49 protein-coding genes (2 of these 49 cut by a window edge) are annotated in these 57,671 nt (G+C 31.0%); 39 read left to right on the top strand and 10 right to left on the bottom strand.

Annotated features, from left to right (window positions below; genetic code table 11):
- From ACVBFA_RS01250 to ACVBFA_RS01235, 4 genes are all read left to right on the top strand, one after another.
- Window positions 1-1,006 carry the 3' portion of a homoserine dehydrogenase gene (locus tag ACVBFA_RS01250; protein ID WP_002446348.1) on the top strand. It extends 275 nt beyond the left edge of the window, so 1,006 of the gene's 1,281 nt are visible here — the last part of the coding sequence; its start codon lies off the left edge, out of view; its stop codon occupies window positions 1,004-1,006.
- A 5-nt stretch (window positions 1,007-1,011) separates the two neighbouring features.
- Window positions 1,012-2,076 (top strand): threonine synthase, encoded by a 1,065-nt coding sequence (gene thrC / locus ACVBFA_RS01245; protein WP_002446349.1) that lies wholly within the window; start codon window positions 1,012-1,014, stop codon window positions 2,074-2,076.
- 1 nt (window position 2,077) lies between these two features.
- Entirely contained in the window at window positions 2,078-2,998 is a 921-nt protein-coding gene (gene thrB / locus ACVBFA_RS01240; RefSeq protein ID WP_002475747.1) for a homoserine kinase, read from the top strand.
- A gap of 62 nt (window positions 2,999-3,060) precedes the next feature.
- Window positions 3,061-3,867, top strand: a complete 807-nt coding sequence (locus ACVBFA_RS01235) for a Cof-type HAD-IIB family hydrolase (RefSeq protein ID WP_002475749.1) — start codon at window positions 3,061-3,063, stop codon at window positions 3,865-3,867.
- Window positions 3,868-4,193: 326 nt separating this feature from the next.
- Here ACVBFA_RS01235 and ACVBFA_RS01230 read toward each other — a convergent pair whose 3' ends face one another.
- On the bottom strand, window positions 4,194-4,508 hold the full coding sequence (locus ACVBFA_RS01230) for a hypothetical protein (protein ID WP_002446352.1): 315 nt from the start codon (window positions 4,506-4,508) through the stop codon (window positions 4,194-4,196).
- 305 nt (window positions 4,509-4,813) lie between these two features.
- On the bottom strand, window positions 4,814-6,262 hold the full coding sequence (locus ACVBFA_RS01225; RefSeq protein WP_002446353.1) for an amino acid permease: 1,449 nt from the start codon (window positions 6,260-6,262) through the stop codon (window positions 4,814-4,816).
- Window positions 6,263-6,492: 230 nt separating this feature from the next.
- Between ACVBFA_RS01225 and ACVBFA_RS01220 the strand changes: the two genes are divergently transcribed.
- The 5 genes from ACVBFA_RS01220 to ACVBFA_RS01200 all read left to right on the top strand — a co-directional run bounded on the left by ACVBFA_RS01220 (window position 6,493) and on the right by ACVBFA_RS01200 (window position 10,853).
- Window positions 6,493-8,007 carry a catalase gene (locus ACVBFA_RS01220; RefSeq protein ID WP_002475746.1) on the top strand — a complete coding sequence of 505 codons (1,515 nt, stop codon included), beginning with the start codon at window positions 6,493-6,495 and terminating at the stop codon, window positions 8,005-8,007.
- A gap of 89 nt (window positions 8,008-8,096) precedes the next feature.
- A complete protein-coding gene (gene rpmG, locus ACVBFA_RS01215; RefSeq protein WP_001831295.1) occupies window positions 8,097-8,246 on the top strand; it encodes a 50S ribosomal protein L33 in 150 nt (49 codons plus the stop codon).
- Between the two features lie 167 nt (window positions 8,247-8,413).
- A complete protein-coding gene (rpsN, locus tag ACVBFA_RS01210; RefSeq protein ID WP_001831302.1) occupies window positions 8,414-8,683 on the top strand; it encodes a 30S ribosomal protein S14 in 270 nt (89 codons plus the stop codon).
- 153 nt (window positions 8,684-8,836) lie between these two features.
- Window positions 8,837-9,814, top strand: a complete 978-nt coding sequence (gene guaC / locus ACVBFA_RS01205; protein WP_002446355.1) for a GMP reductase — start codon at window positions 8,837-8,839, stop codon at window positions 9,812-9,814.
- Window positions 9,815-9,827: 13 nt separating this feature from the next.
- On the top strand, window positions 9,828-10,853 hold the full coding sequence (locus tag ACVBFA_RS01200) for a CAP domain-containing protein (RefSeq protein WP_002446356.1): 1,026 nt from the start codon (window positions 9,828-9,830) through the stop codon (window positions 10,851-10,853).
- A 350-nt stretch (window positions 10,854-11,203) separates the two neighbouring features.
- Here ACVBFA_RS01200 and lexA read toward each other — a convergent pair whose 3' ends face one another.
- Entirely contained in the window at window positions 11,204-11,824 is a 621-nt protein-coding gene (gene lexA / locus ACVBFA_RS01195) for a transcriptional repressor LexA (protein WP_002487234.1), read from the bottom strand.
- A gap of 143 nt (window positions 11,825-11,967) precedes the next feature.
- On the opposite strand from lexA, the gene sosA reads away from it, so the two are divergent.
- The 7 genes from sosA (at window position 11,968) to sbcC (ending at window position 20,215) form a co-directional block, all read left to right on the top strand.
- A complete protein-coding gene (gene sosA, locus ACVBFA_RS01190) occupies window positions 11,968-12,201 on the top strand; it encodes a DNA damage-induced cell division inhibitor SosA (protein ID WP_002446358.1) in 234 nt (77 codons plus the stop codon).
- 157 nt (window positions 12,202-12,358) lie between these two features.
- Window positions 12,359-12,595 carry a DUF896 domain-containing protein gene (locus tag ACVBFA_RS01185; RefSeq protein WP_002446359.1) on the top strand — a complete coding sequence of 79 codons (237 nt, stop codon included), beginning with the start codon at window positions 12,359-12,361 and terminating at the stop codon, window positions 12,593-12,595.
- A gap of 231 nt (window positions 12,596-12,826) precedes the next feature.
- A complete protein-coding gene (tkt, locus tag ACVBFA_RS01180; RefSeq protein ID WP_002487217.1) occupies window positions 12,827-14,815 on the top strand; it encodes a transketolase in 1,989 nt (662 codons plus the stop codon).
- Between the two features lie 206 nt (window positions 14,816-15,021).
- Window positions 15,022-15,249 (top strand): YneF family protein, encoded by a 228-nt coding sequence (locus ACVBFA_RS01175; RefSeq protein ID WP_001831215.1) that lies wholly within the window; start codon window positions 15,022-15,024, stop codon window positions 15,247-15,249.
- A gap of 233 nt (window positions 15,250-15,482) precedes the next feature.
- On the top strand, window positions 15,483-15,950 hold the full coding sequence (locus tag ACVBFA_RS01170) for a CcdC family protein (protein ID WP_002457502.1): 468 nt from the start codon (window positions 15,483-15,485) through the stop codon (window positions 15,948-15,950).
- Between the two features lie 107 nt (window positions 15,951-16,057).
- The gene (sbcD, locus tag ACVBFA_RS01165) at window positions 16,058-17,182 is read left to right on the top strand and encodes an exonuclease subunit SbcD (RefSeq protein ID WP_002457501.1); all 1,125 of its coding nucleotides are present in this window, start codon (window positions 16,058-16,060) and stop codon (window positions 17,180-17,182) included.
- Window positions 17,183-17,185: 3 nt separating this feature from the next.
- On the top strand, window positions 17,186-20,215 hold the full coding sequence (sbcC, locus tag ACVBFA_RS01160; protein ID WP_126122604.1) for an exonuclease subunit SbcC: 3,030 nt from the start codon (window positions 17,186-17,188) through the stop codon (window positions 20,213-20,215).
- Between the two features lie 118 nt (window positions 20,216-20,333).
- Here sbcC and mscL read toward each other — a convergent pair whose 3' ends face one another.
- Window positions 20,334-20,684 (bottom strand): large conductance mechanosensitive channel protein MscL, encoded by a 351-nt coding sequence (gene mscL / locus ACVBFA_RS01155; RefSeq protein ID WP_002446365.1) that lies wholly within the window; start codon window positions 20,682-20,684, stop codon window positions 20,334-20,336.
- Between the two features lie 211 nt (window positions 20,685-20,895).
- Here mscL and ACVBFA_RS01150 point away from each other — a divergent pair, with 211 nt between their 5' ends.
- The 3 genes from ACVBFA_RS01150 to menI all read left to right on the top strand — a co-directional run bounded on the left by ACVBFA_RS01150 (window position 20,896) and on the right by menI (window position 26,252).
- Complete coding sequence (locus tag ACVBFA_RS01150) at window positions 20,896-22,536, top strand: BCCT family transporter (RefSeq protein ID WP_002457499.1); 1,641 nt, start codon at window positions 20,896-20,898, stop codon at window positions 22,534-22,536.
- A gap of 420 nt (window positions 22,537-22,956) precedes the next feature.
- Window positions 22,957-25,662 (top strand): aconitate hydratase AcnA, encoded by a 2,706-nt coding sequence (acnA, locus tag ACVBFA_RS01145; RefSeq protein ID WP_447158759.1) that lies wholly within the window; start codon window positions 22,957-22,959, stop codon window positions 25,660-25,662.
- 122 nt (window positions 25,663-25,784) lie between these two features.
- Complete coding sequence (gene menI / locus ACVBFA_RS01140) at window positions 25,785-26,252, top strand: 1,4-dihydroxy-2-naphthoyl-CoA hydrolase MenI (protein WP_002446368.1); 468 nt, start codon at window positions 25,785-25,787, stop codon at window positions 26,250-26,252.
- 48 nt (window positions 26,253-26,300) lie between these two features.
- Here the strand turns inward: menI and ACVBFA_RS01135 are convergent, their stop codons facing one another.
- Both ACVBFA_RS01135 and plsY read right to left on the bottom strand, forming a co-directional pair.
- Window positions 26,301-26,597, bottom strand: coding sequence for a HesB/YadR/YfhF family protein (locus ACVBFA_RS01135; protein ID WP_126122603.1), 297 nt, complete (start codon window positions 26,595-26,597; stop codon window positions 26,301-26,303).
- A 243-nt stretch (window positions 26,598-26,840) separates the two neighbouring features.
- Window positions 26,841-27,449 carry a glycerol-3-phosphate 1-O-acyltransferase PlsY gene (plsY, locus tag ACVBFA_RS01130; protein ID WP_002439653.1) on the bottom strand — a complete coding sequence of 203 codons (609 nt, stop codon included), beginning with the start codon at window positions 27,447-27,449 and terminating at the stop codon, window positions 26,841-26,843.
- Between the two features lie 209 nt (window positions 27,450-27,658).
- Here plsY and parE point away from each other — a divergent pair, with 209 nt between their 5' ends.
- The 6 genes from parE to mprF all read left to right on the top strand — a co-directional run bounded on the left by parE (window position 27,659) and on the right by mprF (window position 38,900).
- A complete protein-coding gene (parE, locus tag ACVBFA_RS01125; RefSeq protein ID WP_164539693.1) occupies window positions 27,659-29,653 on the top strand; it encodes a DNA topoisomerase IV subunit B in 1,995 nt (664 codons plus the stop codon).
- Entirely contained in the window at window positions 29,650-32,052 is a 2,403-nt protein-coding gene (parC, locus tag ACVBFA_RS01120) for a DNA topoisomerase IV subunit A (protein ID WP_447158758.1), read from the top strand. The genes parE and parC overlap by 4 nt, the downstream gene beginning before the upstream one ends.
- A gap of 211 nt (window positions 32,053-32,263) precedes the next feature.
- Entirely contained in the window at window positions 32,264-33,724 is a 1,461-nt protein-coding gene (locus ACVBFA_RS01115) for an alanine/glycine:cation symporter family protein (protein WP_126122601.1), read from the top strand.
- A gap of 187 nt (window positions 33,725-33,911) precedes the next feature.
- Window positions 33,912-34,760: a glucose PTS transporter transcription antiterminator GlcT gene (glcT, locus tag ACVBFA_RS01110; protein ID WP_126122600.1), complete on the top strand. Its 849-nt coding sequence runs from the start codon at window positions 33,912-33,914 to the stop codon at window positions 34,758-34,760.
- Between the two features lie 146 nt (window positions 34,761-34,906).
- Complete coding sequence (locus ACVBFA_RS01105; protein ID WP_002446374.1) at window positions 34,907-36,124, top strand: AI-2E family transporter; 1,218 nt, start codon at window positions 34,907-34,909, stop codon at window positions 36,122-36,124.
- 253 nt (window positions 36,125-36,377) lie between these two features.
- On the top strand, window positions 36,378-38,900 hold the full coding sequence (mprF, locus tag ACVBFA_RS01100) for a bifunctional lysylphosphatidylglycerol flippase/synthetase MprF (protein ID WP_126122599.1): 2,523 nt from the start codon (window positions 36,378-36,380) through the stop codon (window positions 38,898-38,900).
- Window positions 38,901-39,093: 193 nt separating this feature from the next.
- On the opposite strand, the gene msrA is transcribed toward mprF, so the two are convergent.
- Window positions 39,094-39,609, bottom strand: coding sequence for a peptide-methionine (S)-S-oxide reductase MsrA (gene msrA / locus ACVBFA_RS01095; protein WP_126122598.1), 516 nt, complete (start codon window positions 39,607-39,609; stop codon window positions 39,094-39,096).
- Window positions 39,610-39,744: 135 nt separating this feature from the next.
- Here msrA and ACVBFA_RS01090 point away from each other — a divergent pair, with 135 nt between their 5' ends.
- Complete coding sequence (locus tag ACVBFA_RS01090) at window positions 39,745-40,734, top strand: LCP family protein (RefSeq protein ID WP_002457490.1); 990 nt, start codon at window positions 39,745-39,747, stop codon at window positions 40,732-40,734.
- Between the two features lie 62 nt (window positions 40,735-40,796).
- Here ACVBFA_RS01090 and ACVBFA_RS01085 read toward each other — a convergent pair whose 3' ends face one another.
- The gene (locus ACVBFA_RS01085; RefSeq protein WP_001831035.1) at window positions 40,797-40,982 is read right to left on the bottom strand and encodes a 2-hydroxymuconate tautomerase; all 186 of its coding nucleotides are present in this window, start codon (window positions 40,980-40,982) and stop codon (window positions 40,797-40,799) included.
- Between the two features lie 143 nt (window positions 40,983-41,125).
- On the opposite strand from ACVBFA_RS01085, the gene ACVBFA_RS01080 reads away from it, so the two are divergent.
- Window positions 41,126-42,388, top strand: a complete 1,263-nt coding sequence (locus tag ACVBFA_RS01080) for a Y-family DNA polymerase (RefSeq protein WP_002446378.1) — start codon at window positions 41,126-41,128, stop codon at window positions 42,386-42,388.
- Window positions 42,389-42,461: 73 nt separating this feature from the next.
- On the opposite strand, the gene ACVBFA_RS01075 is transcribed toward ACVBFA_RS01080, so the two are convergent.
- On the bottom strand, window positions 42,462-43,550 hold the full coding sequence (locus ACVBFA_RS01075; RefSeq protein ID WP_002446379.1) for a prephenate dehydrogenase: 1,089 nt from the start codon (window positions 43,548-43,550) through the stop codon (window positions 42,462-42,464).
- A 660-nt stretch (window positions 43,551-44,210) separates the two neighbouring features.
- On the opposite strand from ACVBFA_RS01075, the gene ACVBFA_RS01070 reads away from it, so the two are divergent.
- The 12 genes from ACVBFA_RS01070 to ACVBFA_RS01015 all read left to right on the top strand — a co-directional run bounded on the left by ACVBFA_RS01070 (window position 44,211) and on the right by ACVBFA_RS01015 (window position 57,035).
- The gene (locus tag ACVBFA_RS01070; RefSeq protein ID WP_002491332.1) at window positions 44,211-45,617 is read left to right on the top strand and encodes an anthranilate synthase component I; all 1,407 of its coding nucleotides are present in this window, start codon (window positions 44,211-44,213) and stop codon (window positions 45,615-45,617) included.
- Window positions 45,614-46,180: an anthranilate synthase component II gene (locus tag ACVBFA_RS01065; protein WP_002487220.1), complete on the top strand. Its 567-nt coding sequence runs from the start codon at window positions 45,614-45,616 to the stop codon at window positions 46,178-46,180. The genes ACVBFA_RS01070 and ACVBFA_RS01065 overlap by 4 nt, the downstream gene beginning before the upstream one ends.
- Window positions 46,181-46,182: 2 nt before the next feature.
- A complete protein-coding gene (gene trpD / locus ACVBFA_RS01060) occupies window positions 46,183-47,178 on the top strand; it encodes an anthranilate phosphoribosyltransferase (RefSeq protein WP_447158757.1) in 996 nt (331 codons plus the stop codon).
- 3 nt (window positions 47,179-47,181) lie between these two features.
- Complete coding sequence (gene trpC, locus ACVBFA_RS01055; protein WP_142556354.1) at window positions 47,182-47,970, top strand: indole-3-glycerol phosphate synthase TrpC; 789 nt, start codon at window positions 47,182-47,184, stop codon at window positions 47,968-47,970.
- Window positions 47,960-48,583: a phosphoribosylanthranilate isomerase gene (locus ACVBFA_RS01050; protein WP_046044549.1), complete on the top strand. Its 624-nt coding sequence runs from the start codon at window positions 47,960-47,962 to the stop codon at window positions 48,581-48,583. Before trpC ends, ACVBFA_RS01050 begins: the two co-directional genes overlap by 11 nt.
- Window positions 48,584-48,586: 3 nt before the next feature.
- The gene (trpB, locus tag ACVBFA_RS01045; RefSeq protein ID WP_126122595.1) at window positions 48,587-49,822 is read left to right on the top strand and encodes a tryptophan synthase subunit beta; all 1,236 of its coding nucleotides are present in this window, start codon (window positions 48,587-48,589) and stop codon (window positions 49,820-49,822) included.
- Window positions 49,788-50,519 (top strand): tryptophan synthase subunit alpha, encoded by a 732-nt coding sequence (gene trpA, locus ACVBFA_RS01040; RefSeq protein WP_002446386.1) that lies wholly within the window; start codon window positions 49,788-49,790, stop codon window positions 50,517-50,519. The genes trpB and trpA overlap by 35 nt, the downstream gene beginning before the upstream one ends.
- 190 nt (window positions 50,520-50,709) lie before the next feature.
- Complete coding sequence (locus ACVBFA_RS01035; protein ID WP_002446387.1) at window positions 50,710-51,369, top strand: type 1 glutamine amidotransferase domain-containing protein; 660 nt, start codon at window positions 50,710-50,712, stop codon at window positions 51,367-51,369.
- 272 nt (window positions 51,370-51,641) lie between these two features.
- Complete coding sequence (locus ACVBFA_RS01030; RefSeq protein WP_002490500.1) at window positions 51,642-52,895, top strand: aminoacyltransferase; 1,254 nt, start codon at window positions 51,642-51,644, stop codon at window positions 52,893-52,895.
- 25 nt (window positions 52,896-52,920) lie between these two features.
- Window positions 52,921-54,174, top strand: a complete 1,254-nt coding sequence (locus ACVBFA_RS01025) for an aminoacyltransferase (protein WP_002475750.1) — start codon at window positions 52,921-52,923, stop codon at window positions 54,172-54,174.
- A 1,021-nt stretch (window positions 54,175-55,195) separates the two neighbouring features.
- Window positions 55,196-55,960, top strand: coding sequence for an HAD-IIB family hydrolase (locus tag ACVBFA_RS01020; protein WP_002490503.1), 765 nt, complete (start codon window positions 55,196-55,198; stop codon window positions 55,958-55,960).
- A 64-nt stretch (window positions 55,961-56,024) separates the two neighbouring features.
- Window positions 56,025-57,035 (top strand): siderophore ABC transporter substrate-binding protein, encoded by a 1,011-nt coding sequence (locus tag ACVBFA_RS01015; protein WP_070845945.1) that lies wholly within the window; start codon window positions 56,025-56,027, stop codon window positions 57,033-57,035.
- Window positions 57,036-57,164: 129 nt separating this feature from the next.
- Here ACVBFA_RS01015 and ACVBFA_RS01010 read toward each other — a convergent pair whose 3' ends face one another.
- Window positions 57,165-57,671, bottom strand: the 3' portion of a protein-coding gene (locus ACVBFA_RS01010; protein ID WP_002446392.1) for an ABC transporter ATP-binding protein. It continues 189 nt past the right edge of the window; 507 of the gene's 696 nt are visible here — the last part of the coding sequence; its start codon lies off the right edge, out of view; its stop codon occupies window positions 57,165-57,167.

Raw genomic sequence — 57,671 nt, 5'->3', positions numbered from 1 at the left:
AGCCCTTAAAAATAAAAAACATGTGATTACAGCAAATAAGGATTTACTAGCTATCCATTTAAAATTGTTAGAAGACTTAGCTGAAGAAAATGGCGTCGCTCTTAAATTTGAAGCAAGTGTGGCAGGTGGTATCCCTATTGTCAATGCTATTAATAATGGACTGAATGCAAATAATATTTCTAAATTTATGGGAATATTTAATGGAACTTCTAACTTTATTCTCTCAAAAATGACTCATGAACAAACAACTTTTAAAGATGCGTTAGAAGAAGCACAAAGATTAGGATTTGCTGAAGCTGATCCAACAGATGATGTAGAAGGTGTAGATGCTGCAAGAAAGGTAGTTATTACATCTTATTTATCTTTTAACCAAGTCATTAAACTTAATGATGTTAAATTGGTAGGAATTAGTGACATAACATTAGCAGACATCAATGCAGCAAGCGCATTAAATTATAAAATTAAATTAATAGGTAAAGGTACATATGAAAATGGATATGTGAATGCTTCAGTGGAACCGACACTGATACATAAGAATCACCAACTTGCAGCTGTAGAGAACGAATACAATGCAATATATGTTATAGGTGATGCTGTTGGCGATACAATGTTTTATGGTAAAGGTGCAGGTAGTTTAGCAACAGGAAGTGCAGTTGTAAGTGACTTATTAAATGTGGCACTTTTCTTTGAATCAAACTTACACACTTTACCACCTCATTTTGAATTAAAGACAGAGGAAACGAAAGAAATGATGGATGGTGCAGAACCAGTGGTTATTCAAGAGAAATCTAATTACTATATAGTAATTAGTCACAGTCATAAATCTTTGGAGAAAGTTGAATATGACATAAAAAAGAAATTACCATTTCATAAATCGTTGCAACTCGTTGAGAGGGATCAAGATACCTATGCAATTATTGTTACTGGAATAGAAACATCTCCAGAAAAAGTTTTAAATCAATCAGGATTTAATGTCAAGAAAGTTTATCCTGTAGAGGGAGTTTAATAATTATGAAAAGATGGCAAGGATTAGTTAAAGAATTTAAAGAATATTTACCAGTCAATCAATCTACACCGGCACTAACACTAAATGAAGGACATACACCACTTATTTATTGTGAAAATCTTTCTCAAAAATTAGATATTCAATTATATGTTAAATATGAAGGAGCAAACCCGACTGGCTCATTTAAAGATCGTGGTATGGTTATGGCTGTAACAAAGGCAAAAGAACAAGGGAAAAAAGTTGTTATTTGTGCTTCTACTGGTAATACTTCAGCATCAGCAGCTGCTTATGCTGCAAGAGCTGGTTTAAAAGCAATTGTTGTAATCCCTGAAGGTAAAATAGCATTGGGTAAATTATCACAAGCAGTTATGTATGGTGCAGAAATTGTGTCTATAGAAGGAAACTTCGATGAAGCACTTGAAATTGTAAAAGAGATTGCTGAAGAAAATGATGAAATTGAATTAGTTAATTCTGTTAATCCATTTAGAATTGAAGGACAAAAGACAGGTGCCTTTGAAATTGTTGAACAGTTAGATGGTCAAGCCCCTGACATTTTAGCAATACCAGTGGGAAATGCAGGTAATATAACTGCTTATTGGCAAGGATTTGTTGAGTATCATAATAAAAAGAATACTCAATTACCACAAATGTTTGGCTTCCAAGCAGAAGGAGCATCTCCAATTGTTCAAAATAAAATAATCAAAAATCCAGAAACAATAGCTACAGCTATTCGAATAGGGAATCCTGCTAGTTGGCAAAAAGCTGTTAATGCACTCGATGAATCAAACGGTTTAATTGATAGTGTGACAGATGAAGAAATTTTAGAAGCTTATCAATTAATGACAACAAAGGAAGGTGTTTTTAGTGAACCAGCGAGTAATGCTTCAATTGCAGGTCTAATCAAACTTCATCGCTCTGGTAAGTTACCTAAAGGTAAAAAGATAGTAGCAATATTAACTGGGAATGGACTTAAAGATCCTGACACAGCTATTTCTCTTTTAGATAATCCTATCCAACCTTTACCCAATAATAAAGAAAGTATAATCAGATATATCAAAGGGGCAATCTAGTATGGAGGAAGTTTTAAAACTCAAAATCCCTGCATCAACCGCGAATCTAGGCGTAGGATTTGACTCAATTGGTATGGCATTGGATAAATATTTGCATATGTCTATACGTAAGATTGAAAAATCTAATTGGGATTTTCAATATTATAGTTCAGAACTAGAAGGTTTACCTAAAGATGACAATAATTATATTTATCAAACTGCTGTAAATGTTGCGCGTAAATACAATGTTACACTCCCAAGCTTGCAAATCGAAATGAGAAGTGATATTCCATTAGCTAGAGGATTAGGTTCATCTGCCTCTGCATTAGTCGGGGCTCTTTTTATTGCTAATTACTTTGGTAATATTCAATTATCTAAATACGAATTGTTACAGCTAGCGACTGAAATTGAGGGACACCCTGATAATGTAGCACCTACAATATATGGAGGTTTGATTGCAGGTTTTTATAATCCAATAACTAAAATAACAGATGTTGCTAGAATAGAAATTCCGCACGTAGATATAATTTTAACTATACCTCCATATGAGCTTCGCACTGAAGACTCTAGAAGGGTATTACCCGATACATTTTCACATAAAGGTGCTGTGCAAAATAGTGCCATTAGTAACACTATGATTTGTGCTCTCATTCAGCACAAATATAAGCTTGCTGGAAAGATGATGGAACAAGATGGTTTTCATGAACCATATAGACAACATCTTATTCCAGAATTCAATCAAGTACGTCAACTATCACGTCAACATGATGCATATGCAACCGTTATAAGTGGAGCTGGACCTACGATACTCACTCTTTGTCCAAAAGAAAAAAGTGGTAAATTAGTTAGAACACTACGTGAGAAAATTAATAATTGTGCTTCAGAACTAGTAACAATTAATGAAATGGGTGTTAAAGAGGAAGTAGTGTACCTAAAGTCCTAAATTATTGTAAAATATAGTTAAGAATAAACTTTTAATAACTCTTGAAAGGAGTTCTATACTATATGACTCAGTATAAAATGGTAGTTTTAGATATGGATGATACTTTAATGAACAGTGATAATAAATTGTCCATTGAGACAAAATCTTACTTATTAGATATTCAAAAGCGTGGTTATTATGTGGTATTGGCCTCTGGTCGTCCAACAGAAGGTATGTTACCTACTGCGAGAGATTTAGAGTTAAATAAATACAATAGCTTCATTATTAGTTATAATGGAGGCAAAACTATAAATATGGCTAATGAGAATGTAGAGGTCGATCAGCCTGTTTCAAAAGAAAATTTCGATAATATTGTAGATTATTGTAGAGATAAGAACTTTTTAGTACTTACTTATGATAATGGATATATCATTCACGATAGTAGTCATGAATACATGAACATAGAATCACAACTTACCGGATTACCTATGAATCGTGTTGCTGATTTGAAGGAATATATTAATCATAGTGTCCCTAAAGTTATGGGTGTGGATTATGTAAGTCATATTACTGAGGCACGTATTGAATTGGATGGTAACTTCAATAAAGACATTGATGTGACAACGAGTAAGCCTTTTTTCCTAGAGTTTATGGCAAAGAATGTTTCGAAGGGAAACGCAATAAAAGCACTTTGTAAAAGATTACAAATTCCTCTAGAAGAAGTCATAGTATTCGGGGATAGTTTGAATGATAAGTCAATGTTTGAAGTTGCTGGATATTCTGTAGCAATGGGAAATGCTAGCGATGAACTCAAGAAAATTGCTGACGAAGTAACTTTAGATAATAATTCTAATGGTATTCCTTATGCATTAAAAGAAATTTTGGTTTAAAGCATGATTTCAATGAATTAGTGTGAAAATTAATAATTTTAAGGTTAATTGAAACTGACCTCTCTGCCTATGAGTGGTAAGTCATAAAACAACGTCGATATAAATATAAGTAAGAACTTTTCATGTTAATATATTATATGAGTCTGTGACATAATTCCTAGAAAAATAGCCCGTAAATGAATTTTCAAAATTTATTTACGGGCTTCTTTATTCATGATATAAGTTACATAATTAATCTTCATCCATGCCAATGAATATATTTAAATTTTTGTTTACTTTTCCTTTTCTTTCAAATCAATTAAAAATCGACATTTTTAATTGATTTGCTATTTCGCAGTATGTGTCCAGTCATGTTTCCCTTTAAAGCGTTTAACATGTGCATAGACTTGATCTGCAGCATAATCTAGATTTGTATAAACTGTAATACTATATGCTGATTGATTGACACCAAAAGGTTCTTCAAGAAATACTTCTTTAAGATGAGAGAAAAGGTCATTCATTTGCGTGTGCTCTAAGCTTGGATATTCTCTCAAAGTCCGTTTTAAGAGCTTACCATTTTTTTCTTCAAGTGCTTGAACAACTATAACAAAGCGTTCCTCTTTCTTTATAACATCATCGAATAAATTTGTTTGTCCAACCATGTTATCCACCTCTATACCATTTTATTATCTTTATTATACATTATAAGTTTTAATCATAAAATAACGAAAATTTATGTACGGTATTAAATCATAAATAAGAAGGTGAACAAAATTCCTATCGAATTCGAAGCTCCAACACAGTCTATAGTCACGATGTATATTTTCAGTAAAAATTAAGTATGAAGTACTCTTTAGCATCGAGGATATTGATATTGAAAGTGATGTAAGCATTTTGGGGTCAACTATCAATTACTAATATTAAGAAGGCCTGTGACAAATACACACGTCACAGGCCTTCTTAATAATTAATTCTTGTAATTATGCGGAGTTAAATCTATTTCTTCCAGTTTGACAAAATGTGTCCGTTTGATTAATTTATGAGCAATATAGATGATTGCTAGAATAAATAATGGTGTAAAGTTTCGAATGACACCTAAAATATCACCAGATGCGATACTACCAAAGGAACTACCTAATAATAAGAATAATAATGTGAAAAGGACAATAATAGGTCCTACTGGGTAAAAAGGTGCTTTATATGGCAACAGTTTATCTGGATTTTTACCCTGTTTTTTAATTGCTTGTCTTAATCTAATTTGTGACCAAATACTAGATCCCCAAACGACAATAACCATAGATCCTATGATATTTAATAAGTTAAATACAGCATTAGCATTAAAATTAGCATAAACAATGACTAATACAATAATAATATATGTTGTAATTAATGCACGCATAGGTAATTTAGTCTTATCATTGAGTTTTCCAAAGAATTTAGGTGCTTGTTTATCAGCACTTAAAGAAAATAGCATTCTACTTGTTGTATAAATACCAGAGTTAGCTGCTGATAATAATGATGTTAAGATAACAGCATTGATGACTGATGCAGCAAAAGCGATTCCTATTCTATCGAAAACAATTGTAAACGGACTTTGTGATACAGACTCACTTTCATTAAGTAAAAGTGGGTCTGTATATGGAATGATGGCAGCTATCACAGCTATAGACAATACGTAAAAAAGTAATATTCTCCAAAATACCTGTTTTATAGCTTTAGGCATTGATTTTTCAGGATTATTTGATTCACCAGCTGTTACTGCGACTACTTCAGTACCACCAACTGAAAATCCAGCAACTAAAAGAACGCTTAATATGCCTGATATTCCACCGACAAAAGGTGCTTGACCTTTTGTATAATTCTCAAAGCCATATGTATGACCACCAAGAATACCGAAAATCATCATAATTCCAAAAATAATAAATACTATTATAGTAATGACTTTGATAAGTGATAACCAAAACTCAGTTTCTCCAAAAGCTTTAACAGAAAAAATATTAATTAAAAACAACAGAGTTAAAAAAATTAAGCTCCATGTAAGTGGATTTAAAACTTTAAATACATCCCAATATTGTAATACATTGGAAGCAACAATGATATCTACACTTGTTACAAGTGACCACATACCCCAATACAACCAACCCATGGTAAAACCAAGTGACGAATCAACAAATCTGGTTGAGTATGAACTAAAAGAACCAGAAACCGGATAGAAAGTTGCTAATTCTCCTATTGATGACATTAAAAAATAAAGCATGATACCAATTAGTATATAAGCTAATATAGCTCCTCCCGGACCAGCTTGAGAAATGACACTTCCAGTTGCCACAAAAAGTCCAGTACCTATAGCGCCACCTATAGCTATCATGGATATATGTCTCGAATTGAGACCACGTTTCATATTATTATCTTCCATATGCCGTCTCCCATCTATCTTAAAATATATCCTTCATTTTAATCTTTTTAAAGATACTATTCAATAACTTTTTAGTACTTTAAAGCGTAATTGTTAAATTTTTCTGATATTTCTTATATTTTTCTAACAATAACTTTAAAATAAGTTTATTTGCTATCGGAAAGGGGTTTAATTAAAATGGATACTACATAGTAATCAATATTAAATATAAAGGTGAGGGGGAGCTTGCTATGTCAAAACAGGATGGAAAATTAACTGGACTTTTTGGTGCTCCAGTTTCGGATAGAGAAAATAGTATGACAGCAGGACAACGTGGACCATTATTAATGCAGGACGTTTATTATTTAGAACAAATGTCTCACTTCGATAGAGAAGTGATTCCTGAACGTCGTATGCATGCGAAAGGTTCAGGTGCATTTGGAACGTTCACAGTTACAAATGACATCACACAATATACAAATGCGAAAATATTCTCAGAAGTCGGAAAACAAACAGAGATGTTTGCACGTTTTTCTACCGTATCAGGAGAACGTGGAGCAGCAGATTTAGAACGTGATATACGTGGGTTTGCTTTGAAATTCTACACTGAAGATGGAAACTGGGATTTAGTAGGTAACAATACGCCAGTTTTCTTCTTTAGAGATCCTAAACTATTTATTAGTTTGAATCGTGCTGTAAAACGAGATCCACGTACAAATATGAGAAGTGCACAAAATAACTGGGACTTTTGGACAGGTCTCCCTGAAGCATTGCATCAAGTGACAATATTAATGTCAGACAGAGGTATGCCAAAAGGATTCCGAAATATGCATGGATTCGGATCTCATACGTATTCTATGTATAATGATAAAGGTGAACGTGTATGGGTTAAATATCATTTCCGTACACAACAAGGAATTGAAAACTATACTGACGAGGAAGCAGCTAAAATTGTAGGTATGGATAGAGATTCTTCACAGAGGGATTTATATAATGCTATCGAAAATGGAGATTATCCAAAATGGAAAATGTACATTCAAGTTATGACAGAGGAACAAGCTAAAAATCATCCAGACAATCCTTTTGATTTAACAAAGGTATGGTATAAAAAAGACTATCCACTGATTGAAGTGGGAGAATTTGAGTTGAATCGTAATCCTGAGAATTATTTTCTTGATGTAGAGCAGGCAGCGTTTGCGCCTACAAATATTGTTCCTGGGTTAGATTATTCACCAGATAAAATGCTACAAGGACGTTTATTCTCATATGGAGATGCCCAACGTTATCGTTTAGGAGTTAATCATTGGCAGATTCCTGTCAATCAACCTAAGGGAGTTGGAGTTGAGAACTTGTGTCCATTTAGTCGTGATGGACAAATGCGTTTCTTAGATAATAACCAAGGTGGAGGCCCACATTATTATCCTAATAATCAAGGTATATATGAGTCACAGCCTGAACACAAGAAGCCACCATTCCCGACAGATGGTGATGGTTATGAATATAATTATCGCCAGGATGATGACAATTACTTTGAACAGCCAGGTAAATTATTCAGATTACAGTCCGAAGATGCAAAAGAGCGTATCTTCACAAATACAGCTAATGCAATGGATGGGGTCTCTAAAGATGTCAAAGTTCGCCACATTCGCCACTGCTATAAAGCTGATCCAGAATATGGGAAAGGTGTAGCAAAAGCTTTAGATATTGATATCAATCAAATTGATTTAGAGACAAACCAAGACGAAACATATGAAAACTTTAAATAATCTAAAATTCATAGATTGCTTACCACTGAATTTTATGATACAATCTTAAATCGTAAGAATTCCTAACAACATTAGAAAGGGTGTTTAACGTGCGCGTAAATATTACATTAGCCTGCACAGAGTGTGGCGATCGTAACTATATTACTACTAAAAATAAACGTAATAATCCTGAACGCATTGAAATGAAAAAATATTGCCCAAGATTAAATAAATATACGTTACATCGTGAAACAAAATAATTACTTATCTTTCAAATACGACAATTTGAAATGAAAACTCTCCTTAACTCATAGGGGAGTTTTTTTTAGTTTATACATAGATAGAAGGATTTTCACTTGTATATTTTGAAATATATGTTAATCTATAAAACGTAATAATTACGATTTGTAGAAAGAGGTTATAATATATGGCGAAAAAATCTAAAATAGCAAAAGAGCAAAAAAGACAAGAATTAGTAAATAAATACTACGAGTTACGTAAAGAGTTAAAAGCAAAAGGAGACTACGAAGCATTAAGAAAGTTACCAAGAGATTCATCTCCAACTAGACTAACTAGAAGATGTAAAGTAACTGGTAGACCTAGAGGTGTGTTACGTAAGTTTGAAATGTCTAGAATTGCATTTAGAGAACATGCGCATAAAGGTCAAATTCCAGGTGTAAAAAAATCTAGTTGGTAAAAATTTACTACTTAGGTCCATTTACAATAGAAGAAAAACAATGTACATTTAAAAAGGATGAATAATATGAATGATTTTTACAAAATTAAAGGTATTATTCGTATTTTGAATAAATATTTTGAAGATTAATTCTATTGTAAGGGGTTAAAAAAGATGAAAATTTTTGATTATGAAGATATACAATTAATTCCCAATAAATGTATTGTTGAAAGCAGATCTGAGTGTAATACTTCGGTTAAATTTGGGCCTCGTACTTTTAAATTGCCAGTTGTTCCAGCAAACATGCAAACAGTCATGAATGAAGAACTTGCGCAATGGTTTGCAGAAAACGATTATTTTTATATCATGCATAGATTTAATGAAGAAAATAGAATTCCATTTATAAAAAAAATGCATCATGAAGGGTTATTTGCTTCTATTTCTGTTGGAGTTAAAGAAAACGAATTTAATTTTATTGAAAAATTAGCTTCTTCATCGCTGATACCAGAATATATAACAATTGATATTGCTCATGGTCACTCAAATTCAGTTATAAATATGATTAAGCATATAAAAAAACATTTACCAAATAGTTTTGTGATAGCTGGAAATGTTGGGACTCCTGAGGGAGTAAGAGAACTTGAGAATGCTGGTGCAGATGCTACAAAAGTAGGTATTGGTCCAGGAAGAGTATGTATTACTAAAATTAAAACTGGGTTTGGTACAGGAGGTTGGCAACTTTCTGCGTTAAACCTTTGTAATAAGGCAGCTAGAAAACCTATTATTGCTGATGGAGGGTTAAGAACCCACGGTGATATAGCCAAATCAATTCGTTTTGGTGCCTCTATGGTGATGATTGGGTCTTTGTTTGCTGCCCACGAGGAATCACCGGGTGAAACCGTCGAGCTAGATGGCAAAAAATATAAAGAATATTTTGGTAGTGCCTCAGAATATCAAAAAGGTGAACATAAGAACGTTGAAGGTAAAAAAATGTTTGTAGAACACAAAGGATCTCTTAAAGATACGCTTACTGAAATGGAACAAGATTTACAGAGTTCAATTTCATATGCAGGAGGAAAGGACTTGAAGTCATTAAGAACAGTTGATTACGTCATAGTTAGAAATTCAATTTTTAATGGTGATAGAGATTAGTAAAAAGTAGTAGGTGAATACAATTAAAAGATTTCTTTTATTGATTACAGTTTTACTTTGCATCGTTATTTTTACGCCAGTCAAAGAAACTACTTTTATGATAAAAGCTCAAAATGATATACGTCATCAAATTAATCGATGGATTGATTCTGATTCAAATGACGATAATACTCAATTAGCGATTCCTAAAAAACAAGAATTTGCAATCAACAATATACAGATGAATATGACTAGAAAAGATGTTGAAGCACAGTTGGGACGGCATAAGCGTATGACTTCGAGTGTGTATGGCACAAATTGGTACACATATTATTCAAATGATTATAATCAATTTTTGATGGTGAGTTATATTAACAATCATGTTAATGCATTGTATACAAATCAAAATCTTATTTCATCTAAATCTCAAATTAAGTATGATACTCCTAAAGATGTTGTTAGGGAAAGATATGGGTCCCCGATTCAAGTTATAAAAAAAGGAAAAGTTGGTTTTGATGTAAAAAGTAATGAGTATGATGTTTTCCATAAAGACCATATTTATACCACAGTATTTTATGATAAACACAGAGATAATGGTGTGAAGTCATTATTACAAGTGAGTGAGAAAATGGAAAATCGTTTAAGATATCAATATGGTAGACCATCTAAATTACTTGCAAAGAGTTTTGAGTTGCAAAATTTTGACATTGTTAATGCTGAAAGAAAACAGCATGGCTTAAAAACATTAGATTATTCCAAGGATGTTTCTCATACTGCGCGTAAGCATAGTATTGACATGGTTAAGCATAATTACTTTGACCATGTAAATGAAAAGAAACTTTCTCCTTTTGATAGATTAAAAAAAGATGGAATCGAATTTAAAGCTGCTGGAGAAAATTTAGCATACGGACAATTGAATAGTATCTATGCACATGAAGGTTTGATGAATTCATTGGGGCATAGAAAGAATATTTTAAACACTCATTTTGATTACTTGGGCGTAGGTGTATATTTCAATGATCGAAGACAACCCTTTTGGACTGAAAATTATACAAGTTAAATGTTTATATATATGACTTATGGGTATAAGTAGTCCGTAAGGATGTAGATAAATATGAAGCAAAAAAGTAAAAAGCAAACTGATATACTTGAAAAAGTGAAAGAAATATTAGATAAGAACAAAAAAACAAAATCGGTTGGTCAGAAGTTGTATTGAATTTTTCTCTCACAACAGGTGTAGTTCAGAGTAAAAAATTTGATAAAAGCGTTATCTTAACACTAACACTGGCATCGAGATTAATATATTAAATACCCTAGGACATTAGTTGCTGTCCTAGGGTATTGTTTTTAAACCATATAAAAAATATAAGGAGGCCTACACTTAAAAATAAGAAATTGATTATAAATTTATTACATTTCTCTATATAATCCTATTACTTTACCTATTACAATGACATTATCTAAGTAAATAGGCTCCATAGTACTATTTTCAGGTTGTAGTCTATAACGATTTTTTTCTTTATAGAAGCGTTTAACAGTAGCTTCTTCATCTTCAGTCATAGCTACTATAATATCACCATTTTCAGCAATAGTTTGACTTCGTACAATTACTTTGTCGCCATCTAATATTCCAGCTTCAATCATACTTTCCCCAACTACATTTAAAATAAATATATCGCTGTTATGTGTTGAAGTTAAGTGCTCTGGTAGTGGAAAATATTCTTCTATATTTTCTACAGCGGTAATTGGAACGCCGGCCGTAACTTTACCGATAACCGGAACATGAATTGTTTCCTCTACATTTACCTCATCTAATTGTTCGCTAACTATCTCGATAGCTCTAGGTTTAGTAGGATCTCTTTTTATATATCCTTTTTCTTCTAATCTAGATAAATGTCCATGTACTGTAGAACTTGAAGCTAAACCGACAGCTTCGCCAATTTCTCGAACACTTGGTGGATAACCTTTTGTTTGAACAATTTTCTTAATATAATCATATATTTCACTTTGTCGCTTAGTGAGTTCTCTCATAAATAGGCACTCCTTATTATTGTTTGAGATAATTATATCATTAATTATCTTTTCTAACAAACATTTGTTCGCAATGTTGTTGACACAGAACTTATGTTCTGATAAATTACTTATACAAACAAATGTTCTAGGAGTGAGATTGGATGATTTTAAAATACAAATATAAATTTTTAACATATATGGCAATAGTAATAGTGTCTTGTATTGTTTTTTTAACTTTCTTTTTAAGTGTTAACCAAGGTGCTCAATCAGAACAAACGTACGAAATGACTGACCACAAGATTCATCAACATAATCAAAAAGGAACTACTCAAAACTATAAAGACAAACAAAATAGCGAACAGAATGATCAGTCTGTGTTCGCATTAGTCAATTAATTTTCATATTATCTACTGTAAAATGAGCGTAACAATTTGGTTATGCTTATTTTTTTGATATATTCTACTCAAGTAATAAGTATCATTAAAACTAACAGAATATTTGTTAATTATTATCATAACAATAAAATTTTATGCATTAAGAAAGAGGTTTCAAATGAGTAAAGAAAATTTAAATATTGATAGAATAAATGAATTAGCCAGAAAAAAGAAAGAACAGGGCTTAACCAATGAAGAGGCTAAAGAACAGACTAAATTAAGAAAACAGTATTTAGAAGAATTTAGAAAAGGTTTTAAACAACAGATAGAAAATACTAAGGTCATTGATCCTGAAGGAAATGATGTGACACCTGAAAAGTTAAAAAAGATACAAGAAGAGAATCACAATAAATAAAACAATAGAGTTCGACTCATCATTGATATATAAGTTGAAAATTTTCGTAGTCATTGATGATTTACTTAGAAATAATTTATTTTTAATTAACTTTTATGGAGTTAAACTAGGTATATAGTTTGAATCCAGTTATATCCTTAGATCTAATTTATCTGATTTTTCTTTATCATTTTAAAATAAAATAAGTTATAATTAAAAATAGATATTAATTGTAGAAAGGAAGACACAACGATGTTTAATGAAAAAGATCAATTAGCTATAGATACGATACGTGCTTTAAGCATTGATGCAATCGAAAAAGCAAATTCAGGACACCCTGGATTACCTATGGGAGCGGCACCTATGGCGTATACTTTATGGACGCGCCACCTTAATTTTAACCCTCAATCTAAAGATTTTTTTAATAGAGATAGATTTATTCTATCAGCAGGTCATGGTTCGGCTTTATTGTATAGCTTATTACATGTCTCTGGTAGTTTAGAACTTGAAGAACTTAAACAATTTAGACAATGGGGTTCGAAGACGCCTGGACATCCAGAATATAGACATACTGATGGCGTAGAAGTTACTACTGGTCCATTAGGTCAAGGTTTTGCCATGTCTGTAGGGATGGCGTTAGCAGAAAGTCATTTAGCAGGTAAATTTAATAGGGACCAATTTGATATAGTTGATCATTACACTTATGTATTAGCGTCTGATGGTGACTTAATGGAAGGTATCTCACATGAAGCTGCATCTTTTGCAGGTCATAATCAGTTAGATAAATTAATTGTCCTTTATGATTCAAATGATATATCTTTAGATGGAGATTTAGATAAATCATTTTCTGAAGATACGAAACAGCGTTTTGAAGCCTATGGTTGGAACTATATTCTAGTTGAAAATGGTAACGATTTAGATGAGATTGATAATGCAATCACTCAAGCTAAATCACAACAAGGACCTACTATTATCGAAGTTAAAACTATTATCGGTTTTGGTTCTCCTAATAAAGCTGGTTCAAATGGAGTTCATGGTGCTCCACTTGGTGAAGAAGAACGTGCACTTACATTTAAAGAATATGGATTAGATCCTGAAAAACGTTTTAATGTTCCTGAAGATGTATACGAAATATTTAAATCAACAATGTTAAAACGTGCAAATGAAAATGAAGAGGCTTGGAATAATATGCTTAAAAATTATAGTGAAGCCTATCCAGAATTAGCTGAGGAATTTAAATTAGCAATGAGTGGTAAGTTACCAAATAATTACGCTGATGCCTTACCAGAATATGATTTAAATCACAGTGGTGCTTCTAGAGCTGATTCAGGAGAAATAATTCAAAAATTAAGTGAATTTGTTCCTTCATTCTTTGGTGGATCAGCAGACTTAGCAGGTTCAAATAAATCTAACGTTAAAGAAGCTAAAGATTATAATAAAGATACTCCAGAAGGTAAAAACGTATGGTTTGGTGTACGTGAATTTGCAATGGGAGCAGCAGTAAACGGTATGGCAGCACATGGTGGACTTCATCCGTATGCAGCAACATTCTTTGTATTCAGTGATTATCTAAAACCAGCTTTACGATTATCATCAATCATGGGGCTCAATTCAACATTCATCTTTACTCATGATTCAATTGCTGTAGGTGAAGATGGACCCACACACGAACCTATAGAACAATTAGCAGGTCTTCGTGCCATTCCTAATATGAATGTTATTCGTCCAGCTGATGGCAATGAAACACGTGTAGCTTGGGAAGTTGCACTTGAATCAGAACAAACGCCAACATCATTAGTGTTAACTCGTCAAAATTTACCAACTTTGGATGTTGATAAACAAACAGTTGAAAATGGTGTGAGAAAAGGTGCGTATATTGTTTTTGAAACAGAACAACAACTTGAATATTTATTATTGGCATCAGGATCAGAAGTTAATTTAGCTGTAGAAGCTGCAAAAGAATTAGAGCAACAAGGTAAAGGTGTACGAGTTATTTCTATGCCAAACTGGTACGCATTTGAACAACAATCTTCTGAATATAAAGAATCAATTTTACCTTCTGATGTTACTAAACGTATAGCTATCGAAATGGCATCACCACTCGGTTGGCATAAATATGTTGGTATTGAAGGTAAAGTTATTGGTATAGATAGTTTTGGTGCTAGTGCTCCTGGAGATTTAGTAGTTGAAAAGTATGGATTCACTAAAGAAAATATTTTAAAACAAGTCCGTTCATTATAAATTTAGACAATGATTTAGTTGAACTTTTTAGGTTACTAACCATCAAAATTGGTTAGTAACCTTTTAGATATTAAAATAGAATTTAATAATATCTTTGGCTTTGTTATGATAATAAATGGAGTACTAATCGTTATTATTCAAGAATGTCTTGAAATAACAGAACGAATTTAGTAAAATTCATAAGGATACAGAAAGCGGGTGAAACAATGGCAATTTGGGTAGCAATTATTCTGATCGTTATAGCACTTATTGCAGGTTTAATTGGTGGTTTCTTATTAGCTAGAAAATATATGAAAGATTACTTAAAGAAAAATCCACCTATCAATGAGGAAATGCTACGTATGATGATGATGCAAATGGGACAAAAACCATCTCAAAAGAAAATCAATCAAATGATGACAATGATGAATAAAAATATGAATCAAAAAATGTAAGGTTCATAGACATTATATTAATGAGTGTTACAGAAACTTATCAAAATAACTGTAGCGCTCTTTTTTTACTTATTATTAATATATTAATTTTATGTTCTAGTAATGAATTAAATACTATATATGTATTAAAATGTTAAAACTTGAACATTTAAAGTGTCAATTTTATAGTGATAGTGATATACTATCAAATGATTATTTAAGCGAATAAGTTTATGTCAAAAGAGGGTGTCAATTTGGCTTATTTAGTCTTTTCCATTGTGTTTGCATTTTTAATGGGGGCTGTCGTTATAGTGATAAGAATGAAAGCACAACAGTTTCCAGTCAATGAAAAGAAAATTATCTTACCACCATTTTTTATGGCTACCGGTGCATTGATGTATGTGGTACCATACTTTAGATTAACTGGTATGGAAATGTTAGAATCTTTGATATTAGGTGTTTTGTTTTCTACTGTTTTAATCTGGACTTCTAGATTTGAAGTAAAAGATGATAATATTTATATGAAACGGTCTAAAGCATTTCCAATTATTTTAATATCATTATTAATAATAAGAACAGTTATTAAAATATTTATAAGTAGCGAAATTGATCCAGGTGAAATTGCTGGTATGTTTTTTTTACTCGCATTTTGTATGATAGTACCTTGGAGATGTGCAATGCTTTATAAATATAAAAAATTGCAAAAGAATCTTATTAAGTAATATGTTTAACCACTTATCATTATTTTGATAGGTGGTTTTTTACTTGAAAAAGGTAAAAAAAGCATATAGAATTGAAACGAACAAACGTTCTTATCAGGAGGGTAATTATGAAAATTGTACATACCGCTGATTGGCATCTGGGTAAAATTTTAAATGGAAAGCAATTGCTTGAAGACCAAAAATATATTTTAACTCAATTTAAACAACATATGGAGAAGGAACAACCAGATTTAATAGTCATTGCAGGTGATTTGTATGACACCTCATATCCAAGTAAAGAAGCGATAGGTTTACTAGAAGAGACTATTGAATACTTAAATATAGAACTTGAAATTCCAATAATCATGATAAGCGGTAACCATGATGGTAGGGAAAGATTGAATTATGGCGCTAAGTGGTTTGAGAATAATCAACTTTACATAAGAACTCAACTAGAAAATATTGATGATCCAATAGAATTGAGTGGTGTTCAATTTTTCACTTTACCTTTCGCAACTGTGAGTGAAGTGCAAAATTATTTTAAGGATAAGCAAATAGAAACATATCAACAAGCATTAAACGAATGCTTAGAGCAAATGTCTAGTTCCATAGATAATAATAAGGTAAATATACTAATTGGTCATTTAACTATAGAGGGCGGTAAAACTTCAGATTCGGAAAGACCATTAACTATTGGAACAGTAGAATCAGTTGATATGCATTCTTTTCGGTTGTTTGATTATGTAATGCTTGGGCACCTACATCATCCATTTAGTATAAATAACTCTTTTATCAAATATAGCGGTTCGATATTGCAATACTCTTTCTCTGAAGTAACTCAATCTAAAGGATATAGAGTTCTTGATATTGAAAATAACCAAATATTAAATGAAACTTTTGTTCCTTTAAAACCTCTAAGAGAATTAGAAGTTATTGAAGGTGATTATGAAGATATTATTCAAGAAAGAATAAAAGTAAAAAATAAAAATAATTATTTTCATTTTAAGTTAACGAATGTTTCTCATGTTACTGATCCAATGATGAAACTGAAACAAATTTATCCCAATATATTAGCGCTATCGAATGTAGCATTTGAGCATAGTGAGAATTTTAGCCATGTCGAAATCAAAAAGCAAGATGATCAGACAATTATAGAAAATTTTTATGAAAATATGACAGATCAACATCTGAGTCAAGTTCAATCAGACAAAATAAAGCACTTGTTAAGTTTTATATTGGACAGGGAGGGATAAGATTTGAAGCCTTTACATATAGTTATGGAGAACTTTGGCCCTTTTATTAAAGAAACTATTGATTTTGAGCAAGTTGAAACTGATCAACTCTTTCTAATTAGTGGTAAAACTGGATCTGGTAAAACAATGATATTTGATGCTATAGTATACGCTTTATACGGCATGGCTTCGACCAAAACTAGAAAAGAAGGAGATTTGAGAAGTCATTTTGCAGACGGTAAATCGCCAATGTCAGTAATTTATCAATTTAAAGTTAATAATCAAACCTTTAAAATTCATAGAGAAGCACCTTTTATTAAAGAGGGGAATATAACTAAAACGCAAGCCAAGTTAAATATATATGAATTAGTTGATAATCAATTTGAATTAAGAGAAAGTAAAGTGAATCAAGGTAATCAATTTATTGTACAATTATTAGGCGTTAATGCTGAACAATTTCGTCAATTATTTATTTTGCCTCAAGGAGAATTTAAAAAGTTTCTTCAGTCAAATAGTAAAGATAAACAATCGATTCTTAGAACACTTTTTAATAGTGAGCGATTTGATGAGATTAGACATCTACTTGTAGAAAATGTAAAGCAAGAAAAAGTACAAATTGAAAATAGATACACTCAAATTGAAAATTTATGGAATGATATAGATACATTTAATAATGATGAATTGGCCTTATATAAAGAATTAGAGAGTTCTCAGACAGATAAAATGATTGAAAAATTCCCACAATTTAATGATTATGGATACAAAATTCTCAAGTCATTTGAAGATGCTAAGATTAAAATAACTAAAGAATTAGATGATTTAAATCATAAATATAAAGTGAATGTTGAATTAAGTGAGAATACTAAAAAATTAAAAGCGGAAACAATCAAATTTGACGAATTAAAAAAAGAACAAAACTATATTGATAAATTGAATCAAGAATTAAAAATGATTCAGGAATCTAAAGTATTAATCACCTATTTTACTAGGCTGCAAAGTTTAAAAAAAGGTAAAGCTGAATTAGAGTCACTTCATGAGCAATCAAAATTAAATGAAACAAACTATTGCAATGAAATTAAAGATTTTCAAAACCAACTCGACCATTTATCAACACGAGAAAATGAAATAACTCAATTTAATCAGTATCTAGAAAAAAACCAAGTTTTCTTTAATCAATTAGATATGATTATTAGTAGTTATCAACAAAAACCGGTAATTGAAGAAGAAATAAAAAGATTATACAGTGAATATAATGATTTAATAACCAAAAAAGAAAAATTGACGAAAGAATTGAACGATAAAAACAAAGATTTTGCAATTATTGAACATTACACTGAAGAGATTTATAACCTGAAAAAGATTATAGATGAATATGAAAGACAAAAAAAGGATGAGAAATTATTTGATAAATTACAACAAGATAAATCATCTTATCTTAGTAAATTAAATGAGAAGAAAGAACAGTTAAATGAAATTGAATCATCAATAATTAATATAGATGCGACTTTAATTGATTTGAATGACAAAAAGGATTTTGTAAATGAAATAAAGTCCGCTTTGTCAGTAGGGGATACTTGTCCAATTTGTGGTAATGAAATACATTCATTGGGAGAACATATTGATTTTGAATCAATTGCTCAAAAAAATAATAAAATAAAACAGTTTGAAAGTAAGAAGGTAAAAATTCGTGATGAAATAATCAAAATAGAAACTCGAATTGAGGAATTAAATCATAGAGAAAAAGAATTAAATTTTGAGAAACAAGAAAAGAAGGATATTAGTGAGCTTCAAAAACAACTTAATCATTTGAAACAACTAAAAGATGAACAACAAAGCATAAATAAGTTAGTAGAAAATTTTGAGAAACAAGAAAAAGAAATAGTTAATAAAATACATCAGTTTGATTTAGATTTGAGTAGAAAGAACACGCAAAAAGAAAAACTGGAAATTCAAATTAATGATTTTGAACGACATTCACAATTTTCATCAGTAAAGGATTTTGAAGCTTATTATTCTCATGCTAAAAAACAAGTTGAGAACTATGAGTATGATAAAGAAAAAACTAAAAATAAATTGAACGAGTTAAATAATAAGTTAAAGATAGAAATGAATGATCAAAAACATTTAACTGAGAATTTAACTCAAACAAGTAAAGAAATAAATAATTTAGAATTAAAAATGGAAAAAGAAATGCAACAACTTGGTTTTGAGTCTTATGATCAAGTCAAAAGCGCTGCAGATTTAAGTGCCCAAAAAGATGAAATAGAAAGAGAAATTAGTATTTATAATAAGAACTATCAAAGTTTTGAAATAGAGATTAACAGACTCAATGAATTAGTTAAAGGAAAAAAATTATTAAATTTAGAAGATTTACGACAATCTATAGAAAAAACAAACTTGAAACTAGATGAAACGAATTCACAGATAGCTACGATTAGCTATAAAATAGATAATAACTCTAACAAATTTAATAACATAAAAAATATAATTCAGATCCTCGATGATGAATTAAAAGTGCAAAAAGAAATTTTCTTGCTATCAGAAATATTAGCAGGTAAAAATGATTATAAATTAACACTAGAAAATTATGTTTTAATTTATTACTTGGAAAAAATAATTTTTCAAGCGAATCAACGACTTTCATTTATGAGTGGTAATAGATATCAACTGATTAGAAGAGAGGCCATTTCCTTAGGATTAAGTGGATTGGAAATTGACGTGTTTGATTTTCATTCAAATAAATCGAGACACATAAGTTCACTTTCAGGAGGAGAAACATTTCAAGCATCACTGGCTTTAGCTTTAGGATTAAGTGAAGTCGTACAACAAGAATCAGGTGGGATCACCTTAGATTCTATGTTTATAGATGAAGGATTTGGCACTTTAGATCAAGAAACACTTGAAACTGCGATAGATACATTAATTAATTTAAAATCATCTGGGCGCATGGTTGGTATAATCTCACATGTAAGCGAGCTTAAGCAACGCATTCCATTGATTTTAGAAGTGACAAGCAACCAATACGAAAGTCATACACAATTTAGAAAAAATTAAAAAAATAGAGACTTAAGATTTTGTGACATGATCTAATTTAAAGCTATTGATTTTTCAATACTTTAATAAGAACATGTATAAATTCTTTAAGTCTCTATAATTGAATATAGTGATTTGATTATTTTTTAAGCAAGTCTCTAATTTCTGTTAATAAAACAGTATTTTCTTCCACTTCTTCTTCTTTCTCTTCTTTTTTCATAACTGTATTAGCTATCTTAACAAAGATAAATAAAGCAAAAGCAATTATAATGAAGTCAATTATTGATTGTATGAAAAGTCCATACTTGATACCCCAAAAAGACCAATCTTCAGCAAAATCAACTGAACCAAATAATTTACCAATTAATGGCATGATAATGTATTGGACTAGGGATGTAACTATTTTATTAAACGCTGCCCCCATAACTACAGCAATAGCTAAGTCTAAAACATTGCCTTTGAGTGCAAACTCTTTAAATTCTTTTAACATAAAGCATATCCCTTCTTTTAAAATATATTTCTGATTATACAATATATAAATATTTTAGCAAATACTATAATTATGTAAATTTGATAATGTTGAAGACCTTTGTTAATCTATTAAAGTGTATTGGTAAAGTTAAAAATTTTAAAATAAAATTTAATTTTTTGATTTTACTGCCTTGAAAAATTAAATATTCGAATGAAGGGAGTAATTAATTATGAATTCTTCTTCACAAGAGAAGAAAAATAAAAAGTTTTCTTCGGTTTTCATCTATAGTTCAATTATTGCAGCTATAGTAGTGATCATCGGTGCTGTTTGGCCTGAGAAATTCGATAGCGTTACTAATACAGCTAAGATGTGGATTACTAATAATTTGGGTTGGTATTACCTTATTTTAACAACAGTAATTGTATTCTTCTGTATTTTCTTGATATTCAGTCCAATTGGGAAACTTAAATTAGGGAAACCTAATGACAAACCAGAATTTAATACAATTTCTTGGTTCGCAATGCTATTCAGTGCTGGTATGGGTATTGGTTTAGTATTCTATGGTGCAGCTGAACCTATGGCACATTTTGCAGCTCCACCAACAGCTGATCCTGAAACGACAAAAGCATACACTGAGTCTTTAAGATCTACATTTTTCCATTGGGGATTCCACGCATGGGCAATTTATGGTGTGGTAGCTTTAGCCTTAGCTTATTCTCAATTCCGTAAAGGAGAACCTGGATTAATTTCTAGAACTTTACGTCCATTATTGGGAGATAAAGTTGAAGGACCAATAGGTACTTTAATTGATGTATTATCTGTTTTTGCTACATTAGTTGGTGTAGCTGTATCTCTAGGTATGGGCGCGCTTCAAATTAATGGTGGCTTACATTATTTATTTGACGTGCCGAACAACACTTTTGTTCAAGGTATTATTATTGTTGTTGTAACAATTTTATTTATTGCTAGTGCTTGGTCAGGTTTAAGCAAGGGAATTCAATATTTAAGTAATTTAAATATAGGTCTTGGTACGGTATTAATGATTGTTACATTAATTGTTGGACCAACTGTTTTAATCTTAAATATGATGACAAGTTCTACAGGTAGTTTATTAAATTCATTCTTATTTAACAGTTTTGATACCGCTGCGTTAAACGGTCAAAAGCGTGAATGGATGTCAACGTGGACATTATACTATTGGGGTTGGTGGCTAAGTTGGAGTCCATTCGTTGGTGTATTCATCGCACGTGTATCTAAAGGTCGTTCTATAAGGGAATTTATTTCAGGTGTTTTATTAGTACCGGCACTTGTTAGTTTTATATGGTTCAGTGTTTTCGGCGTATTAGGAATTGAAACTGGTAAAAAACATTCGGATCTCTTTAAAATGTCACCTGAAACGCAGTTGTTTGGTGTATTCAACCATATTCCGTTAGGTATTGTTTTATCTATCATTGCATTATTGCTTATTGCTTCTTTCTTTGTTACTTCAGCTGACTCAGCAACATTCGTATTAGGTATGCAAACTACATTTGGATCATTAAATCCAAGTAGTCTAGTTAAAGTAACTTGGGGAGTTGCGCAAGCACTTATTGCCTTTGTACTATTATTAGCTGGTGGAGGAGATGGCTCTAAAGCCTTGAATGCTATTCAAAGTGCTGCCATTATAAGTGCTTTCCCATTCTCATTCGTCGTCATAATGATGATGATAAGTTTCTACAAAGATGCAAATAAGGAACGTAAATTCCTTGGATTAACACTTACGCCAAATAAACATCGTTTACAAGAATATGTTAAATATCAACAAGAAGATTATGAAACAGATATTCTAGAAAAAAGAGAAGTTAGAAGAAATAAAGAAAAAGAAGAATAAAGTGTAATTGCTTTATAAACCTGAGACAAACAAAATTGTCTCAGGTTTTTTTATAAAAATCACTAATATCTCACTACTAAAATTTTATTATTATATCTGCTGATAGATACAGTATCAAATTGATATCATTTCATTTTTGAGCGCATAAGCTTATAAGTTTGTGGTCATTCAATTTGTATGAAGAAACCGAATAGTAGTTTGATATTTAAAATGATGTTCATTATTGATAACCATTCTCAATTAATAACATTTACTTATTGCGCTAATATCTTACGATAAGTTTTTCTTATATAAACTGATTACAAAAGCGAAATGAAAATAAAGCGTTTTCTAAAGGTACATAGTTGTTTTGATAAACATATAATAATACAATTTAATTAACGGCATATAAATATATATAAATATCAAGGGGGATATAAAATGGCTTCTAATATTAAAGAACAAGCAAAGAAACAATTCGAATTAAATGGTCAATCATATACTTACTATGACTTACAAACATTAGAAGAAAAAGGGCTAACTAAAATTTCTAAATTACCATATTCAATTCGCGTATTGTTAGAATCTGTGTTACGACAAGAGGATGATTTTGTTATAACTGATGATCATATCAAAGCATTAAGTGAATTCGGTAATGAAGGTAACGAAGGTGAAGTTCCATTCAAACCTTCTCGTGTTATTTTACAAGACTTTACAGGTGTGCCAGCAGTAGTAGATTTGGCTTCATTGCGTAAAGCTATGAATGATGTTGGTGGGGATATTAATAAAATCAACCCAGAAGTACCTGTGGATTTAGTTATCGACCATTCTGTTCAAGTCGATAGTTACGCTAATCCAGAAGCATTAGAACGTAATATGAAATTAGAATTTGAACGTAACTATGAACGTTATCAATTCTTAAACTGGGCAACAAAAGCTTTTGATAACTATAATGCAGTACCTCCTGCTACAGGTATTGTTCATCAAGTAAACTTAGAGTATTTAGCAAATGTTGTACATGTAAGAGATGTTGATGGTGAAAAAACAGCATTTCCTGACACTTTAGTTGGTACAGATTCACATACTACAATGATAAATGGTATTGGTGTTCTAGGTTGGGGCGTTGGTGGTATCGAAGCCGAAGCAGGTATGTTAGGGCAACCGTCATATTTTCCAATTCCTGAAGTTATCGGGGTGCGTTTAACTCATTCTTTACCACAAGGTTCAACAGCTACCGATTTGGCTTTACGTGTGACTGAAGAATTACGTAAAAAAGGTGTGGTTGGAAAATTTGTTGAATTCTTTGGTCCAGGTGTTCAACATTTACCATTAGCAGACAGAGCTACAATTGCTAACATGGCCCCAGAATATGGCGCAACATGTGGTTTCTTCCCAGTAGATGAAGAATCATTGAAATATATGAAACTTACTGGCCATGACGAAGAACATATTGAATTGGTTAAAGAATATTTACAACAAAATCATATGTTCTTTGATGTTGAAAAAGAGGACCCTGAATATACAGATGTTATTGATTTAGACTTATCTACAGTAGAGGCATCACTTTCTGGTCCAAAGCGTCCACAAGATTTAATTTTCTTAAGTGATATGAAAAAAGAATTTGAAAAATCAGTAACAGCTCCTGCTGGTAATCAAGGTCATGGACTTGATCAAAGTGAATTTGATAAAAAAGCAGAAATTAATTTTAATGATGGGTCTAAAGCAACTATGAAAACAGGAGATATCGCAATTGCTGCTATTACCTCATGTACTAACACTTCTAACCCATATGTTATGTTAGGTGCTGGTTTAGTTGCTAAAAAAGCTGTAGAAAAAGGATTGAAAGTACCAGAGTTCGTTAAGACGTCACTTGCTCCAGGTTCAAAAGTTGTTACAGGGTATTTAAGAGATTCTGGATTACAACAATATTTAGATGATTTAGGTTTCAACCTTGTTGGTTATGGTTGTACTACATGTATTGGTAACTCAGGGCCACTATTGCCTGAAATTGAAAAGGCAGTTGCAGATGAAGATTTATTAGTAACTTCAGTCTTATCAGGTAATCGTAATTTTGAAGGTCGAATCCACCCATTAGTGAAAGCAAACTATTTAGCATCACCACAACTTGTTGTAGCTTATGCGCTTGCTGGTACAGTAGATATTGATTTACAAAATGAACCAATTGGTAAAGGCAAAGATGGTAAAGATGTATACTTACAAGACATTTGGCCTTCAATACAAGAAGTTTCTGATACTGTAGATAAAGTTGTTACACCTGAACTATTCTTAGAAGAATATAAAAATGTATATCATAACAATGAAATGTGGAATGAAATAGATGTAACCGATGAACCATTATATGATTTTGATCCTAATTCAACATATATTCAAAATCCAACATTTTTCCAAGGATTATCTAAAGAGCCGGGTAAAATTGAACCGCTTAAAAGTTTGAGAGTTATGGGTAAATTTGGTGATTCTGTTACAACAGACCATATTTCTCCAGCAGGTGCTATCGGCAAAGATACACCAGCAGGTAAATATTTATTAGATCATGATGTTGCAATTCGCAACTTTAACTCTTATGGTTCCCGTCGTGGTAACCACGAAGTAATGGTACGTGGTACATTTGCTAATATTCGTATCAAAAACCAACTTGCTCCAGGTACTGAAGGTGGATTTACAACATACTGGCCTACCGGAGAAATAATGCCTATATATGATGCAGCAATGAAATATAAAGAAGATGGAACTGGCTTAGTTGTCTTAGCTGGTAATGACTATGGAATGGGATCTTCTCGTGATTGGGCTGCAAAAGGTACGAATTTATTAGGAGTTAAAACTGTCATAGCACAAAGTTATGAACGTATTCATCGCTCTAACTTAGTTATGATGGGGGTATTACCGCTTCAATTCCAACAAGGAGAATCTGCAGAAACACTAGGTCTTGATGGTAAAGAAGAAATATCTGTAGACATTAATGAAGATGTACAACCACATGATCTTGTAAATGTGACTGCTAAAAAAGAAAATGGTGAAATCATTAATTTCAAAGCTATTGTACGTTTTGATTCACTAGTAGAATTAGACTATTATCGTCATGGTGGTATTTTACAAATGGTATTAAGAAATAAACTCGCGCAGTAATTTAATATAATTTTGACTCATTATTAATTCAAAGCAGTCATGCTAACTATTGTGTTGGTATGACTGCTTTATGTTATCCTTAATTGAAAGAATAAGTTAAAGTTGAAAGAAGGATTACTCCAATGATATACAGTTTGACTGAAATTGAAGCAAGATATCAAGAAACGGATAAAATGGGGGTTATCTATCACGGTAACTACGCAACATGGTTTGAAGTTGCGAGAACTGACTATATAAGAAAACTTGGCTTCAGTTATGCCTCTATGGAAGAACAAGGTGTTATTTCACCAGTTGTAGATTTAAAAGTGCAATATAAAAAATCAATTTACTATCCTGAAAAGGTTACAGTAAAAACATGGGTAGAAAAATATTCTAGATTACGTTCAACGTATTGTTATGAGGTTTATAATGAAAATGGAGAATTAGCTACGACTGGTTCAACAGAGCTTATCTGTATTAAAGCAGATACATTTAAACCCATACGCCTGGATAGATATTTTCCTGAGTGGCATGAGACTTATAGTAAGGTTAACCAGTTAAATAAAGAAGGTAAAGATGCTGAGGTTACGTTTGGCACTGATCATTTATAAAAAGAAGCGAAGTGGTTTATCGCTTCTTTTTTTATATGTATAATTATATTAATTTCGTTTGTAGATGATCTCATCTTCATGATCGATTGCATCTACTGTTAGTGTTTCATCTTGAAAATACCATAAATCTTTTTCCACAATAACGACATTTATTTCGAAGAATGTTTGTTCAAAACCTATTTCAATAGCATCTTTATTTTCTACGGTGAACGCTGGACTAAATCCTTGTTTTAATTGGAATTCTCCTCCATATTTTACATAAAACTGAAGAACTTTATTGCTTATAGGTAAATCCAATTCGTTTTTAAACCATTCTATTGCCTTTTGAGTTAATTTTATATTCATAGTGTTATCACCTTACTTTTTTAAATTTTTATTTATCTAAATTTTAAAGGCATGATAGCATAATACATTTGATATGCTCTTTTATTGTAATCGAGTAAATATAAATTCATAGAAAATAATGAATCTTTTCAAAATTTTAAGTTTTTATTTTATTTTGGCCATTAAGTTATTAATCGCTAATATATTAATAATGCCTGGAACATTGATTTGAAGTCCCAGGCTCTAAACAATTAGAAATTTGAGTTACATCCATTTAATTTTAGGTTCTTCACCTTTAAAAATTCTAACTATATTAGATTTGTGTCGAATGATTAATATGATTGAAACAATTCCGCTAACAGCAAGTAAAATATAATCATGAATGATAATTGAACCGATTACACAACTAATTGCTGCAATGATACTTGATAAAGAAACATATTTAAAGATTTTTAATACACTAAAAAAGATAATTGCCAATATAAGAAGTAAAATAGGATTGACACCTAATACAACTCCTGCACTGGTAGCTACTGCTTTTCCGCCATTAAATTTCAGATATATTGGATACACGTGACCGAGTATTGCAAACAATCCTACTATTAAACCATTTGTAAAGAAGGTGCTTATAACACCATCCGCATGAACTGGGAACCATAGTGGAAAAAAGACTGTAATAAATCCCTTGAAAATATCTAAAAACGTAACTATAAATCCGGCTGGTCTTCCAAGAACACGAAAACTGTTAGTTGCTCCAGTATTTCCACTACCGTATTGTCTTATATCTTTTTTAAAAAATAATTTACCAATAATTAACCCACTTGGGAATGCACCAATCAGATAACTCAAGATTAACATGACGATGATCATCATAAAAACTTACACATCCTTTAGAAACTTAGCTTCATTCTACCACACTCAATATTAATTAGAACATTGTTAATTTAATTTAATTCAATAAAGTTACTCAAACAACTTAGTAATTTAAATGACACTTGCAATTTAGGTGAATTTATATAAGAATAACTATTGTATAGTTTTAATAACGAACGTACGTTTGTAGGAGGGCGAAATCATTGGCAATGAATAAACAAAATAATTATTCAGATGATTCAATTCAGGTACTTGAAGGACTAGAAGCTGTTAGAAAGAGACCTGGTATGTACATTGGATCAACTGATAAACGAGGATTACATCATCTTGTATATGAAGTTGTCGATAACTCCGTCGATGAAGTATTAAATGGTTATGGTGATGCAATTACAGTAACAATTAATCAGGATGGTAGTATTTCTATTGAAGATAATGGTCGAGGTATGCCAACAGGTATACATGCGTCTGGCAAACCTACTGCAGAAGTTATATTTACTGTTTTACATGCTGGAGGTAAGTTTGGACAAGGGGGTTATAAAACATCTGGAGGTCTCCATGGGGTAGGTGCTTCTGTTGTAAATGCCCTTAGTGAATGGCTTGAAGTTGAAATTCATAGAGATGGTAATATCTACACCCAAAATTTCAAAAATGGTGGTATTCCAGCGACAGGCTTAGTAAAAACTGGAAAAACAAAAAAAACAGGTACTAAAGTTACATTTAAACCAGACCCAGAAATATTTAAGTCAACGACGACTTTTAATTTTGATATTTTAAGTGAGCGTTTACAAGAATCTGCATTTTTACTTAAAGATTTAAAAATTACACTTACTGATTTACGTAGTGGAAAAGAACGAGAAGAAATCTACCATTACGAAGAAGGAATTAAAGAATTTGTTAGTTATGTCAATGAAGGTAAAGAAGTATTACATGATGTCACTACATTTGCAGGGCATTCCAATGGAATAGAGGTAGACGTAGCATTCCAATATAATGATCAGTACTCTGAGAGCATATTAAGTTTTGTAAATAATGTTCGTACAAAGGATGGAGGTACTCATGAAGTTGGTTTCAAAACAGCGATGACTCGTGTTTTTAATGAATATGCACGTCGTATAAACGAACTGAAAGATAAAGATAAAAATTTAGACGGTAATGATATTCGTGAAGGTTTAACAGCGATTATTTCAGTACGTATACCAGAAGAACTTCTTCAATTTGAAGGGCAAACGAAATCAAAACTTGGTACTTCAGAAGCAAGGAGTGCTGTAGACTCTGTTGTTTCAGAGAAATTACCATATTACTTAGAAGAAAAGGGCCAATTATCCAAATCATTAGTTAAAAAAGCAATTAAAGCTCAACAAGCACGCGAGGCTGCTCGTAAAGCTAGAGAAGATGCACGCTCCGGAAAGAAAAGTAAACGTAAAGATACATTGCTATCAGGTAAGTTAACACCTGCGCAAAGTAAAAATACTGATAAAAACGAGTTATATTTAGTTGAGGGTGATTCAGCGGGAGGTTCTGCAAAATTAGGACGCGACCGTAAATTCCAAGCTATTTTACCTCTTCGTGGGAAGGTGATTAATACAGAAAAGGCACGTTTAGAGGATATTTTTAAAAATGAAGAAATTAATACGATTATTCATACTATTGGTGCTGGTGTTGGTACTGACTTTAAAATTGAAGATAGTAATTACAACAGAATTATTATCATGACAGATGCTGATACGGATGGTGCACATATTCAAGTATTATTGCTTACATTTTTCTTTAAATATATGAAACCACTTGTTCAAGCTGGACGTGTCTTTATTGCGTTACCGCCTTTATACAAATTAGAAAAAGGTAAAGGTAAGAATAAAAAAGTTGAGTACGCTTGGACTGATGAAGAATTAGAAAATTTACAAAATCAATTAGGAAAAGGTTTCACATTACAGCGTTATAAAGGTCTTGGTGAGATGAATCCAGAACAATTATGGGAAACTACAATGAATCCAGAAACTCGAACATTAATTAGAGTTCAAGTTGAAGATGAAGTTCGTTCATCAAAACGTGTCACTACTTTGATGGGGGATAAGGTTGCCCCAAGAAGAGAGTGGATTGAAAAACACGTTGAATTTGGTATGCAAGAAGATCAAAGTATTTTGGATAATAAAGAAGTCCAAATACTAGAGAATGAAAAATATATTGAGGAGGAAACGAATTGAGTGAGATAATTCAAGATTTGTCACTTGAAGATGTTATTGGTGACCGATTTGGACGTTATAGTAAATATATCATTCAAGAACGTGCATTACCTGATGTACGTGATGGTTTAAAACCAGTACAACGACGTATACTATTCGCAATGTATTCTAGTGGGAATACGTATGATAAAAATTTCCGTAAAAGTGCGAAAACTGTCGGTGATGTTATAGGCCAGTATCATCCTCATGGAGACTCTTCAGTATATGATGCTATGGTGCGCTTAAGTCAAGATTGGAAGTTACGTCATGTTCTAATTGAAATGCATGGGAATAATGGTAGTATCGATAACGATCCTCCAGCTGCTATGCGTTACACAGAAGCTAAACTTAGTCAATTATCAGAAGAACTATTAAGGGATATTAATAAGGAAACAGTATCATTTATTCCAAACTATGATGACACAACTTTGGAACCAATGGTATTACCAGCGAGATTTCCTAATTTATTAATTAATGGATCTACGGGGATTTCTTCAGGATATGCTACTGATATCCCGCCACATAACCTTGCCGAAGTGATACAAGGTACATTGAAGTATATCGATCAACCTGATATTACAATTAATCAGCTGATGAAATATATCAAAGGGCCTGACTTTCCTACAGGTGGTATCATTCAAGGAATAGAAGGTATTAAAAAAGCGTATGAGACTGGTAAAGGAAAGGTTGTCGTGCGTTCACGAGTAGATGAAGAACCTTTAAGAAGTGGACGTAAACAATTAATTGTGACTGAAATTCCTTATGAAGTGAATAAAAGTAGTTTAGTTAAAAGAATCGACGAATTACGTGCTGATAAAAAGGTTGATGGTATTGTAGAAGTTCGAGATGAGACTGATAGAACTGGATTACGAATTGCAATCGAATTAAAAAAAGATGCTAATAGCGAATCAATCAAAAACTATTTATATAAGAATTCGGATTTACAAATTTCATATAATTTTAATATGGTTGCTATTAGTGAAGGCCGCCCTAAGTTGATGGGATTACGTGAAATTATAGAAAGTTATTTAAATCATCAAATTGAAGTGGTTACAAATAGAACGCGCTATGACTTAGAGCAAGCTGAAAAACGTATGCATATTGTGGAAGGATTAATGAAAGCTTTATCTATACTTGATGAAGTTATTGCATTGATACGTAATTCTAAAAATAAAAAAGATGCTAAAGATAATTTAGTTGCAGAATATGACTTTACTGAAGCTCAAGCAGAAGCTATTGTCATGTTACAGCTATATAGATTAACAAATACTGACATAGAAGCTTTGAAAAAAGAACATGAAGAGTTAGAAGCTTTAATAAAAGAATTAAGAAATATCTTAGATAATCATGAGGCGCTTTTAGCAGTAATTAAAGATGAACTAAATGAAATTAAAAAGAAATTTAAAGTGGATCGACTATCTACAATCGAAGCTGAAATTTCCGAAATCAAAATTGATAAAGAAGTTATGGTGCCTAGTGAAGAAGTGATTTTAAGTTTGACACAACATGGCTATATAAAACGTACATCTACACGTAGTTTTAACGCAAGCGGTGTGACTGAAATCGGTTTGAAGGACGGTGACCGCTTATTAAAACATGAAAGCGTGAATACTCAAGATACTGTTCTTGTATTTACAAATAAAGGTAGATATTTGTTTATACCTGTTCATAAATTAGCCGATATCCGTTGGAAAGAGCTTGGTCAACACATATCACAAATTGTGCCAATAGATGAAGATGAAGAAGTGGTAAATGTATACAACGAAAAAGATTTTAAAAATGAAGCCTTTTATATTATGGCTACTAAAAACGGCATGATTAAGAAAAGTAGCGCTTCACAATTTAAAACTACTCGTTTTAATAAACCGCTCATAAATATGAAGGTTAAAGACAATGATAAACTTATTAATGTCGTTCGATTAGAGACTGATCAGTTAATTACTGTTCTAACGCATAAAGGCATGTCATTAACTTATTCAACTAATGAATTATCGGATACAGGCTTAAGAGCAGCTGGTGTTAAATCAATTAATCTTAAAGATGAAGACTATGTTGTTATGACAGAAGATGTGAACGACTCAGATTCCATAATAATGGTTACACAACGTGGTGCTATGAAGCGTATTGATTTTAATGTTCTTCAAGAAGCTAAACGTGCACAACGTGGAATTACTTTACTAAAAGAATTAAAGAAAAAACCCCATCGAATTGTGGCGGGTGCAGTAGTTAAAGAAAATCACACGAAATATGTTGTATTCTCTCAACATCATGAAGAATATGGTAAAATCGATGATGTACACTTATCTGAACAATATACGAATGGATCATTTATTATTGATACTGATGATTTTGGAGAAGTAGAAAGTATGATTCTAGAGTAAAAGTATATGCAATCACAAAATAAAATGATAAAATAAAAATTAATAATAGCAACTAAAATGAGCCCAAGGGATTTATGTCTAATTTGAACTATCAAAGTGATATTATACATTTATTGTTAATATGAATGTTTAATCTTTGTTAATGAAATTAAAGCATAAATCTCTTGGTGTATTTAAAACGATAAATTTAAGTGGATGAGAGGGATTCGTTTTGCAAGATTTCGATAACTTAATTCCTGGCTGGTTTAAAACATTTGTTCAAGTCGGGAATGACTTAATTTGGTCTCAATATCTTATTGGATTATTATTAACAGCAGGTTTTTTCTTTACAATTAGTTCTAAATTTATTCAACTCAGAATGTTACCAGAGATGTTTAGAGCATTAACTGAAAAGCCAGAAACTTTAAGTAGTGGTGAGAAGGGTATTTCACCATTTCAAGCTTTTGCGATTAGTGCTGGGTCAAGAGTAGGAACTGGAAATATTGCCGGTGTTGCAACTGCTATTGTTCTTGGTGGTCCCGGTGCAGTCTTTTGGATGTGGGTTATTGCTTTTATTGGTGCAGCTAGTGCATTTATGGAAGCAACACTTGCGCAAGTTTATAAGGTACATGACAAAGAAGGTGGGTTCCGTGGCGGACCAGCCTATTACATAACAAAAGGACTTAACCAAAAATGGCTTGGAATTGTATTTGCTGTTTTAATTACAGTTACATTTGCTTTTGTATTTAATACTGTTCAAGCAAATACAATTGCTGAATCATTAAATACTCAATACAATATTAGCCCTGTAATTACTGGAATAGTACTTGCAGTTATTACAGGTATTATCATTTTTGGTGGTGTTCGTAGCATAGCTACACTATCTTCACTTATTGTGCCTATTATGGCTATTGTTTATATAGGTATGGTTTTAATCATTTTATTACTCAATATAGATCAAATTGTACCTATGATTGGCACTATTATCAAAAGTGCATTCGGAGTTCAGCAGGTTACTGGTGGTGCTGTAGGAGCAGCTATTCTTCAAGGTATTAAACGTGGTTTATTCTCAAACGAAGCTGGTATGGGATCTGCACCTAATGCTGCTGCTACAGCTGCTGTGCCTCATCCCGTTAAACAAGGTTTAATTCAATCATTAGGTGTATTCTTTGACACTATGCTTGTTTGTACAGCTACAGCAATTATGATTTTATTATATTCTGGTTTACAATTTGGTGATAGCGCGCCTCAAGGTGTAGCAGTTACGCAATCAGCGTTGAACGAACATTTAGGTTCAGCAGGAGGTATTTTCCTAACTGTAGCAGTTACCTTATTTGCATTTTCATCTGTTGTAGGTAACTATTACTATGGTCAATCCAATATCGAATTTTTATCTAACAATAAGATGATATTATTTATTTTTAGATGTTTTGTAGTACTTTTAGTATTTGTAGGTGCTGTTGCTAAAACAGAAACAGTATGGAGTACTGCCGATTTATTTATGGGTCTTATGGCAATAGTAAATATCATATCAATTATAGGTTTGTCGAATATAGCATTTGCAGTGATGAAAGATTATCAAAGACAACGTAAAGAAGGTAAGAGACCTGTGTTTAAACCCGAAAACTTAGAAATAAATTTATTTGGCATTGAGACTTGGGGACAACATGCAAGAATACCAAAAAAAAAGTGAATAAATTAATAAAATAACGGCTTGATACATATCCCTTGACGTATCAAGCCGTTTTAATTTTTGGAATAAAGTATTGATGTCATTAATTCAGTCTCTAAATAGCAGTAAAAACTTTCAAAATAGATTCCTTTTCAATTTAGGTATTAAGCATTATAATTTTAATAATGATATTAGAAAGGTGATTATGATGAGCAAGTATGTAATAACGAAAATACTCAATAATAATGTCATCATATGCACAAAAAATCATCAAGAGGTTGTTTTAATTGGTAAAGGTATTGGTTTTAATAAAAAGTTTGGTATGACAGTTCAAGAGAATGCTTCGATAGAAAAAATTTATAAATTAGAACAACAAGAGCAACAAGAACACTACAAAACACTTTTGGAGCTCGGAGAAGATCATGTTGTTCAAGCGGTGATAGACTCAGTTAATATTATCAATGAATCTGGTCTAATTACAGATGATAAAAATTTGGTTGTTGCACTTACAGATCACATCATTTATGCCTATAAAAGACTTAAGCAACATCAAATGATTACAAATCCATTTGTGATTGAAACAAAACATCTTTATAGTAATGCATACAATGTTGCTCGAAAGGTAATCGATAAATTAAATAAAACCTTAGACGTACATTTTCCAGAAGATGAAATTGGATTCATCGCATTACATATTGCATCTAACTCTGAAAAATTATCAATTCATGATATTTCAGTAATAAACAAGTTAATCAATAAGAGTATTACAATTATTGAAACTGATTTACAACATTCAATTGATAAACAAACTATACAATATCAGCGTTTTATAAGGCACATACAATTTTTAATATATCGATTAACTAATGGTGAGTATTTAGAAGCACAGGAGAATTTTATATCGATGATAAAAACTATGTATCCTCGTAGTTTTAATACGGCTTATAAAATATTAAAAATGATTCAACGTGAGTTTAGTGTGTATGTATACGAAGCGGAAATAGTTTATTTAACATTACATATCAATCATTTTGAAGTTCAAATTAGTAGTAAATAAATCTTAAAATATTCTTTTAACAAGAATAGTGACTTTAATGATTAGAGTATTGTTATTTGTGGTAAGATAAATATTGTGTTTTTAAGCTTATTTTTACAATAAAATTAAAAAGTAAATAGATGTATTTTTAAGGCGTGGTGAATTTAATGAAAAATGAAAAAGAAATAAATGGAAAGAAAAGCCATTTTTTTAGTTTGTCAGAGTCTAGATTTATGAGGTTTTTAGGCGGAAATGACCTTATTTATGCTTTAATTGCATTGGTTCTTTTAGGTATTGTCATTTTTATCTTTGATAAAATTTCATATGTCTTTCAACCATTTATTATTGTATTTAATACAATAGCAGCACCTATTATTGTTTCGTTAGTACTATTTTATTTATTCAATCCTATTGTAAATATGATGGAGAGGTATCGTATTCCAAGACTATTAGGTATAACAATTATTTATGTTGCAATTGTTGGTATTATTACATTAATAGTTAATTTACTTATTCCAATTATTGGATCACAGATAGAAAGTTTTATCAAAAATACACCTAATTATTTACATAAAATTACGCGATCCCTTGATAAACTTAATAATAATACAATTTTATCTGGTTATATGGGACAAGTGAACGAATGGTTAGAATCTGCTCAGAAAAAGATACCATCTATGGTTTCAGATTACTCAGATGGATTTGGATCTAAACTTGCAACTTTTGCTGAAGCAGTCGCGAATATCGGTATTGTTATTGGGACTACACCTTTTGTGTTGTTCTTTATGTTAAAAGATGGTCATAAATTTAAAGATTATACTACAAAAATTATGCCACCTAAATTTAGAAAAGATTTTCATGACTTGTTAGAAAAGATGAGTGTACAAGTTGGTTCATACATTCAAGGTCAAATTATTGTGTCATTTTGTATTGGATTATTACTATTTATTGGCTATTCAATTATTGGTCTTAAGTACGCCTTAGTTTTAGCAAGTATTGCTGCAGTAACTAGTGTGGTTCCTTATTTAGGACCGACAATAGCAATATCGCCTGCGATTGTTATCGCGATTATTACTTCACCTTTGATGTTATTAAAGTTAGCTGTTGTATGGACGCTTGTCCAATTCTTTGAAGGCCACTTTATCTCTCCTAACGTTATGGGTAAAACATTGAAAATTCATCCTTTAACAATTATTTTCATTTTATTATGTGCAGGAAATTTAATGGGCATTGTTGGAGTGATTATTGGGATTCCTCTATACGCTGTACTTAAGGTATTGGTTTCACACATATTTATGTTATTTAAACGAAGATACAATCGCTACTATGGAAATGATGCTGGTGAGTACACTATCACTGAAGAAGAAAAAGGAATTAAACAATAATATATATAATTTTAGACTGGAACAACAAAACAACAATGTTCCAGTCTTTTTTATTTTTAAATCATATACATTTGCGATCATGATATGCTTAGTAATCATATGATAAATGATTTTATTCAAATTAATCTCGCGGATGATGTGAAAATTGTATTACAATAATGTAAGGTTCATCTTGCTTATTGATATTCTATATGACATAGCTTTATGATATATTTTGATATATATCATATTGAATTAGAATCGAAGTGAAAACATGACACAAGAATTAAAAAGTAAATTACTTTCTTTTTTAAAATTTATTTTCGCCACTGCTTTATTTATCTTTGTAATTTTTACACTCTATAGAGAATTATCACATATCAATTTTAAAGAGACATTCATACAGTTTGGCAAAATTAATAGATTATGGCTCGTACTACTATTTGCTGGTGGGGGACTGTCACTCATTTTATTATCACTGTACGATATTATTTTAGTAAAGTCTCTTAAACTTAAAATGCCGATGATTAGAGTCTTTAGAGTGAGTTATATTATCAACGCCCTAAATTCTATAATTGGTTTTGGAGGGTTTATAGGTGCAGGTGTAAGAGCTTTTGTATATAAAAATTATACTAATGACACGAAAAAGCTTGTGCAATATATTTCTATTATTTTAGTATCTATGCTTACGGGATTAAGTTTATTATCTATCTTAGTTGTTCTGCGTATATTTAACGCTTCTCACATGATTGATGAAATTTCATGGGTACGTTGGATTTTATATATTGTTGCATTATTTTTACCTATCTTTATTTTCTATACCGTGGCACGACCTGTAGATAGAAATAATCGTTTTATGGGTGTTTATTGTACAATTGTATCATGTGTTGAGTGGATGGCAGCAGCTACTGTATTATATTTTGCTGCATTGATTGTCGATATACATATCTCATTTATGACTTTTGTAGGTATATTTGTTATTGCAGCTTTATCTGGTTTAGTTAGTTTTATTCCAGGTGGTTTTGGCGCGTTTGATTTAGTCGTGTTACTAGGACTGAAATCACTTGGTATTTCTGAAGAAAAGATACTTCTAGCATTAGTTTTATATCGATTTGCTTATTATTTTGTGCCAGTGATGATTGCACTTATATTATCTTCATTTGAATTTGGAAATACTGCTAAAAAATATCTCGACAATTCGAAGTACTTTATACCTGTAAAAGACTTCACTTCATTTTTGAGGTCTTATCAGAAAGATATTTTAGCTAAAATACCTTCATTTTCGTTAGCAATTTTAATATTTTTAACTAGTATTATTTTCTTTATTAACAATTTAACTATTGTCTATGATGGATTGTATGACGGAAATCATTTTGCCTATTATATTGCCTTAGCTATACAAACGGGTGCTTGTTTGTTACTTATTCTAAATGTAAGAGGTATTTATAAAGGCAGTCGTCGTGCAATAATTTATGCCTTTATTTCTATTATTTTAATTGCTAGTGTGACTATATATACTTATGCGTCATTTTTATTATTGTCATGGCTCATTATCATATTTGTGTTACTGATTTTAGCTTATCAACGTGCTCAAGTACTTAAACGACCATTACGCTTTAAAAAGTTGGCGTTTATGCTACTTCTTAGTATCTTTATTCTTTATTTAAATCATATTTTAATATCAGGAACTTTATATGCATTAGATGTTTATCATATTGAGATTGATACGTCTTTATTACGATATTACTTTTGGATGACCATTGTTATTATTATGCTACTCGTTGGCGTTATTGCTTGGCTTTTTGATTATAAGTATAAACGTTCTCATCACAGCGTTGATTTAACACTTTGCGATGAAATTATTCAAAAATACGGTGGTAATTATTTAAGTCACCTGGTTTATAGTGGTGACAAAGATTGTTTCTTTAATGAAAATAAAGATTCTTTTATTATGTATCGATATAAGTCCAATGCCCTTGTCGTTTTGGGTGATCCAATTGGCAATACTAAATCATTTGAGTCATTATTAGAAGCATTTTATCAGTTTGCTGAGTATCAAGGTTATGAAATTATTTTTTATCAAATAAGTGATCAATATATGCCTTTATATCATAATTTTGGGAATCAATTCTTTAAATTAGGTGAAGAAGCTATTATTGATTTAACAACGTTTACAACATCTGGTAAAAAACGACGTGGTTTTAGAGCGACGCTTAATAAGTTTGATGATTTAAATATCAATTTTGAAATTATTGAACCACCATTCACTCAAGATTTCTTTGATGAACTTAAATTTGTGAGTGATAAATGGTTGGATGGAAGAAGTGAGATGCATTTTTCTGTAGGTCAATTTACTCAAACTTATTTATCGAAAGCACCTATTGGAGTAATGAGAGATCATTCTGGCAAGATGATTGCATTTTGTAGTTTGATGCCTACTTATTCTAATAATGCAATATCTGTTGATTTAATTAGATGGTTGCCTGAATTGGATTTACCTTTAATGGATGGATTATATCTTCATATGTTGTTATGGAGTAAAGAAAAGGGGTATAAAGCATTTAATATGGGAATGGCGACACTCTCCAATGTAGGTCAATTGCATTATTCTTATTTAAGAGAGAGAATGGCGGGGCGTGTATTTGAACATTTCAATGGTTTATACCGTTTTCAAGGATTAAGACGTTATAAAGAAAAATATAGCCCCAATTGGGAACCTAGATTTTTAGTTTATCAAAAGCATTATTCTCTGTGGGAGAGTATGCTTAAAGTGATGAGAGTCATACGCCATAAATAATGAGTGTTTTAAACATTTATCTCTAAATATCCATAAATATAGCCTGGAACATCAATTGTTGTTCCAGGCATTTTTAATCTAAGGTAGTTGTTGACTAAATTGAAAAAATCTTTTTATCAAAAATCTACATTTATATTTTTTATTTTCAAGATGGAGTGATATATTCAAAATGAATCATGATCCAATCTATTATTTACATATGATTATCTTTGATATAATTAGCACGGTCTTGTTGTTCTTGTTTATAACGTTCAGGGTTCTTTTTGTAAAAATCTTGATGGTATGCTTCCGCTTCATAAAAAGTTGATGCCGGTAAAATTTTTGTTGCAATTGCTTTATCAGCGTTAAAACTATCTTGGAGTTCACATATATATTGTTCAGCTAACTGTCTTTGATGTTCATTTGAATAGAAAATAGCGGTCTTATATTGAGAACCTCTATCCTGAAATTGACCACCATCATCCAAAGGATCAATAACTGAAAAGAAAATTTCTAATAATTTATGATATGAAAATAGAGCAACATCATACTCAATTTTAACCACTTCATAATGCCCAGTAGATCCAGTTTTTACTTCTTCATAAGAAGGCTTAACTAAGTGTCCTCCCATATATCCCGATGTGACTTTTTCGATACCATCGAATGTATCAAAAGGTTTAGTCATACACCAAAAACAGCCACCAGCAAAGTATGCAGTATTGATATTCATTTATGCCATCCTCTCATTGGACCTTAGTACCATTTATTAAAAAACTCTTGCAATTTGAATACTTTTTCTATAACGTTAATACATATTAATTATAGTATATAGATATGTAATTTTGAAGGTATAAGGTAGGTAAATATGACTGAACAGAAGGATATTAAAGAAACAGAGTATCGACGACAGAAAGGAACAACTTCGACACCTTCTAGGCGAAGAAATAAAAAAAGAATGCGGAAGTTACCTTTTATCATTTTAATCATTCTTATTATTTTAATTTCTATCATTGTGTATATTACCCATCAGTATAACAGTGGTATGAAGTATGCTAAAGAACATGCTAAGGATGTGAAAGTGCATAAATTTAATGGGAATATGAAAAATGATGGGAAGATTTCAGTTCTTGTCCTTGGTGCAGATAAGGCTCAAGGTGGCAAATCACGTACTGACTCGATTATGATTGTTCAATATGATTACGTACATAAAAAAATGAAAATGATGTCTGTCATGAGAGATATTTATGCTGATATTCCTGGTTATGATAAATATAAAATTAATGCCGCATATTCACTTGGAGGCCCAGAATTGTTAAGAAAAACACTTAACAAAAATTTAGGTATTAATCCTGAGTATTACGCTGTAGTAGATTTTACGGGATTTGAAAAAATGATAGATGAACTACAGCCTAATGGTGTCCCAATTGATGTGGAAAAAGACATGTCTGAAAATATAGGTGTGTCTTTGAAAAAAGGACATCATAAGTTAAATGGTAAAGAATTACTTGGTTATGCTAGATTTCGTCATGATCCGGAAGGAGATTTTGGTCGTGTGAGAAGACAGCAACAAGTGATGCAAACATTAAAACAAGAGTTAGTTAATTTCAATACAGTTGCGAAACTACCAAAAGTTGCTGGTATTTTAAGAGGTTATGTTAACACAAACATGCCTAACTCTGCGATTTTTCAAACAGGTATAAGTTTTGGAATTCGTGGAGATAAAGATGTGCAATCTTTGACAGTTCCTATTAAAGGAAGCTACCAAGATATTAATACAAATAATGACGGTAGTGCGCTTCAAATAGACTCTGAGAAAAATAAGCAAGCAATCAAAAATTTCTTTGAAGATAATTAAAAAATGAATCCCTGAAAGTAAGACAATTAATAATAATTGTTTTACTTTCAGGGATTTTATGTTTACTGATCAGATTTTCTTACGCCACCGACAGCATAATGATCTTTTCTCATTTCTTCAATGACCACGTGAATCGCTTCTTTATTTGCACCTGTAGTTTTTTCTACAGCATGAGTGACTTCCGTAACTAAATCCTTAAGTTGTTCATCAGAACGGCCTTCTAATAATTTCACATTAATGATTGGCATAATCAACATTCTCCTTTGCTATATAACATTGGCTCTTTTAGTATAGCATGAAAATGAGAAGAATGAATAAGAACAAATGTTCTTATTATCATTGAAATAGAACAAGTGTTCCTATATAATGATTTTGTAAGGGAGGATCAGTTATGTATGATTACAATTTATTAGAAGATAGGGATGTACTCTGCATAGACCAAAAAAGTTTTTTTGCAAGTGTATCATGTATGGAAAAAGGATTGGACCCATTAACAACTAAGCTAGCAGTTGTAGCAGATACGAAAAGGCAAGGTTCGGTTGTTCTAGCAGCAACTCCAAAGTTAAAAGAATTAGGTATTAAAACGGGATCAAGACTTTTTGAGATACCGCATCGTAATGACATTTATATTATTAATCCAAGTATGAGAAAGTATTTAAATGTATCTGTTGCAATTTCAAAGATTGCACTGCGGTACGTTCCACCTGAAGATTTACATCAGTATAGTATTGATGAATTTTTCATGGATGTAACGGATAGTTACCATAGATTTAATTCAACAGTTTTTGCTTTTTGTAAAAGATTTCAAAATGAAATATTAGAAGAAACAGGTATTCACTGTACCATTGGAATAGGCTCGAATATGCTATTGAGCAAGGTTGCAATGGATATTGAAGCTAAGCATACGGAAAACGGTATAGCTGAATGGCGTTATCAAGATGTACCTGAAAAATTATGGCCAATTCAACCACTTAGAGATTTTTGGGGGATTAATAAGCGTACAGAAAAGAAATTGAATAAAAGAGGAATATTTACAATAGGAGATTTAGCAAAGTATCCATATCATTATTTAAAAAGAGATTTTGGAGTTTTAGGTATAGATATGCATCTACATGCAAACGGTATTGATCAAAGTAAAGTAAGAGAAAAATATAAAGTAACAAATCCTTCAATATGTAAAAGTCAGATTTTAATGCGAGACTATCAATTTGAAGAATCCAAAGTTGTCATGCAAGAATTGATAGAAGATGTAGCAAGTCGTTTAAGAGCAGAAAAGAAGCTTGCGCGAACAATTCATTTTTCTTTTGGTTATGCAGAAGGTGGCGGCATACATAAGCAATACACCTTGGAGGATCCTACAAATTTAGAAAGAGATATATTCAAAGTCATTAATTATTTTGCAAATCGTCTGTGTGACAAAAAAGCATTGTATAGAACGTTAAGTGTATCATTAACTCAGTTTATTAAAGAAAGCGATCGACAACTTAACTTATTCATTGATGAATATGAACGTAAGAAAGATGAAAAACTTGCTAAAACCATTGATCACTTACATTTAAAATATGGAAAAGGAATTGTGTCAAAAGCGACTTCATACACCGAAGCTGGTACAAAGCATGGTCGATTAGGACTAATGGCTGGTCATAAAATGTAGATATACAAAGAGAGTTCCCCCTCGTCATGCAACATATAGAAGCGAAAAGATAACGACTGGAAGGGGGATTTATTTAATAATAAGTATCAAAATTTGCGAGGGCTTTTATAGCATTCTCTCGATCTTCGGGATTTTTAAAACTGATTTGTAAAGCACCATAAATATCTTCACGTACTTCTAAAATCTTCAAGTTTATAATAGAAATATTATGTGAACTTATGATGTTTGTAATTTGACTTATCATACCCGGTTTATCAGGGATATCAACATAAAGATCATACGCAGTAGATATTGCACCGTGTTGTTTAACAGGAAGTTGATCACGATAATCTTTAGCTTTAACGAAGAAATCGTAAATACTATTACTATTTTGTTCTTGTATCAAATGTTCAATACCAGTAATTTGTTCCTTAATCTCGTTAAGTAAAGATAAAATATGATTTGGATTATTTAAAGTGATGTCCTTCCACATCTGAGCATTACTACTTGCTATACGAGTTATATCTCTAAAGCCACCGGCTGCTAATTTTTCGATTAAAGAATGGTCTTTGACATGATTAGCACTTAGATGAACTAAAATTGAAGCGATGATATGTGGAACATGACTCACTATACCGGTTACGAAATCATGTTCATTTGCATGGGTAACGATAAATTTTGCTAAAGTAGGTTTAAGTAATTTTTTTAAATATGTCGCGGATTCATTGTTTTCCATTTCATTAAATACAAGAATGTAATAAGCATTTTCAAATAAATGTTTTTTCGCGTTTAAAACACCAGATTTATGACTTCCTGCCATAGGATGACCACTAATTAAATGAATATCATGTTTTAATAATTCTTTTTCAAATGATTGTATAGTAAGTTTGGTACTACCTGTGTCTGTTACAATCAAATGAGTTTTTGTATTGTAATTTGTAAGTTCAGATAGATACTTAATTGTTTGCTCAACAGGAGTGGCAAAGATGATTATATCTGCTATCTCAACAGCAGCAGCATAATCATTAACTTTTTGATCAATAATACCTATAGAAAGGGCTTTATCAAGTTGTGTGTAGTCTGAATCGTATGCAAGAATATTGAAATTACTGTAATGATATTTTAAATTACTCGCCAAGCTACCGCCAATAAGGCCTAACCCTACAAATAAAATATTTCGCATAGAGCGCCTCCTTGTTTCAGAATTTTCAGAATAACAATATTGTATATGAGTCATTTCAAGTATTCAATAACAAATATAACTTATGTATGATTTTAAGTTATTAAATAAAGAAGAATTTATAGTTTAATTTCAGTACGTTTTTGTATAGGACATAAAGATAAACTCAACAAATTTTTCAATTTAATTTTAAAGTCAGTTGACAAATTAGAGAAAGATAGGTATTATACTAAATAATTAGAAAAATCAGATAATTTGATTGATAGAGTAATCATTATATTTTGTAGCAAGCAGAAAGCTAATGGTAGATGTAAATTAGCACATGATAATAGATGAAATGGGCTTTCAAATTTTAACTTAATCATTAAAGTGAACATATTTGTTAACTAAGGTGGCACCACGGTAACGCGTCCTTATAGAATGATAGCGTTATTGTGGTTTTTTTGAAGCAAAATGAAGTATCTAAAGTTGAGGTAGCACCAGAAAGTTAGTGGTAGATGAGAACTAACACCGTCTTTAGTGAAATTGGGTTTTGTGGAACAACTTAAAATAAATTGAACAAGTGAGCTATGAATATATTATATTCTGCTAATAAAGGTGGTACCGCGCGTCAGCGTCCTTATAACGAAGGAGGCTGATTTTTTTGGGAAAAGGAGGAAATCAATGGATATTGTATACAAAAAAGTGAATGCTCAAATTACGCCAGAGGCTTTAGCAAAATTAAAACAAAAAAAGATTATTTTTGAAAGTACCAATCAACAGCAACTTAAAGGTAGGTACTCGATAGTAGTATTCGATCATTATGGCAAAATTACATTAGATAATTCTGAACTTTTAATTAAGCTAGACAACCATTGTGAAATAGTTAAGAATCAACCGTATCAACGACTTAAGGAATTAGTAGATAAATATTATTTTGAAATAAAAGATAAATATTTAAAAGATTTGCCTTTTATTTCCGGCTTTATAGGGACATGTAGCTTTGATTTAGTACGACATGAATTTAAAAAATTACAAGATATTAAATTAGAAGATCATCAAACTCATGATGTCCAATTTTATCTAGTGGAAGATGTATTTGTTTTTGATCATTATAAAGATGAATTATATATTATCGCAAGTAACTTATTTTCTGATAGAACAAAAGAAAGATTAAAGGAATCTATTGAACGAAAAATTGAAGACTTAAAAAAGATACATTTTTCGGTTGAGGATATAAAATATAAATCCATCCCTCGACATATAACCACCAATATATCAGAGCAACAGTTTGTTCAAACTATAAGAAGACTAAAAAAGAAAATTACTGAAGGAGATATGTTTCAAGTAGTTCCTTCAAGAATTTATAGTTATAAACACCATTTTCAACATAATTTACATCAATTAACTTTTCAGTTATATCAAAATTTAAAGAGACAAAATCCTAGTCCATATATGTATTACATTAATAAAGATATGCCGATTGTAATAGGAAGTTCTCCTGAAAGTTTTGTAAAGGTGAAAAATGGAAAAGTTTATACGAATCCTATAGCTGGAACAATTAAAAGAGGTCAAAATAAAATAGAAGATGAAAATAATGAAAAGACATTAATGAAAGATGAAAAGGAATTGAGTGAACATCGTATGCTCGTAGATTTAGGAAGGAATGACATTCATCGAATAAGTAAAACAGGCACTTCACAAATTACAAAACTAATGACAATAGAACGTTATGAACATGTCATGCATATCGTTAGTGAAGTCACTGGAGAATTAAAACCAAATCTATCTCCTATGAGCGTCATCGCAAGTTTACTACCAACAGGTACTGTCTCAGGTGCACCTAAACTTAGAGCTATACAGAGAATATACGAATCTTATCCATATAAAAGAGGTATCTATAGCGGTGGTGTTGGGTATATCAACTGTAATCATCATTTAGATTTTGCATTGGCTATACGCACCATGATTATCGATGAGGAAACCGTCAGTGTCGAGGCAGGATGTGGAGTAGTATATGATTCTATTCCAGAGAAAGAACTTGAAGAAACAAAACTTAAAGCTAAAAGTTTATTGGAGGTAACTCCATGATATTAATAATAGATAACTATGATTCTTTTACCTATAATCTTGTAGATATTGTAGAAAAACATTGTGAAACGATTGTTAAATATCCCGACGATCCAAATATATGTAATCTAAAAGGTATTACAGCAGTCATTATCTCACCAGGACCTGGACATCCATTAGACAATCAATTATTAATTAAATTAATTGAAAATTTCGAAAATTTACCCATTTTAGGTGTTTGCTTAGGTGCACAAGCGCTCACTTGTTATTACGGTGGCGATGTCATACAAGGTAGTTGTGTCAAACATGGAAAAGTAGATACTTTAACTATGGTTAATCGGTCCCCTCTATACAAAGGAATTAAGTCAAGTTTCAAAGTTATGCGTTATCATTCATTAATTAGTGATCCATGCTCATTTCCAGAAAGTTTATTAATCACTGGCCAAACATATGATTGTATACAATCTTTCCAACACAAAAATAGAAAGCATTATGGCATACAGTTTCATCCAGAGTCCTTCGCTACAGAAAATGGGAAACAAATCATTATTAATTTTATCAATATAGCAACGAGAGGAAGTTGAAAATGCCCCTTCTTGAGAAAATTAAACAAAATAAATCCTTATCTAAAAAAGATATGCAATCATTTATTATTACACTATTTGATTCAAATATTGAAACCAATGTAAAGGTAGAATTATTGAAAGCTTATACAAACAAAGACATGGGTCAATATGAGCTAACGTATTTAGTTGAATACTTTATTCAGACAAACTATCCAGACCAACCATTTTATAATAAAGCTATGTGTGTATGTGGCACAGGTGGAGATCAATCAAATAGCTTTAATATTTCTACAACTGTAGCTTTTGTTGTAGCAAGTACAGGAGTGCCAGTAATTAAACACGGAAACAAAAGTATTACTTCACATTCAGGAAGTACAGATGTACTACATGAAATGAATATAAAAACAAACAAAATGTATGAAGTAGAGCAACAATTAAATTCGAAAGGATTAGCATTCATAAGTGCAACGGATTCTTATCCAATGATGAAAAAACTTCAATCAATTAGAAAATCGATTGCAACACCTACAATTTTTAACTTGATTGGACCATTAATTAATCCTTTCAAATTAACTTATCAAGTGATGGGTGTATATGAAGCTTCACAACTTGAAAATATAGCACAAACATTAAAAGATTTAGGTAGAAAACGAGCAATTTTAATTCATGGTGCAAATGGTATGGATGAAGCCACGCTCTCTGGTGAAAATATCATTTATGAAATCAACAGCGAAAGCGCATTAAAAAAATATAGTTTAAAAGCAGATGAAGTTGGTTTAGCTTATGCAAAGAATGACACGTTGATAGGTGGTTCACCTCAAAAAAATAAACAAATTGCATTGAATATTCTAAGTGGCAACGATCAATCGAGTAAACGAGATGTAGTTTTGTTAAATGCTGGAATTGCTTTATATGTTGCTGAGCAAGTGGAAAGTATCAAACATGGCGTAGAGCGAGCGAAATATCTCATTGATACAGGTATGGCAATGAAACAATATTTGAAAATGGGGTGTTAAGTAATGACTATTTTAAATGAAATTATAGAGTATAAAAAAACCTTGCTTGAGCGTAAATACTATGATAAAAAACTTGAAACTTTACAAGATAACGGAAATGTTAAGAGGAGAAAGCTGATTGATTCACTTAACAATGATAAAAGATTATCAGTTATTGCTGAAATAAAATCGAAAAGCCCATCTGTACCTCAATTACCGCAACGTGATCTTGTTCAACAAGTTAAAGATTATCAAAAATATGGTGCTAATGCTATTTCAATATTAACTGATGAAAAATACTTTGGCGGTAGTTTTGAACGATTAAATCAGTTATCAAAGATAACATCGTTACCAGTTTTATGTAAAGATTTTATTGTTGACAAAATTCAAATAGATGTTGCAAAACGAGCTGGTGCATCTATTATTTTATTAATAGTAAATATTTTAAGTGATGATCAATTAAAAGAATTGTATTCATATGCGACAAACCATAATTTAGAAGTTCTAGTAGAAGTTCATACAATTAGTGAACTTGAACGTGCACACCAAATTAACCCTAAAATTATTGGTGTTAATAATCGTGATTTAAAGCGATTTGAAACCGATGTTCTACATACAAATAAATTACTAAAGTTTAAAAAGTCTAATTGCCGCTACATTTCAGAGAGTGGTTTTCATACAAAAGAAGATGTTGAGAAAATAGTAGATTCAAGTATTGACGGTTTACTTGTAGGGGAGGCATTAATGAAAACAAATGACTTAAGTCAGTTTTTGCCTAGTTTAAAGTTAAAGAAGAATCTCTATGATAGTTAAATTTTGTGGTTTTAAAACCGAAAGTGATATTAAGAAAATTAGAAAATTAGAAGTTGATGCAGTAGGGTTTATACATTATCCCGATAGTAAGAGACATGTCTCACTGAAACAATTAAAATATTTGGCTAAAATAGTGCCAGATCATATAGAGAAAGTAGTAGTTGTCGTAAATCCTCAAATGTCTACCATAAAGAGAATAATTAATCAAACTGATATTAACACAATCCAATTACATGGAAATGAGAGCATTGAATTAATTAGAAATATTAGGAAACTTAATTCAAAAATAAGAATCATAAAAGCAATTCCAGCAACAAGAAATTTAAATAATAACATACAAAAGTATAAAGATGAGATAGACATGTTTATTATAGATACACCATCAATCACATACGGTGGTACAGGTCAAAGTTTTGACTGGAAATTATTAAAAAAAGTAAAAGATGTTGATTTTCTCATTGCGGGTGGTTTGGATTTTGAAAAGATAAAACGATTAGAAAAATATTCATTTGGACAACGTGGTTATGACATCTCAACGGGCATTGAATCACATAATGAAAAAGATTTTAATAAGATGACTCAAATATTAAAATTTTTGAAAGGAGACGTATAATTAATGAAAATTCAAACAGAAGTAGATGAATTAGGCTTTTTCGGTGAATATGGTGGCCAATATGTACCTGAAACATTGATGCCAGCTATTATTGAACTAAAAAAAGCATATGAAGACGCGAAGTTAGATACTCACTTTAAGGAAGAATTTAATTATTATTTAAGTGAATATGTTGGTAGAGAAACGCCTTTAACATTTTCTGAATCATACACAAAATTGTTAGGAGGTGCCAAGATATATCTTAAAAGAGAAGACTTAAATCACACTGGTGCTCATAAAATTAATAACGCGATAGGACAGGCACTATTAGCTAAAAGGATGGGGAAAACTAAATTAGTAGCCGAAACAGGTGCTGGTCAACATGGTGTAGCAAGTGCCACCATCGCTGCTTTATTCGATATGGACCTTATTGTTTTCATGGGAAGTGAAGATATCAAGCGTCAACAACTTAACGTATTTAGAATGGAATTGCTAGGGGCTAAAGTAGTGTCTGTGTCAGATGGGCAAGGAACATTATCAGATGCAGTAAATAAAGCTTTACAATATTGGGTGAATCATGTTGAAGATACACATTATTTGTTAGGCTCAGCGTTGGGACCTGATCCGTTTCCAACAATGGTCAGAGATTTTCAGAGTGTGATTGGTAATGAAATTAAAAGCCAAATTTTAAGTAAAGAAGGACGACTTCCAGATGCGTTAGTCGCGTGTGTGGGTGGAGGATCCAATTCAATAGGTACGTTCTATCCATTTATACAAGATGACGTTAAATTATATGGGGTAGAAGCTGCAGGAAAAGGAAGTCATACGCATAATCATGCCTTAGCCATAGGGAAAGGTAAACCAGGTGTATTACATGGTTCTAGAATGTACCTTATTCAAAATGATGATGGACAAATTGAATTGGCACACTCAATATCAGCAGGACTTGATTATCCAGGTATTGGACCTGAACATTCGTATTATAATGATATTGGTCGTGTATCATATGTAAGTGCTACAGATAATGAAGCTATGGAAGCACTTATAACGTTCTCAAAAGTTGAAGGTATCATTCCAGCAATTGAAAGTGCACATGCATTGAGTTACGTTGAAAAGTTAGCGCCAAATATGGATGAAAATGAAATTATTGTTGTGACTATTTCAGGACGTGGAGATAAAGATATGGAAACAATTAAACAATACAAAGAAAACGGTGGTGAACAAAATGAGCAAATTATTCATTCCGTATATTATGGGTGATTTAAATTTTATTCATCATTTAAAAACATTAACTGAGAATGGAGCAGACATTGTTGAAATTGGTGTGCCATTTTCTGATCCAGTTGCAGATGGACCTATAATTATGAAGGCAGGACGCAAGGCTATTGATGAGGGTTCAAACATTAATTTCATTTTTGATGAATTAATAAAAAATAAAAATACTATTTCATCTAAGTATGTACTGATGACTTATTATAATATTCTAAGTGCTTATGGAGAAAAATTATTTTTGGATAAGTGTGATGAAGCTGGTGTTTATGGTTTAATTATCCCAGATTTACCTTACGAACTTACAAAAAAGTTTAAAAAAGAATTTTATCATCATTCTGTTAAAATAATATCGTTAATTGCTATGACCGCAAGTGATGCTAGGATTATGCAAATTGCAAAGAATTCAGAAGGATTTATTTACACGGTAACAATGAATGCCACAACAGGTAATAGTGGGGAGTTCCATCCAGATTTAAAGAGAAAAATTGAATATATAAAAAAAGTTTCAAAAATTCCTGTGGTTGCTGGATTTGGTATCAAAAATCCTGAACATGTTAAAGATATAGCGTCCGTTGCAGATGGTATTGTAATTGGTAGTGAAATTGTAAAACGTATTGAAATAGATTCAAGAAAAGAATTTATCACTTATATCAAATCAATCAGAACTGCGTTGAATTCTTTTTAAGAATATATATAAAGTTAAATCAAAGTTAAGAAAACAGATGAAAAATATACATAGCAAAAACAATGATTACTCTATGAATTAACTATTATGCTAATAGTAACTTCAAAAAATTAAATGATCCTAATTGAATAATCTACTACTAATGTGGGTAAATATTAATTACAATTAATTTGAAGAGGTGTATATATTCATGAGTAAAAAAGTTTTATTTGTTTTAACAAGTACAAGTCAATTTACAGATGGTACAGAAACTGGATTATGGTTAGAAGAAGCAGGAGCACCATATAATATATTGACTGAAGAAGGTATCAATGTTGATGTTATATCTATTAAAGGTGGAAAAGTAAATCTTGATCCAAATTCTGTTTCTAATGAATCACTTAATCAGTATGCTAAATTCGTGTCACACTTAAACGATACACCTAGTATCGAAAATGTAAATGCAGATGAGTATGACGCTATTTATCTACCAGGTGGACATGGTACTGTATACGATTTTGCCAATAATGAGAAATTAGCTGATATTTTACTTCAATTTAAAAATAGTAATAAAGTCATCTCTTCAGTATGTCATGGACCTAGTGCGTTTGTAGGTGTAAAAGATGCAAATAATGACTATCTAGTAGATGGTGTCAAAATAACTTCATTTACTGATAGTGAAGAAAAAGCAATGGGATTTGAAAATAAAGTGCCATTTTTAACTCAATCTAAATTAGAAGAGCAAGGTGCAAATTTTGTAGTGAAAGATGACTTTACATCTCACGTAGAAAAAGATGGGCAATTTATCACTGGACAAAATCCCCAATCAAGTGAAGAAATTGGTAAAGCACTTGCAAATGAATTAAAATAATAGTAAATAATTAGTGATATGGGCGACATTACTGTTTAGCCCATATTATTTTATACATAAACAGAATAAACGAGATTTAACTTTTAATTTTACATATAAGTTTTGCAGGATAATATTTTAGTTTTCACTACAACTATTGTATACTTGTTTAGATTAGAAATATAAATAGTATTAAATGAACCGAATGTTAAATATAAAAGGTGAAGTAAAACGACCTATTTTTCTAAAAATAAAAAGAAATAGATATAAAGATATAAATGGGAGTTATGAAGATGAAGTTTACGAATTTGACAGCTAAAGAATTTAGTGACTTTACTGATCGTATGACATATAGCCATTTTACACAAATGGAAGGTAATTACGAATTAAAGGTTGCTGAAGGTACCGAGTCACATTTAGTTGGAATTAAAAATAATGATAACGAAGTGATTGCAGCTTGTTTATTAACAGCTGTTCCTGTAATGAAAATATTTAAATATTTCTATTCCAATCGCGGTCCAGTAATAGATTATAATAATAAAGAGCTTGTACATTTTTTCTTTAATGAATTGAGTAAATATGTAAAAAAATATAATTGTTTATATTTAAGAGTTGACCCATACCTTCCATATCAATATTTAAATCATGAGGGAGAAATAACTGGAAATGCAGGTCATGATTGGATTTTTGATGAATTAGAGAGTTTAGGATATAAACACGAAGGATTCCACAAAGGATTTGATCCTGTATTACAAATCCGATATCATTCTGTTCTAAATTTAGCAAACAAAAGTGCTAATGATGTTTTAAAAAACATGGATGGTTTAAGAAAGCGTAATACTAAAAAAGTTAAGAAAAATGGAGTTAAAGTCCGCTTTTTATCTGAAGAAGAATTACCTATATTTAGGTCATTTATGGAGGATACCTCTGAAACTAAAGATTTTGCAGATAGAGATGATAGTTTTTATTACAACAGATTCAAACACTATAAAGACCGTGTTTTAGTACCACTAGCCTATATTAACTTTGATGAGTACATAGAGGAACTAAATAATGAAAGAAATGTGCTTAATAAAGATTATAATAAAGCTTTAAAAGACATTGAGAAGCGTCCAGAGAATAAAAAAGCACATAACAAAAAAGAAAATTTAGAACAACAACTTGATGCAAACCAGCAAAAAATTAATGAAGCCGAAAACTTAAAACAAGAACATGGCAATGAATTACCCATCTCTGCTGGCTTCTTTATAATCAATCCGTTTGAAGTAGTTTACTACGCTGGTGGAACTTCAAATCGTTACCGCCATTTTGCAGGGAGCTATGCGGTTCAATGGAAGATGATTAACTATGCAATTGAACATGGTATTGATCGGTATAATTTCTATGGTATTAGTGGTGACTTTAGTGAAGATGCCGAAGATGCTGGCGTAGTTAAGTTTAAAAAGGGCTATGATGCCGATGTTATAGAATACGTTGGTGACTTTATTAAACCTATTAATAAACCAATGTATAACATTTATAGAACACTTAAAAAACTAAAGAAATAGATTTTAAGAAGGGAATTATCTAATTATGAAATTTACAGAGTTAACAGTTAAAGAATTTGAAAACTTTGTACAAAATCCATCATTAGAAAGTCATTATTTCCAAGTGAAGGAAAATATTGCTACACGTGAATCAGATGGGTTTCAAGTAGTGTTATTAGGTGTAAAAGACGACGACAATAGAGTGATAGCAGCTAGCCTGTTTTCTAAAATCCCTACAATGGGCAGTTATGTGTATTATTCCAATAGAGGCCCTGTAATGGACTATTCAGATTTAGGTTTAGTGGATTTTTATTTAAAAGAGCTTGATAAATATTTACATCAACATCAATGCTTATATGTAAAATTAGATCCTTACTGGTTGTATCAAGTTTATGATAAGGATATTAATCCTTTAACAGAAAAAAATGATGCTTTAGTAAATCTATTTAAATCACATGGTTATGATCATCATGGATTTACAACCCAATATGATTCTTCCAGCCAAGTTAGATGGATGGGGGTATTAGATTTAGAAGGCAAAACTCCTGCATCTCTAAGGAAAGAGTTTGATAGTCAAAGAAAACGAAATATTAATAAAGCGATAAACTACGGTGTGAAAGTTAGATTTCTTAGTAAGGATGAATTTGATTTATTCTTAGACTTATACCGAGAGACTGAAGCTAGAACTGGATTTGCTTCTAAAACTGACGATTATTTCTATAACTTTATAGAGCATTATGGCGATAAAGTATTAGTTCCTTTAGCTTACATAGATTTAAGTGAATATATACAACATTTGCAAGAATCACTAAATGATAAAGAAAATCGACGTGATGATATGATGGCGAAAGAAAATAAAACAGATAAACAGTTAAAGAAAATCGCTGAGTTAGATAAACAAATTGATCACGATAAAAAAGAATTACTTCAAGCTAGTGAATTACGTCAAACAGATGGCGAAATTTTAAATTTAGCGTCAGGAGTATACTTTGCTAATGCATATGAAGTGAACTATTTCTCTGGAGGGTCCTCAGAAAAATATAATCAATATATGGGACCATATGCAATGCATTGGCACATGATTAATTATTGTTTTGATAACGGCTATGACAGATACAATTTCTATGGCTTATCAGGTGATTTTACTGAAAACAGTGAAGACTATGGTGTTTATCGCTTTAAGAGAGGTTTTAATGTTAAGATTGAGGAATTAATCGGTGATTTCTATAAACCAATCAATAAAGTGAAATATTGGTTATTCAATACATTAGACCGCATACGTAATAAATTGAAAAAGTAAAAATAAATGATACAAGAAGATGACGAGCAGATTGAGATATCCAATCTGCTCGTTTAGCTTTAGAGAAGGGTTATGTACTCTAAAGCACTCGGCGTAGGATGTTTAAGTCTAGGATGTAAATTCGTGTTGTTCCCTACATATTTAATCATAGCATATTATTCGAACTATACAATAATACTCACCAATATATTTTTTATATTCAAATTATAAGTTTGTAATACTAAATTATTTTAAATGTAGTTCTATTAGTAGAAAGAGAAGAATATAAAAATGTTATGTAAACTAAAGCTATAATTATACTACTATTTAATAATAATATTTATAATTCCCTTATATTATAATTTGTAGTTGTGAATTTGGGTGTTGTAACAAAAGATTTTTGGTGATTTACCTATATATAAAAATGAATATTCATGATTATAGCAAGTATATTGCTAAGTAGTTGTAACGTATATAATTTATTATCATACTACTTAATTGCATTCAAACGTGATAAATTAACAACGTAATGCAATTGTGTATTACGTTGTTAATTATTACTGATGTTATTTAAGGAACATTTCTTGTAAATGCAAAGAAATAAATATTTAAGTCTTTAATGAATAAATAACTCTTGATTAATACAATAACTTTTAACACATGTAAATACTGCCAAATAAAAATATATATAGTATATATAACAACATAAATGAAGCATATGTTCATCTATATGGCTAAGAATCTTAATTTTTTATTTTAGTTTACATAATATATATTATAGGAAGTTGTGTGTACCACCATAAAAGCCCCTCACTCAATTTATTGGTATATCTAAATGGCATCTATATTTATTATCTATAAAGTTTCCACTTATTTGCTTTTTAGTTGAGATTATTATAGCAATCTATACTTGTTAATCTATAGAGACTAACAAGTTGGAATGCCAAGTTTCAAGTTTATACAATTTAAATCAAAATATTTAAATTTGAGTTCATACTCATATGCTATAATTAAATCATTCTAATTTTTGGAGTGACTAATAATGAATTTTATTTTTGATATTGATGGTACGATTTGTTTTGATGGATGTTCTATTGATCCATCTATTAAGCAAAGACTTTTCAAGCTACGTCAAGCTAATCACAATGTAATGTTTGCTTCAGCACGTCCCATTAGAGACTTGCTTCCAGTCATTCCTGAATTTGCGGATGATACCTTGATTGGTGGTAATGGCTCAATTATATCTAAAAATGGACAAATCGAAATTGTTTCGGTAATCAATGAGCATGATATTAGTCTAATTAAAAAGCTTATAAAGAAATATCAATTATCATACATCATTGATGATAAATTTAATTATGCTTCAAATTTGGATACTAATAATGAACTGTATCAACGTATTGATCCTGATGGTAAAGCACAATCTCTAGATATGGATGAGATTCGAAATCCTATAAAAGCAATTCTATTAAATATAGATAACAAAAATTTTGACATGATTGCTCATCAATTAGTAAGTCAGTCTCACGGTATTGAATTAATTCGTCATTACAGTGAGTCCTATATTGATGTAACGGCACGTGGCGTTGATAAGTATACTACTATTCAATATGTTTTAGGAACTAATAGTGATTATATCGCTTTTGGTAATGATCACAATGATGTTCATATGCTTGAACATGCGAGCCAAGGTTATTTTGTGACTAATCAATTTATAGAACACACATTATTTTTTAAAAATCAAAATATTACAGTTATTGATGATACAATACATGCAATATGTGAAGTTTTAGATAAATATCTATAACTAACAATCTTCTTATTGAAAATGATTATCAATATCGATTATAATCATTGATAGGAGGATTACTATGAAAAAATTATTAACATTAATATCTATTATTATTTATGCAATAGCATTAACAGCATGCGGAAATGATAAATCAGGTAATAGTTATGATTCAAAAAAAACAGTGACTATTAAAAATACATATGAATTTAAGGACAAGAATAATACACATCATCGTGGTGAAACGAAAACTGACACTGTTAAGGTGCCTTATAATCCCCATCGTGTAGCAGTTCTTGATTATGGTGCACTAGATGTAATGAAACAATTAGGATTACAAAATAAGATTGTTTCAATTGCAAAAGGTCAAGGAAATGCATTCTTACCTTCCTCTTTAGCTGAGTTTAAAGATGATAAATATTCTAATTTAGGTAACCCAGGTCGACCAAATTTTGATCAATTAGCTAAATCTAAACCAGAGCTCATTCTAGCATCTTTTAGACAAGCCCATACTAAGACAATTGACGAAATGAAAAAAGCAGCACCTAATGCTAAAATTCTATTCGTAAGTCCAGACAATGATCATTATTTAAGTTCAATAAAATCTCATACATCAACAATTGGTAAAATATTCAATAAAGAGAATGAAGCCAATGATTTAAATAAAAAATTAGAACAACAAGTAACTGAAACTAAGAAAAGTATTAATCATGACTCAGTATTATTCCTAGTTGTTGATGATAAAGGGATAAAAGCATTTAGTTCAAATGGTCGCTTTGGAGGATTTTTAAACAAAGATTTGGGCATTAAACATGTTGATAAAAACATGAAAGATAATTCAGCTGGAAATAATATTAATTATGAATATCTTAACAAAGTTAACCCTGATAAAATATTTGTAATAGATCGAACGAAGAATGGCACTGATAATAAGGAACCAAGCATCTTACAAAATAAAGTTATTGAAAATGTAAAAGCTATAAAAAATCATCAAGTTTATCAATTTGAATCCAATGCATGGTACTTTGGTGAAGGTGGCAATCAATTAACGATTGAACAACTCAAGAGAATTAAAGATGCATTCCAAAAGTAAAATGATTATATAGCGGTAAAATTTACTCAAATGATTAACTAATAACCCCCAAAAGTTAGATTTTAATTCCAACTTTTGGGGGTTATTATGTGAATAAAAATATCTTAATTATTTAAATGACTATATTCATTATTCATACGTTTGAATTAATAGTTTTGTATATGGATGTCTTTGATGGTTAAATAAATCTTTACTTTTAAATTCATCTACTATTTGACCGTCTTTGATAACTATTATCCTATTCGTTAACCTTTGTAAAACAGATAAATCATGCGAGATGACAATTAATGTTTTATTTTCAATGTTTTTTTCATTAAGTAAAATATTGATTACATTTTGTTCGGCCATGACGTCTAAGTTCGAAGTTATTTCATCACAAACTAATATATCTGGTTGTGCTAAGAGAGAACGAATAATATTTAATCTTTGTAGTTGCCCACCACTTACCTCTTGAGGAAACTTTGTTATTAGATCTGTAGACAAATTAAATTCAATTAAATAGTTAAGAATGATATTTTTGATATTTTGTGGTTTTAATTGTCGATAAAATAAAAGTGGCTCTCTCAATGACTGTTCAATCGTGAATTGACGATCAAAACTTTCTGTCGCATGCTGAAAAATAGGAAGAACCTTAGA

Source organism: Staphylococcus sp. MSU001, from assembly GCF_052976705.1.
This window is presented reverse-complemented; position numbering and strand designations above follow the sequence as displayed.

Bases quoted from the DNA above. Each gene is read 5' to 3' on its own strand.
- thrC (WP_002446349.1), top strand. From the start codon at position 1,012: ATGAAAAGATGGCAAGGATTAGTTAAAGAATTTAAAGAATATTTACCA.
- thrB (WP_002475747.1), top strand. From the start codon at position 2,078: ATGGAGGAAGTTTTAAAACTCAAAATCCCTGCATCAACCGCGAATCTA.
- ACVBFA_RS01235 (WP_002475749.1), top strand. From the start codon at position 3,061: ATGACTCAGTATAAAATGGTAGTTTTAGATATGGATGATACTTTAATG.
- ACVBFA_RS01230 (WP_002446352.1), bottom strand. From the start codon at position 4,508: ATGGTTGGACAAACAAATTTATTCGATGATGTTATAAAGAAAGAGGAA.
- ACVBFA_RS01225 (WP_002446353.1), bottom strand. From the start codon at position 6,262: ATGGAAGATAATAATATGAAACGTGGTCTCAATTCGAGACATATATCC.
- ACVBFA_RS01220 (WP_002475746.1), top strand. From the start codon at position 6,493: ATGTCAAAACAGGATGGAAAATTAACTGGACTTTTTGGTGCTCCAGTT.
- rpsN (WP_001831302.1), top strand. From the start codon at position 8,414: ATGGCGAAAAAATCTAAAATAGCAAAAGAGCAAAAAAGACAAGAATTA.
- guaC (WP_002446355.1), top strand. From the start codon at position 8,837: ATGAAAATTTTTGATTATGAAGATATACAATTAATTCCCAATAAATGT.
- lexA (WP_002487234.1), bottom strand. From the start codon at position 11,824: ATGAGAGAACTCACTAAGCGACAAAGTGAAATATATGATTATATTAAG.
- sosA (WP_002446358.1), top strand. From the start codon at position 11,968: ATGATTTTAAAATACAAATATAAATTTTTAACATATATGGCAATAGTA.
- ACVBFA_RS01185 (WP_002446359.1), top strand. From the start codon at position 12,359: ATGAGTAAAGAAAATTTAAATATTGATAGAATAAATGAATTAGCCAGA.
- tkt (WP_002487217.1), top strand. From the start codon at position 12,827: ATGTTTAATGAAAAAGATCAATTAGCTATAGATACGATACGTGCTTTA.
- ACVBFA_RS01175 (WP_001831215.1), top strand. From the start codon at position 15,022: ATGGCAATTTGGGTAGCAATTATTCTGATCGTTATAGCACTTATTGCA.
- sbcD (WP_002457501.1), top strand. From the start codon at position 16,058: ATGAAAATTGTACATACCGCTGATTGGCATCTGGGTAAAATTTTAAAT.
- mscL (WP_002446365.1), bottom strand. From the start codon at position 20,684: ATGTTAAAAGAATTTAAAGAGTTTGCACTCAAAGGCAATGTTTTAGAC.
- ACVBFA_RS01150 (WP_002457499.1), top strand. From the start codon at position 20,896: ATGAATTCTTCTTCACAAGAGAAGAAAAATAAAAAGTTTTCTTCGGTT.
- acnA (WP_447158759.1), top strand. From the start codon at position 22,957: ATGGCTTCTAATATTAAAGAACAAGCAAAGAAACAATTCGAATTAAAT.
- menI (WP_002446368.1), top strand. From the start codon at position 25,785: ATGATATACAGTTTGACTGAAATTGAAGCAAGATATCAAGAAACGGAT.
- ACVBFA_RS01135 (WP_126122603.1), bottom strand. From the start codon at position 26,597: ATGAATATAAAATTAACTCAAAAGGCAATAGAATGGTTTAAAAACGAA.
- plsY (WP_002439653.1), bottom strand. From the start codon at position 27,449: ATGATGATCATCGTCATGTTAATCTTGAGTTATCTGATTGGTGCATTC.
- parE (WP_164539693.1), top strand. From the start codon at position 27,659: ATGAATAAACAAAATAATTATTCAGATGATTCAATTCAGGTACTTGAA.
- glcT (WP_126122600.1), top strand. From the start codon at position 33,912: ATGAGCAAGTATGTAATAACGAAAATACTCAATAATAATGTCATCATA.
- ACVBFA_RS01105 (WP_002446374.1), top strand. From the start codon at position 34,907: ATGAAAAATGAAAAAGAAATAAATGGAAAGAAAAGCCATTTTTTTAGT.
- mprF (WP_126122599.1), top strand. From the start codon at position 36,378: ATGACACAAGAATTAAAAAGTAAATTACTTTCTTTTTTAAAATTTATT.
- msrA (WP_126122598.1), bottom strand. From the start codon at position 39,609: ATGAATATCAATACTGCATACTTTGCTGGTGGCTGTTTTTGGTGTATG.
- ACVBFA_RS01090 (WP_002457490.1), top strand. From the start codon at position 39,745: ATGACTGAACAGAAGGATATTAAAGAAACAGAGTATCGACGACAGAAA.
- ACVBFA_RS01085 (WP_001831035.1), bottom strand. From the start codon at position 40,982: ATGCCAATCATTAATGTGAAATTATTAGAAGGCCGTTCTGATGAACAA.
- ACVBFA_RS01080 (WP_002446378.1), top strand. From the start codon at position 41,126: ATGTATGATTACAATTTATTAGAAGATAGGGATGTACTCTGCATAGAC.
- ACVBFA_RS01075 (WP_002446379.1), bottom strand. From the start codon at position 43,550: ATGCGAAATATTTTATTTGTAGGGTTAGGCCTTATTGGCGGTAGCTTG.
- ACVBFA_RS01070 (WP_002491332.1), top strand. From the start codon at position 44,211: ATGGATATTGTATACAAAAAAGTGAATGCTCAAATTACGCCAGAGGCT.
- ACVBFA_RS01065 (WP_002487220.1), top strand. From the start codon at position 45,614: ATGATATTAATAATAGATAACTATGATTCTTTTACCTATAATCTTGTA.
- trpD (WP_447158757.1), top strand. From the start codon at position 46,183: ATGCCCCTTCTTGAGAAAATTAAACAAAATAAATCCTTATCTAAAAAA.
- trpC (WP_142556354.1), top strand. From the start codon at position 47,182: ATGACTATTTTAAATGAAATTATAGAGTATAAAAAAACCTTGCTTGAG.
- ACVBFA_RS01050 (WP_046044549.1), top strand. From the start codon at position 47,960: ATGATAGTTAAATTTTGTGGTTTTAAAACCGAAAGTGATATTAAGAAA.
- trpB (WP_126122595.1), top strand. From the start codon at position 48,587: ATGAAAATTCAAACAGAAGTAGATGAATTAGGCTTTTTCGGTGAATAT.
- trpA (WP_002446386.1), top strand. From the start codon at position 49,788: ATGAGCAAATTATTCATTCCGTATATTATGGGTGATTTAAATTTTATT.
- ACVBFA_RS01035 (WP_002446387.1), top strand. From the start codon at position 50,710: ATGAGTAAAAAAGTTTTATTTGTTTTAACAAGTACAAGTCAATTTACA.
- ACVBFA_RS01030 (WP_002490500.1), top strand. From the start codon at position 51,642: ATGAAGTTTACGAATTTGACAGCTAAAGAATTTAGTGACTTTACTGAT.
- ACVBFA_RS01025 (WP_002475750.1), top strand. From the start codon at position 52,921: ATGAAATTTACAGAGTTAACAGTTAAAGAATTTGAAAACTTTGTACAA.
- ACVBFA_RS01020 (WP_002490503.1), top strand. From the start codon at position 55,196: ATGAATTTTATTTTTGATATTGATGGTACGATTTGTTTTGATGGATGT.
- ACVBFA_RS01015 (WP_070845945.1), top strand. From the start codon at position 56,025: ATGAAAAAATTATTAACATTAATATCTATTATTATTTATGCAATAGCA.